This is a genomic window from Streptomyces fructofermentans, from assembly GCF_014651055.1.
Taxonomy (GTDB): domain Bacteria; phylum Actinomycetota; class Actinomycetes; order Streptomycetales; family Streptomycetaceae; genus Streptomyces; species Streptomyces fructofermentans.
Map to the genome: position 1 here is coordinate 211720 of NZ_BMWD01000002.1, position 57671 is coordinate 269390.

Sequence of the window (57671 nt, forward strand, 5' to 3'; positions counted from 1 at the left end):
GGGGCGGCGACAGGCGCCAACTCATGCGCTGCGCACCGGAGAAGAGGTTCCCGAAACTTCGCGCGGCGCCCCCCTTGCCCAATGGTCAAGAATCGTTGACCATTGCTCCCATGCCTGCCGACGATGTTCCCGAGACCTTCCACGTCACCACCGACGAACAGTTGCGCGCCGTCTCCAACCTCACGCGCCACCGGATCATGGCCGTGCTCCGCTTCGAGCCCGCGACGATCACGCAGATCGCCGAGCGGCTGGGTCTGGCGAAGGGGAGCTCCAGCTACCACGTACGGCTGCTGGAGCGGGCCGGCCTGGTGAAGGTGGTGCGCACGCGGAAGGTCCGCGGGGTCACCGAGCGGTACTACGCGATGGCCGCGCGGTCGATCGAACTGCCCGATCCGGGCGTGGGCGGACCCGACGTGCTGATGCGGCACGCGGTCGCGGACCTGGAGGCGTCGCCGGCCGACGGCGAGCGGCACGTGCGGATGGCCCATCTGCGGCTCACCGGCGAGCAGTTCGCGGAGCTCGGGGCACGACTGGAGGCCCTGGCGGACGAGTACCGCGCGTTGTCCGACCCGGCTCTGCCGGACGTGTCGCTCGTCTTCGCGCTGTTCCGTCCGGCAGCGCGCCCGCGGACCGAGGGGGACGCCAAGTGACCTCAGCCGTACGTGAGTTGCCGACCGGATTCGGACGGCTGTGGACCGCTCAGACGGTGTCCTCGCTCGGCGACGGGGTGACGCATGCCGCGCTGCCGCTGCTCGCGCTGACGTTGACGCGGGACCCGATGGCGCTCGCCGTCGTCACGGCCGCCGGGACGCTGCCGTGGCTGCTCTTCGGGGTGCTCGGCGGTGCGCTGGTGGACCGCTGGGACCGCCGGCGCACGATGTGGGTCGCGGACACGGCGCGTGCGGCGCTGCTCGCGATACCGGCGGCGGCGGCCGTGCTCGACGTGCTGAGCATTCCCCTGCTCGCGGCCGTCGCCTTCCTGCTCGGCCTCGGCGGACTCTTCTTCGACACGGCCGCCGCGGCCTACCTGCCGGATCTGCTGCGCCGCGATCCCGCGCTCCTGGAGCGCGCCAACTCCCGCCTGCGCGGCGCCCAGACCGCCATGTCCGGCTTCGCGGGACCGCCCGCGGGAAGCGCGCTGCTCGCACTCGGGCGGGCGGTCCCGCTGCTCGCCGACGCCGTGTCGTTCGCGCTCTCCGCACTGCTCGTACGGACGCTGCCCGCGACACCCCGGCCCGTGCCGGAGGTCCGCGAGTCGCTGCTCCGGCAGGCGCGGTCCGGGGCCGCGTACGTCTTCCGGAACCGGTTGCTGCTCGGGCTCGCGCTCCGCCCGGCGGTCGGGAACGTGGCCTTCCTCGCCGTCGAGACCGTCCTCGCCCTGTTCGCGCACGACCGCCTCGGCATCGACACCTACGGCTTCGGACTGCTCCTCACGGCGGAGGCCACCGGCGGCCTGCTCGGGGCTGGCATCGCCTCCTTCCTCGGCCGACGGCTCGGCACCGGCACCGCGCTGACCTGCACCGCCGCTGTCGAAGGGCTCGCCATCCTGGGCCTGGCCGCCTCCTCCGACCCGTACACGGCCGGACTGGCGCTCGCCGTCTGCGGGGCGGGCATGGGCGCCACGATGGTGCTCGGCCCCTCCCTCCGGCAGACGATCGTCCCGGCCCACCTCATGGGCCGGGTCGCCTCCACCTCCCGCATGCTGGCGATGTGCGCCGCCCCCGTCGGCGCCTTCCTCGGCGGCTGGCTGGCCACCGCCCACGGCATCCGCACCCCGCTCTACGCCGCCGCCGGCCTCCTCCTCGCGATGACGGCCGTCACGGCGTCCATGACCAGCAACCGCCGGGTCGAAGCGGCGCTGCGCGCCGCCGCCCCGGCGGGCGGTCCGGACCACCCGGCGTCCGACGCCCCGGTCCGGCAGGACGCACCCGACCCGTCGTGACGCGGCGCCCCGCGGCACCGCGCGGGTCCGCGGCACCGCGCGGGTCCGTGGCGCCTCGGGGCCGACGGGCGGCCGGTGCGCCGGCCGGGGCAGCGGAGGCCCTCCCGCAGGGTGCACCCGGCGCTGCGCTCCTGCCCGGTCGCGCGGTGCGGACGGCGGATAGCATCCGGCGCATGGAGCCGCATGTGTCGCACAGCGTCGCCGACGGGGTGGCCACCGTCGTCGTCAACCACCCCGCCAAACGGAACGCCATGACGGCGGACATGTGGCGGTCGCTGCCGCCCCTGCTGGCCGCGCTGGCCGCCGACCCCGCCGTACGGGTACTCGTGCTCACCGGGGAGGGCGGCACGTTCTGCGCCGGGGCCGACATCTCCTCGCTCCGGGGCTCCTCCGAACTGGCGCAGGACCTCGCCGTGCGGGCCGAGGACGCGCTCGCGGCGTTCCCCGGGCCGACCCTGGCGGTGGTGCGCGGGCACTGCGTCGGCGGCGGGTGCCAGCTCGCGGCGGCCTGCGACCTGCGGTTCGCGGACGAGGGCGCGTCGTTCGGGGTGACCCCGGCCAGGCTCGGGATCGTCTACCCCTCCTCGTCCACCCGGCGTCTCGTGTCCCTCGTGGGGCCCGCCACCGCCAAGTACCTGCTTTTCTCGGGCGAGTTGATCGACGCGGAGCGGGCGCTGCGCAGCGGGCTGGTGGACGAGGTGCTGCCGGGCGGCGAACTCGACAAGCGGGTGGCCGAGTTCACCCGGACCCTCGTCTCGCGCTCCCGGTTGACGCAGGCGGCGGCGAAGGAGTTCGCCGACGGGCGGACCGACCGGGACGCGTACTGGGCGGAGCAGGCGCGGGCCGGCGGGGACACCGCGGAAGGGGTCGCCGCGTTCCTGGAGCGCCGGCGGCCGCACTTCACCTGGACGGCCCCGTCCGCCCCTTCGGCGGCCGTGCCCGCGTCCCCTCCTCCGGCGGGTCCGTGGCACCCGGCCCCGCCTACCGCGGGGTGAAGCGGCTCTTCGAGCGGAACTCCTCGACGAGGTGGGCCGGCGCCTTCAGCGGGGAGCCCGCGTCGTAGGGCGGCTGCGGGTCGTACTCCGTCAGCAGCTGTACGGACTGGGCGTGTTCGTCCCCGGCGATCCTGCCGAGCAGGGTGAGGCCCATGTCGATGCCGGACGACACACCGGCCGCGGTGACGTACTTGCCGTCGGTCACCACCCGCTCCCCCGTCGGCTCCGCGCCGAACCGCCTCAGATGGTCGAGCGCGAGCCAGTGCGAGGTGGCGCGGCGGCCCTCCAGCAGCCCCGCCGCCGCGAGCAGCAGCGATCCCGTGCACACGGACGTCGTCCAAGTGCTCGTGGCGTCGGCCGCGCGCAGCCAGTCGAGGAGTACCGCGTTCTCCATCTGCGGCGTCTGGCCCGGTCCGCCGGGGACCACGACGATGTCCGGGTCGCGCACCTCGTCGAGGGTTCGGTCGGCGACGATCGCCATGTGCCCCGTGTCCGTGCGGACGGGACCCGCGTGCTCGGCCACGAAGACGGTCCGCGCGCCCGGGAGGCGGCCGAGTGTCTCGTACGGGCCCACCGCGTCCAGGGCGGTGAAACGGTCGAAGAGTACGACGGCGATCTGCATCGGGGGCCTTTCGGTCGGTCGGACGGGGTGTGCGCGGACGGCGGCCCTCCGAAGGGGCGCCGGGCCGGTCACGCGGTGGTGGGACGGAAGCGGCGCCGGTACTCCGCCGGGGCTGAGCCCAGCGCCTTGACGAAGGCGCGGCGCATCGCCTCCGGGGTGCCGTAGCCGCTGGCACGCGAGATCCGTTCCACACCGTCGGCGGTGTCCTCCAGGAGCCGCCGGGCGTGTTCGAGGCGTACGGCGTCCACGTAACGGCCCGGGGTCGTGCCCGTCTCCGCCCGGAACGCGCGGGCGAAGTGGCGCGGCGAGAGCCGCGCCCGGGCGGCGAGCGCCTCGACGCACAGGTCGTCGCCCGGATGCTCGGTGATCCACTGCTGGACCTCGCGCAGCGGCTCGCGGCTCGCGGTCTGCGCCGCGAGCTGGGCGCTGAACTGGGCCTGGTTCCCGGGGCGCCGCAGGAACACCACGAGATGGCGCGCGACGGTGAGCGCGGTGTCCCGGCCGTGGTCCTCCTCGACGAGCGCGAGGGCGAGGTCGATCCCGGCGGTGACGCCGGCCGAGGTGGCCACGTGGCCGTCGCGTACGTAGACGGGGTCGGGGTCGACCTCGACGGCCGGGTACTCGCGGGCGAGCCTGGCGCAGTGGGCCCAGTGCGTCGTCGCGCGGCGGCCGTCCAGCAGGCCCGCCCCGGCGAGCAGGATCGCGCCCGTGCAGACCGAGACGAGGCGCTCGGCGCGCGGGGCGTGCCCGCGCAGCCAGTCGGTCAGCCGCGGATCGGGCCGCCGGGTGCCCCGGCCGCCCGGCACGAGCAGCGTGTGCGGGGCCGGGGCGTCGGCCAGGGCCTGGTCCGGGACGAGTGTCAGCCCGCTGGACGTGCGCACCGGCGCGCCGTCCAGGGACGCGGTGCGGACTCGGTAGGCCCCTCCGCGGTCGCCGAGGTGCGCGTCGGCCCCCGCGAAGACCTCCACGGGACCCGTGACGTCCAGGCTCTGGACGCCGTCGAAGAGGACGACGAGGACGGTTCTGTGCGCCATGCCCTCGATTCTTCGCGGGTCCCGGGGTGGCCGCAACGACGAGAAACCCTCCTTTCCCGCCATGCGCGGGAACGGCGCCGCGTTCGGACACGCCCCCGCCATTCCGTACGTACCGACCAGTCGGTAACGTGCGGGGCATGACGACAGCACTGCCGGAGCGCGCCGGACGCCGATGTCACAACGTCCTCAACCCGCTGCATTCGACGCACTACTTCTCGCCCGACCTCGGCAGGGAAATGGCCGCGGCCGGGGTCCCGGACGCACGCGCCGCGTACTTCGCGGTGCGTGCGGCGGCCATGGGCGCCGTGGGCGCGGGCACGGTGACGGCGACGTTCTACAACTTCAACCACGAGCTGGTGGAACGGCATGTGCCCGAGGTGTGGCGCGCGGCCCCGCCCGAGGCCGTCCTCGCCGCCCGCGCCCGTGCCGTGGACACCACGCTGCGGCGGCTGCTCGGCGACGAGGTGATCGCCTCGTCGGAGGTCGCCGAGGCGGCGGGGCTCGCGCTGCGGGCCGCCGAGGCGTGCACCCGCACGGCCCGTCCGCTGTACGCCGCGCACGCGGACCTGCCGGTCCCCGAGGAGCCCCATCTCGCACTGTGGCACGCGGCCACGCTGCTGCGCGAGCACCGGGGGGACGGCCACCTCGCCGTGCTGCTGGGCGCGGAGCTCGACCCGCTGGAGGCGCTGGTGAGCCACACCGCGACCGGAAAGGGCATGGCGCCGAAGTGGGTCCTCGCCACGCGCGGCTGGCACCGCGAGGACTGGGACGCGGCGAGCCTGCGCCTGCGCGAACGCGGGCTGCTCGCCCCCGACGGCGGGTTGACCGAGGAGGGCGTCGCCCTGCGCAGGGAGATCGAACTGCGCACGGACCGGCTCGACAGGGCCCCGTACGAGCACCTGGGCGCCGCCGGCGTCGAACGGCTCACCGAACTGGCCACCGGCCTCCTCATGGCGGCGCTGGCCGCCGGAGCGTTCCCGGACGGAATGATCGGCAAGGACTGAACCGGTCGCCGCGCACAGGATTCGAACGCTCGGAACGAGGTACCCGGACTGTCCCGGACGCACCGACCGGGAGACGAAAGGGGAATTACGTGTTCCGTGCCATTGCGGATGTGTTGCGACAGATCGGCGGAGCGATCGCCACGGTGGTGACCCTGCCGTTCCGGGCCCTGGCCCGGCTGTTCGGCGGCGCGTCGGACTCGACGCGGCGCACGGGGCGGACCCGGAGGGCCTGACCCCCCGGTCGGCCGCCCGGCCGGTCCCCCTGGGCACCGCCGGGCACCACAGTCACGAAGTCGAAGGAGCCGGACACGCCGCGGGCGTGCCGGCTCCTCGCGTGTCCGGGGGCCGACCTGATCCCCCGTTGTCGGCGCCACCTGCCACAATTGCCGCGCAACCCCAGTGGAAGAGGCGGTACGGGATCGTGACGACACCCGGGTCCATCGAAGTAGGGTCCATCGAAGGCAGGATCGCCGAGGAACTCGGCGTACGGGAGCGGCAGGTGAAGGCTGCCGTCGACTTGCTCGACGGGGGCTCGACCGTCCCCTTCATCGCCCGCTACCGCAAGGAAGCGACCGAGATGCTCGACGACGCGCAGCTGCGCACGCTCGAGGAGCGGTTGCGGTACCTGCGCGAGCTGGAGGACCGGCGCTCCGCGATCCTCGACTCGGTGCGCGAGCAGGGCAGGCTGACCGACGAGCTGGCCGCGCGGATCCGCGGCGCCGAGACCAAGGCGCGGCTGGAGGACATCTACCTGCCCTTCAAGCCGAAGCGGCGCACCAAGGCGCAGATCGCCCGCGAGGCGGGTCTGGAGCCCCTCGCCGACGGACTGCTCGGCGACCCGTCCGTGGACCCGCTCGCGGCTGCCACGGCCTTCGTCGACGCGGACAAGGGTGTCGCCGACCCGCAGGCCGCGCTGGACGGTGCCCGCGCGATCCTCACCGAGCGGTTCTCGGAGGACGCCGACCTGATCGGCGAACTGCGCGAGCGCATGTGGGTGCGCGGCCGGCTGGCCGCGAAGGTGCGCGCGGGCAAGGAGGAGGAGGGCGCCAAGTTCGCCGACTACTTCGACTTCTCCGAGCCCTTCAAGGAGCTGCCCTCGCACCGCGTGCTCGCCATGCTGCGCGGCGAGAAGGAGGACGTCCTCGACCTCGTCCTGGAGCCGGAGGAGCCCACCGAGGGGCCTTCGTCGTACGAGGGGATCGTCGCCCACCGCTTCGGGATCGCGGACCGCGGCCGCCCGGGCGACAAGTGGCTCACGGAGACCGCCCGTTGGGCCTGGCGCACCCGCATCCTCGTGCACCTCGGCATCGACGTGCGCCTCAGGCTGCGCACCGCCGCCGAGGACGAGGCGGTGAACGTCTTCGCGACGAACCTGCGCGACCTGCTGCTCGCCGCCCCGGCGGGCACGCGGGCGACCCTCGGCCTCGACCCCGGCTTCCGTACGGGTGTGAAGGTGGCCGTGGTCGACGCGACGGGCAAGGTCGTCGCCACCGACGTGATCCACCCGCACGTCCCGGCCAACAGGTGGGACGAGTCCGTCGCGAAGCTCGCCCGGCTCGCCCGGGAGCACAGCGTCGACCTGATCGCGATCGGCAACGGCACGGCGTCCCGCGAGACGGACAAGCTCGCCGGCGACCTCATCACGCGACACCCCGAGCTCTCGCTCACCAAGGTGATGGTGTCCGAGGCGGGCGCGTCCGTGTACTCGGCGTCGGCGTTCGCGTCCCAGGAGCTGCCCGACATGGACGTGTCGCTGCGCGGCGCCGTCTCCATCGCGCGCCGCCTCCAGGACCCGCTCGCCGAGCTGGTGAAGATCGACCCCAAGTCGATCGGCGTCGGCCAGTACCAGCACGACCTGTCCGAGGTGAAGCTCTCGCGCTCGCTCGACGCCGTCGTGGAGGACTGCGTCAACGGCGTGGGCGTGGACGTCAACACGGCGTCCGCGCCGCTGCTCTCCCGGGTCTCCGGAATCACCTCGGGCCTCGCCGAGAACATCGTGGCGCACCGTGACGCGAACGGCCCGTTCGTGTCCCGTACGGCCCTGAAGAAGGTGCCCCGGCTCGGCCCGAAGGCGTACGAGCAGTGCGCGGGCTTCCTGCGGATCCGCGGCGGCGACGACCCGCTGGACGCGTCGAGCGTGCACCCCGAGGCCTACCCGGTGGTGCGGCGCATGGTGAAGAGCGCCGGCGGCGAGGTCGCCTCGCTGATCGGCAACACGGGCGTGCTGCGCGGGCTGAGGGCCGACGAGTTCGTCGACGACACCTTCGGCCTGCCGACGGTGACCGACATCCTCAAGGAGCTGGAGAAGCCGGGGCGCGACCCGCGTCCCGCCTTCAGGACGGCCACCTTCAAGGACGGCGTGGAGAAGATCGCCGACCTGGCCCCCGGGATGGTGCTCGAAGGCGTCGTCACGAACGTGGCCGCGTTCGGCGCCTTCGTGGACGTCGGTGTGCACCAGGACGGCCTGGTGCACGTCTCCGCGATGTCCAGGACGTTCGTCAAGGACCCGCGGGACGTCGTGAAGTCCGGGGACATCGTCAAGGTCAAGGTGATGGACGTCGACATCCCGCGCAAGCGGATCTCGCTGACGCTGCGGCTGGACGACGAGGCGGCCGCCCCGGCCGAGCAGGGCGGCGGCGGACGCCCGCAGCGGGGCGGCGGCCGGCCCCCTCAGCAGCGCGGCCAGCAGCGCCAGCCCCGCGGCGGCACGGGCGGCAACAGCGGCGGGGGTGGGGGCGGCAGCACGCGCCAGGCGCCGGCACCGGGCAACAGCGCGATGGCCGACGCGTTGCGGCGCGCGGGGCTGGTCGACCCGAAGAAGGGCAAGCGGTGACGGGCGGGCGCTGACCGCCGGAGCGCGGGTCGTCACGCGGCACGAACCCCGGTTCGCGCCGCGTGACGGATGGGCACCGGCGATGCGGCCGTGCTCCGTCCGGTCGGGCGGCCGTTCCCGTCCGCTCGGGCGGCGGGCCTGCGGCGGTCGCACGGCCCGGTCGACGGCCGGACTCACGGCCGATCCCCGTTCCGGTCGCCCGGTGGCCGGTCGCACAGCCCTGTCGGTGGCGGTCGCACGGCGGGTCGGTCCCCGGTCGACGGCCGGTCCGGGAAAGGTCGGCGGTGTTCCGGTCTGCGGACTCCGCCGGGCGCGGGGTTCGTTGCCGAGGCGCGCGCAGCGCCGCGTGGCGGGGACGCACGGGACCCGGCTTCTCCCCTCACCCCGATCGGCGAAATGCCCCACACCGGGACCTTGTGCCCCGGTAGCCTGTCCGGACCTCAAGCTGTGCGGCGTCATTCATTTCGGGGGCGGAACATGACCGCGGGGAATTCCAAGGACCGGATCTCCAAGGACGGAATCCTGGCGGCGGTCGTCGCAATCGTCCTCGCCGTCGTGGGATTCCTGTTCGCGAGCAGCGACGACTCCGAAGGCTCCGACGACAGCGCCCGGCCCTCCGTGAGCGCCTCGGCAATTCCCGAGGAGTCGCGCGAGGCCCCGTCACCGACCGTGCGGCCGGAGGAGTCGGCCTCCTCCCCGGAGGACACCCCGGACGAGGGATCGGGCGACGGAGGATCGGACGGCGACGGCCCCGGCGACGACGGGAATGGTCGGGAGACCGGGCCCGGCGAACCGCTCGACGAAGCGGACCTCGGGCCGCGGGTCGCACATCTGGCCGACGACCTGAACCCCGTGGAGAGAAACGTCTACGACGGGACCGCCACAGTCGCCCTCACTACCTACACGTCGTCCATTTGGAAGGACATCGGCCCCGGGAGAACACTCAGCAGTGTTTATGTCGTCTACGACCTGCAGGGGCAGTGGAAGAAATTCATCGCGGACGTCGGCCCGAAAAGCACGTCCCGGACCGACGCGGTGATGGATTTCGAGGTGTACGCGGACGACAGGAAACTCGGGGAGGTGCACAGGACCACGATGAAGCGCTCGGCACACATCGAGCTGAACGTCACCGGGGTCGGGCACCTCCGGCTGGTCGCCAAGCACGTCAGCGGCAGCACGAGCGGGGCCTACACGGGGCAGGCCGTCTGGGGTTCCGCCCGGCTGGAGGGCTAGGCCCTCCCCCATCGTGGCCGTCTGGGGCCGGTCAGTGCTCCGTCACCCTGCCCGCGGCCACCTCCAGACGGCGGGTGGTGCGGACCGCGTCCAGCATCCGGCGGTCGTGCGTGACGAGGAGCAGCGTGCCCTCATACGTGTCGAGAGCCGACTCCAGTTGCTCGATGGCCGGCAGGTCGAGGTGGTTCGTCGGCTCGTCGAGCACGAGGAGGTTGACGCCCCTGCCCTGGAGCAGGGCGAGCGCCGAGCGGGTGCGCTCACCCGGTGAGAGCGTCGCGGCCGGGCGCAGCACATGCTCCGCCTTCAGACCGAACTTGGCCAGCAGCGTGCGGACTTCGGCGGGCTCGGTGTCGGGGACGGCCGCGGCGAAAGCGTCGAGCAGTGTCTCCGGGCCGAGGAACAGCTTGCGCGCCTGGTCGACCTCGCCGACGACGACGCCCGAGCCGAGCGTGGCGTGTCCGGCCGAGAGCGGCACCCGGCCGAGCAGGGCGCCCAGCAGGGTCGACTTGCCCGCGCCGTTGGCGCCGGTGACGGCGACCCGGTCCGCCCAGTCGATCTGGAGCGTGGCCGGACCGAGGGTGAAGCCGCCGCGGCTCACCTCCGCGTCGCGCAGTGTGGCGACGACCGCCCCCGAGCGCGGGGCGGCGGCGATCTCCATCCGCAGCTCCCACTCCTTGCGCGGCTCCTCCACCGTGTCCAGGCGCTCGATCATGCGCTGGGTCTGCCGCGCCTTCGAAGCCTGCTTCTCGCTGGCCTCGCTGCGGAACTTGCGGCCGAGCTTGTCGTTGTCGTTGCCCGCCTTGCGCCGGGCGTTCTTGACGCCCTTGTCCATCCAGGAGCGCTGCATCTGGGCCCGCCCCTCCAGCGCGGCCCGCTTGTCGGCATACTCCTCGAAGTCCTCGCGGGCGTGCCGGCGCGCCACGTCCCGCTCCTCCAGGTAGGCCTCGTAACCGCCGCCGTAGAGGGTGATCTGCTGCTGGGCGAGGTCGAGTTCGAGGACCTTGGTGACCGTGCGGGTGAGGAACTCGCGGTCGTGGCTGACGACCACCGTGCCCGCGCGCAGCCCCGAGACGAAGCGCTCCAGGCGCTCCAGGCCGTCCAGGTCGAGGTCATTGGTCGGCTCGTCCAGCAGGAACACGTCGTAACGGGAGAGCAGCAGGGAGGCGAGTCCGGCGCGGGCCGCCTGTCCGCCGGACAGCGAGGTCATCGGCTGGTCGAGGCCCACCGTGAGGCCGAGCGTGCCGGCGACCTCCTCGGCGCGCTCGTCGAGGTCGGCCCCGCCCAGTGCGAGCCAGGTCTCCAGACTCGTCGCGTACGCGTCGTCCGAACCGGGCGCACCCTCGACGAGCGCCTGCGTGGCCTCGTCCATCACCCGCTGGGCCTCCGCGACGCCCGTGCGGCGGGCCAGGAACTCCCGTACGGTCTCGCCGGTCCGGCGCTCGGGCTCCTGGGGCAGATGGCCGACGCTCGCGGTCGGCGGGGACAGGCGGAGTTCGCCCTCCTCGGGCTTGAGGAGCCCGGCGAGCATCCGCAGCAGCGTGGACTTGCCGGCACCGTTGGCGCCGACGAGGCCGATCACGTCGCCGGGCGCGACGACGAGGTCGAGCCCGGCGAACAGGGTGCGGTCGCCGTGGCCGGCGGCGAGGTTCTTGGCGACGAGAGTGGCAGTCATCAGGGCCCGATCCTAATCGTCCCGGCGGGTGCACCCGTCAGCGCGCCATCGCCTCCACCAGGACACCCCCCGAGGTGCGCGCGACGATGAAGGACTCTCCCCTGGTGGCCCTGGCGTCCAGCGGGAGCCGGTGGCGGCCCGCCTCCAGGACGCCGTCGAAGACCTCGTGCATGTGGGTGCGGTAGAGGCGGTCCAGCCGGTACGCGGTCAGCCGCACCCGGCAGGTGGAGGTGACCTCGACGCCCGCCTCGCCGTCGACGGCGACCAGCCGGGTCAGCCGGCGCTGCTCCTCGGGGCTGCGGTCCAGGGCGTTCTCTATCTGGGCGACGAGGAGGGGGACGATCGGGGCGAGTCCCTCGACGTACGCGACGTCGACGCCGGCGCGTTCGAAGGACTGCCGTACGGCGGTACGTTCCTGCTCGGTGACCGCGCGGCCGAACACCACGGCCCCGTAGCCGCGCAGTTCGTCGGCGGGGACACCGGCTGCGTCCCGGGTGATGTCGGCGCCGATGCCGATGATGCGCAGCGCGGCGGCGAGTCTGGCGAGGACCGCGGCCCGGGCGCCGATGAGGAGCACCCGGCGGCGCTCGCCCCCGGCCCCGTCGAGCACGGCTCCCAGGGCGGCCCTGTACGCGTCGCCGTGGAAGCGGAACGGGCCGATGCCGTGGTAGCCGTTGCGCGTGAGGTCCGCGTGCTCGTCGGTCTGCCAGGCGAAGTCGCGCCACACGTAGTCGTCGCCGTCGCGTTCGATCACGGCGGTCACGGCACCGCAGGCGAGGTCCTCGCACTCGGGGCAGCCGTATATGACGTACCGGCCCGCCTCCAGGGGCGCCCGGCCCTCCAGCAGGAGGCTGCGCACCTGGGCGGTGAAGATCGCGGGCGGCACGTCGGAGGCGAGGGGGGACACGGCGTCGAGGTCGGAGAGCTGGTACAGCAGCGGGCGCCCGTCGACGATGAAGTCCACGAAATCCCGGTGCACTCGGTAGTCACCGTTGGCAAGGACTCCACCGGCTCGCATCGCCGGTGCCAGGCCGAAGGTCGCGTACTCGGCAGACATGCTGTGAGTATCCCCAGAGCACGCCCGTTCCGAGCACGGCATGACATATTCCGCTAACGTCCCCGCGTGGCGAAGGACCGGAACGGCGATGTGATCGTGGTCGGCAGCGGGGTCGTCGGACTGACGACGGCCGTCGTGCTGGCCGAGAGCGGCAGACGGGTGGCGGTCCGGACCCGGGAGCCCGCGGAGGCGACGACCTCGGCCGTCGCCGGCGCCCTGTGGTGGCCGTACAGCATCGAACCGGTGGAACTCGCCCGCGCGTGGGCGCTGCGCTCGCTCACGGTGTACGAGGAGCTGGCGGAGCGCCCCGGGGAGACGGGCGTACGCATGGTCGAGGGTGTAATGGGCGAGGCCCGGCTGGACGAGCACGGGCCCTGGGCGGCCGGACGGCTGCCGGGGCTGCGCGCCTCCACCCCGGCGGAGTACGCGGGCAGCGGGATGTGGGCGCGGCTGCCGCTGATCGACATGCCGGTGTACCTGCGGTGGCTGCGCGAGAGGTTCCGGCGGGCGGGCGGCACGGTCGAGGCGCGGACGGTGACCGACCTGGCCGGGGTCCGGGCGCCCGTCGTCGTCAACTGCACGGGCCTGGGCGCCCGGGACCTCGTGCCCGATCCGCACATGCGTCCCGTGCGCGGGCAGTTGGTGATCGCCGAGAACCCCGGCATCCGTACCTGGGTGGTCTCCACCGACGCGGCGGCGGGGACCACGACGTACGTCTTCCCGCACCCGGACCGGCTGGTGCTGGGCGGCACCACCGATCCGGACGACTGGACGACGGAGCCCGATCCTGCGGTGGCCGCGCGGATCGTCGAGCGGTGCGCGGCGCTGCGCCCCGAGGTCGCGGGGGCCAAGGTCATCGGGCACCGGGTGGGGCTGCGGCCGGTCCGTTCGGCGGTGCGGTTGGAGCGGGAGGTGGGTCCGGACGGCGGGACGCTCGTGCACAACTACGGGCACGGCGGTGCGGGTGTGACGGTGGCGTGGGGCTGCGCCTGGGATGCGGCGGAACTCGCCACCGGGGCGGTCCCGGGCCGCTGAGGGTTCGGTTGCGGGACCTGCGGTTCACGGCCCGGCAGGTCGGGAGCGGGGCGGTTCGGAGGCCCCGCGGTCCGAGCGCCCCGCGGTCCGGGGGCGGAGCGCGTCGGGCGCCGCGTCCCGTGGGGGGCGCGGCGCCCGGGTCGGGGTGGCGCCCCGGTGTCAGCCGTGGTCGTGGCCGAGCGGGTCCCCTTCCGTCTCGGTGCCGGCACCCGGGCCGACCCTGATCTCGAATTCGCCGTCGTACTTCTTGTGGCCCTCGATCACGGCGAGTTCGACGGCCTCGGACCCCATCTCGCCGCGCACGATGACCGGGTCCATGCGGAGGTCCCGCATCAGGGCCACGCACATCCCGATCATGACGAGGACGAACGGCGCGGCGGCCAGGATCGTCAGGTTCTGCAGACCGGTGAGGGCGTCGCCCTGTCCGCTGCCGACCAGCAGCATGATCGCGGCGACCGCTCCGGTCACCACGCCCCAGAACACCACGACGACACGGCCGGGTTCGAGGGCGCCCTTCTGGGAGAGCGTGCCCATCACGATGGAGGCGGCGTCGGCGCCCGAGACGAAGAAGATGCCGACGAGGATCATCACGAGCAGGCTCGTGGCGGTCGCGATCGGGAACTCCTGCAGGAGGCCGAAGAGCTGGCCCTCGGGGGTCTTCTCTCCGCCGAGCGCGCCGCGCTCCTCCAGCTTCATCGCCGTGCCGCCGAAGATCGCGAACCAGACGAGGCTGACCGAGCTGGGCACGAGGATCACACCGCCGACGAACTGCCGGATGGTGCGGCCCCGGCTGATGCGCGCGATGAACATGCCGACGAAGGGCGTCCAGGAGATCCACCAGGCCCAGTAGAAGACGGTCCAGCTCCCGAGCCAGTCCGCGACGCCCTCGCCGGCACTGGCCTCGGTACGGCCCGCGAGCTCGGGCAGATCACCGAGGTAGGCGAAGATCGAGGTGGGCAGCAGGTCGAGCACGATGATCGTGGGACCCGCGATGAACACGAACGCGGCGAGCGCCAGCGCGAGCACCATGTTGATGTTGGAGAGCCACTGGATGCCCTTCTCGACGCCGGACACGGCCGAGGCGACGAACGCCACGGTCAGCACGGCGATGATCGTGACGAGCAGGGCGTTGCTCACCGAGTCCATCCAGTCCAGCTCCTTGAAGCCGGAACCGATCTGGAGGGCGCCGAGGCCCAGCGACGCCGCGGAGCCGAAGACGGTGGCGATGATCGCGAGGATGTCGATCGCCCGGCCGCCGACGCCGTTGGCGTGCTTCTCGCCGATGAGCGGGGTGAAGACCGCGCTGATCGTCTGGCGCCGGCGCTTGCGGTAGGTGCTGTAGGCGATCGAGAGGCCCACCACCGCGTAGATGGCCCAGGGGTGCAGCGTCCAGTGGAACAGGGTGGTCGCCATCGCCGTCTCCATGCGTTCCGCGGAGTCGGCGGGGGTGGTGCCCGGCGGGGGCGTCAGATAGTGCGCGAGGGGTTCGCTCACCCCGTAGAACATCAGGCCGATGCCCATGCCCGCGCTGAACATCATCGCGATCCACGACACCGTACGGAACTCGGGCTCCTCCCCCTCGGCGCCCAGGTGGATGCGGCCGTACCTGCTGATCGCGAGCCACAGCGCGAAGACCACGAAGCACGAGGCGGCCAGGATGAAGGCCCAGCCGCCGTTGTGGATCAGGCCGTTGAGCATCTTCGTCGAGACGCTCTCCAGCGAGTCGGTCGCGACCGACCCCCAGATCACGAAGGCCACGGTGAGCACGGCGGTCACGCCGAACACCACGCGGTCCGTCCGGGGGCCGGAGCGGCCGGGGAGGTCCGACGGGTCGCCGGGGTCTCCCTTCTCCTGCAGGCCGTCCGTCATCGGCGGCACCCTCCCTGGAAGTAGTGCGGGCACGAGGTACTCGTCATGTCCTACGGCGTACCACAGGTACTGCCCCCGTCCTCGTCTCAGCAGTCCGTGTCGGGCTCCCCCGCCGCCAAGTGGCACGGGTGCGTTCGCGCGGCGGCCGGGCGGGCCTGGTTGCCGGCCCGCCCGGCCCGGACGCGGCGCCGGTCCCGCGGAGCGTCAGGCGCGGCCTCCCGGGACACGGTGGGCGGCCCGCGGGCCCACGAGCCCGTCGAGGACGGCCCCCGGGGTGTCGTACGAGGACCCCGCGGTGGCCCTCCTGAAGGCGCCGGCGCCGCCGACGACCGGTACGCGCGCCGAGGTTCGGGCCAGGTCGACGGTGAGGGTCGGCGTGGTCGACGGGGGGTCGATGAGGTCCCGGTCGGTGCCGGCGACGATCAGGGCGAGGCGGTGCCCCGCGGGGACGACGTGGTCGGTCGCGTGCAGGTCGAGGGTGATCGTGTAGCGCCTGCCCGGGGCGAGCGGGGCGCCCTCGGTGTCCGAGGCGTGGTTGCCGAGGTCGGCCCAGCCCCGGCTGACCACGGTGTGTTCGACGTCCGCGGTCCTCGCCCGCGTCTCGCGGAAGCAGGAGCTGTCGCCCGCCGTGCTCGGGCCCCAGCAGGTGCGCTCGGTGAGCGTGGTGATGCCCTCGCCGGCGGCGGCGTAGTCGCGGACGGTGTCCGGGCCGAGGTCGACGAGGACCGCGGAGAGATGGGCGGTCGTGGTGCTCGGGGTGACGGAGACGGTCACCCGGGACGAGCCGGACAGCCGGAGGTCGCGGGTGAGCGGCCCCGTGGCGAATCCCGCCTTGTCCGGGGTCGAGAGGTCGATGCGGGAGGCCCAGTCCGCCTCGTCGTTGGCCGGGTCGTCGGTGAACGTCTCGGTGCCCGATCCGCCGCGCAGGCCGAGGGTGCCGACGCCGGGCTGCGCGCCCTTGCCCGGCCTCAACTGCACGGTGCCGGTGGCGCGCGGCGGCCAGACGTCCGAGGTGACCCACTGGTCGGGTGCGCGCTCGACGCGGGCCATGGGCTCGTCGTCGACGCCGTTGTCGTAGCCGAGGAGTTCGTGGTCGAACCAGCGGTGCAGGGTGTCGGCCCACTCGGCGCGCCGGAAGTCGAAGGGGTCGACGTGGCCGGTCTGGGACAGCCAGATCCTGCGGTCGACCCCGTTGCGGGCGAGGCCGTCCCACCACTGGCCGAAGTGCTTGGGGCGGACGTTGAGGTCCTGCATGCCGTGGATGACGAAGACGCTGGCTTCGACCTTGCGGACGTCCTTGACGTAGTCGCGTTCGGTCCACAGCCTCGTCCAGTCACCGGTCCGCGGGGCGCCGTCGACCAGGCGCTGCTGGACGGCGGCGCACCTGGCGCGCGCCTCGGGGCTCTCCACGTAGTTCGACAGCCATTCCGGGCCGGAGTCGTAGAGCGGGGCGCCCTTGGCAAAGTAGTAGTCGTACCAGGAGGAGATGGCGGCGATCGGGACGATCGTCTCCAGCCCCTCGACGCCGGTGGCGGCGACGCCGTTCGCGATCGTGCCGTCGTAGCTCTTGCCGATCATGCCGGTACGGCCGTTGGTCCAGCCCGCGCCGGCCCTGGTGGTCCCGGTGCGCGAGGTGTAGGCCCGGGCCCGGCCGTTGAGCCAGTCGACGACCGCCTTGGCGGACTGGATGTCGGAGCGGCCGCCCACGTCGACGCAGCCGTCGGAGCGGTTGGTGCCGGCGAGGTCGACGGCGACGAACGCGTAGCCGCGCGGGACGAAGTAGTTGTCGTAGTAGAGCGGCATCTGGACGACGTGGCCCTCGGCGTCGTAGGTCTTGCGCTGGCTCTCGTTGCCCCGGCCGCAGCACGAGTAGTACGGGCTGGCGTCCATGATGACGGGCACCTTGCGGCCCTGCTGGGCGGGCTCGCGGGGCCGGACTATGTCGACCGCGACGCGGTCCTTGCGCCCGTCGGCGTCGCCGTCCAGTCCCGTGTCGACCCAGACGGATTCGCGGATCGCGTTCTCGTACGAGTGGACGGGCAGGCTCTCCCGCGGGGTGGCGTGGGCGGCTGCCGGGGTCAGGAGCGTGGCCATCAGGGCGGCGGTGGCCGCTGTCGCGAGCGATCTCCAGGTGAAGGGGCGCTTGTAGCGCGCACGTGTCCGCATGCGCGGAAGGTACTCCGGTCAACTCCCGTGCGACAGAGGGCCGTTCGGGACGCATGGGGCTGCCGGGCGAAGCGGGGTGGCCGGAAAGGTACGTAGGTCGTCGGGGCTCAGTCGCCGTGGTCGTACACCGTGACGGCGATTCCGCGGCTCGTGAGCCGCTCGGATATGAGGGGCTCCACCCGGGACCAGGTCCCGCCCGCGAGACCGCAGCCGATGCGCGGCATGTGGACGGACGCGCCCAGTTCCACCGCCCGGTCGGCGAGGACGCCGAGCGCCGAGTCGATCGCCCCGTAGCGAACGGGGACGCCCTTGCTGCCCGTGCGGATGCCCCGCTGGCCGACCATGTTGGCCACCCACACGTACTGCTCCACGCGGACGCACCGGACGGCGCCGAGGCCGAAGTCGTTGCCGGAGCGCCCCCGGTGCCAGCGGCGGTAGTCGGCCTCGGGCTCGGGCCACCGCCGGGAGAGGGCGAGCACGAAGCCCTTGCCCCAGCCGCCCACGTCGTTGCACACATGGGCGATGATCTTGACGCCCTTGCCCAGTGGGGTGGTGGCGTCGCCGCGGACGTACGTGATCTCCGGCATGGCCCGATCCTACGGAGGGGCGCTGACAACGGGTCCGGCCCCGGCGCGGGAGCGGCACCGCGCACGTGGTGGCTCCTCGGCGCTTTCACCACACAGGTGAGACAGCAATACTGTTGCACCGCACCGAGCGGCAGACGCGGTACCCGAAGGAGCAGCCATGGCGACGGAAACCGAGGAGCCGACGCTCACCGTCGACGAACTCGCCGCCCGGGCGGGCGTCACCGTGCGGACGGTCCGCTTCTACAGCACGAGGGGGCTGCTGCCACCGCCGGTGATCGGGCCGCGCCGGGTGGGGCACTACGGCCAGGAGCACCTGTCGCGCCTCGCCCTGATCGAAGAGTTGCAGCACCAGGGCATGACGCTGGCGGCGATCGAGCGCTACCTGGAGCGGCTGCCGGACGGTCTGAGCGCACGGGATCTGGCCATTCACCGTGCCGTCGTCGCCTCCTGGGCGCCCGACTCGGCCGCGGAGCTGGCCCGGGCGGAACTCGACCGCCGCGCCGGGCGCCCGCTGAGCGGCGAGGACCTGGACCGGATGGTCGCGATGGGCATGATCCGGGAGACCGGGACGCCGGACACGTACGTCGTCGACCTGGGGCTGCTGAGGCTCGGCGTGCAGCTCCTGGACGTGCCGATCGGGCACGAGGCCATCCTCGCCGCGCGCACGGTCCTCGTGAACCACACCCGTGCGGCCGCGCGGGAGCTGTCGCTGCTGTTCCGGGACGAGGTGTCCGAGCGCGACTCGCTCGCCGCGGTCAGGGACCTGTCGGCCCACATGCAACCCATCGTGGTACAGGCCCTGCTGACGGCGTTTCAGCGTTCTTTGAAGGAGGAACTGGGGGAGTGGCTGCGGGAGCCTCCCGTCTGAGTCGCGCACCCCGTCCGCGCCGCGGAAGCCGCCCGCCGCAGGTCCGGTACCCCGGCCGCGAGCGCCGCCCGCCCGGGTCGCGCACCCCCCGAGTGGTCACAAGTAGGCGGAGCCGCCCGCCACGTTGAGGGTCTGGCCGGTCAGGAAGCCGCTGCCCTCGTCGACGACGTACAGCAGGGTGGAGACGAGGTCGCCGGGGAGCTGGACCCTCGGCACCGCCTGCTGGGCCAGGACGTGCTCGAAGCCGCCGTCGGCGCCGACCGTGCGTTCCGCGGTCGCGGTGCGGACCATGCTCGGCGCGATCGCGTTGACGGTGATGCCGTACGGGCCGAGCGCCGAGGCGAGGGACCGGGTGAAGCCGATCAGGCCGGCCTTCGACGCGGTGTACGCGACCATCGTCGGCGGTGCGGTCAGCACGGCGGCCGAGGCGATGTTCACGATGCGGCCCCAGCCCGCCGCCCTCAGGTGCGGCAGCACCGCCCGGGTCATCAGGAACGGCGCCTCCAGGTTGACGCGCATGACGCGCCGCCACTCCTCGGGCGTGGTGTCCTCGAACGCCGACTCCGGGTACACGCCCGCGTTGTTGACCAGGACGTGCAGGGTCCCGAACTGCTCGATGACCCGCGCGAGGCCCTCCCGCACCTGCGTCTCGTCCGTGACGTCGGCGACCACTTCCACGTAGTCCAGTATCAGTCCGGCGGTCTCGGTCTGCGGGACCAGGTCGATTCCCGCGACCCGGTAGCCGCGCCCGGCGAGCGCGACGGCGAACTCCCGGCCGAGGCCCTGCGCCGCTCCGGTCACCAGCGCGGTTCGCGTCTCCATGGCCCGAGTGTGATGACCCGTCAGGCTCCGGGCAAGAGCTGGTTTCCGCTGTTCGGAACGAGCGGCTCCCGGCCCTGTTCCATTCGCTGGAACGGCCCTGTTGCCGCACACGGCCGGGGGGCCGACGCTGCGGGGCGACCCCCAGCCGCCTGCCGTTCGGGAGCCGTGGCCGATGACCGGAACCGACCGCGCCGTGGACGACACGGAGCGCACCCCCGAACGGGGCACCGGAGCGCGCCGGTTCGGGCGTGGGCCCGGCCGGCCGGCGGCAGGCCGCGCGGGCGGGGTGCGGCGGAGGCTGCCCGACGAACTGGGCGTCCTGACGGTCCTCGCGCTGCTCGTCGCCGGGATCGGCGTCCCGTACCCCGAGTTCCTCGACAGCGACAACCTGCTGTCCACCGCGCACCACTCCGTCTACATCTCCCTGATGGCCTGCGGCATGGTCTTCGCCCTGGCCATGCGCGAGGTCGACCTGTCGGTCGGCGGCAGTTACGCGATGTGCCTGGTCGTCGGGGCCCTGCTGGTGCGCGAAGGGGTGCCCGCCTGGCTGGCGGTCCCGGTGGTCCTGCTCACCGGGACGGCGGCGGGCGTATTCAACGCGCTGGTCACGACCGTGCTCGCGCTGCCCTCGTTCATCGTCACGCTCGGCACTCTGATGCTGTTCCGGGGTGTGGGGCTGGCGCTCGCCGACGGGAAGCAGATCACCGATCTGCCGCTGGACGACTCCTTCTTCACCCTCGCGGGCGGTGACCTGGCCGGGGTGCCCTTCGCCCTGTGGGTCCTGGCGGCCGCGGCGGCCGCCCTGGCCGTGGCACTGGCCCGCACGCGCTTCGGCGCCCGGGTGCGGGCCATCGGGTCCAACCCCGACGCCGCCGCGTTCAGCGGCATCCCGGTCGTCCGTACCCGCGTGCAGGCCCTCGCGCTGTCCGGGCTCACCACCGCGTGCGCGGCGTCACTCGCCCTCGCCTACTACGGCGCCGGCGACCCCACCCTCGGCCAGGGGTACGAACTCCAGGCCATCGCCGCGTGCATCATCGGCGGAACCCCGCTGGCGGGCGGACGCGGTTCGGTGGTCGGGGCCGTGGCCGGCGCGATGATCCTCTCCGTGGTCGCCTCCGGGCTCGTCTTCTTCGAAGTCCCCATCAACTGGACGTCGTTCGCGACCGGCGGGGTGATCCTCGTCGCGGTCGCGGCGGACAGCGCGCTGCGCCGCGACGGACGCCGTCGCCGCTGACACGCCCACTCCCCACCGGCGCCACCCGCGCCGGCCGACCCGAAGCCCCGTCCGATGCCAGTCCCGACCGTTCGGCGCCTTGTCCGGAGGCCTTGCCCGAAACGCCTTGGAGGCCGTGATGCACCATCCGTTCCGTACGACGTCAGCCGCGCTCGGCGCGCTGGTGCTGCTGTGCTCCACCGGTTGCGGAAGCGGCGGCGGTTCGGGCGGCAAGGACGGCGAGCTCGACATGGGCATCGCGGTGGCCAACATCAGCCTGAACTTCGCCCACGAGATGGTGCTGGGCGCCGAGAGCGCCGCCGACCACGCGGGCGACGTGAACTTCAAGGCCGTCGGGCCGCCGAACACGGACGGTCCCGCCGAGGTGCAGCTCTTCCAGAACCTGACCGCCCGCGCCAAGGACGGCATCGTGCTGGAGAACCTCGACCCGCCGATCTTCACCCGGCCCGCCGCGCGCGCCGTGGACCGGGGCATCCCCGTCGTCGCGCTGGACACCGCCCCCACCGACGGCAGCAAGGTCACCTTCTACGTGGGCAACGACAACTACGCGCTGGGCCGGTTGATGGCCGAGGAGGCCCTGGAACGCCTCGGTGACGATCCGAAGGGGGAGATCGTCATCGGGGTGCCCAACCCGGGTACGCCCGTCCTCGACAACCGGGCCGAGGGCATCGCCGACACGTTCGCCGAGAAGGCCCCGGGCGTGAAGGTGCTCGGACCCTTCCAGACGTACAGCGATCCGGGGCAGAACCACAGCTCCTGGTCCTCCCAGGTGGGCGCGCACCCCGGGGCACTGGCCTTCCTGGGGGTGGGGGACGCCGACAGCTACAACCTCGCCAAGATCAAGAAGGAGAAGGGAGGGAAGTACCTGACGGCGGGCTTCGACGTCGATCCCAAGACCCTGGAAGCGGTCAAGGAAGGGTCGAACTTCGTCACCATCGACCCGCAGCACTTCCTCAAGGGCTATCTGTCCACGGCCATGCTGATCGAGTCGGTGCGCGACAACGACGGCAAGCTGCCCGACGGCTGGTTCCTCGCCCCCGGCGGGGTCGTCGACTCCTCGAACATCGACGAGGTCATCACACGGCAGAAGTCCGCGAAGGCGGCGTACGACTGGTACCGGCCGGTGATCGACAAACTGCTCGGCGACCAGGACGCCCAGTTGAAGCCGCTGAAGGACGCGCGCTGAGATGACGTACGACGGCGTGGCGGACGGACGCCCGGCCGACGGTGACGGCGTCGCCCGCGGTGACCTGCTGGTGGCCGAGGGGCTCGTCAAGGCCTACGGCGGTGTGCGGGCCCTGGACGGGGTCGGCATCCGGCTGCGGGCCGGCGAGGTGCATGCCCTCGTGGGCGAGAACGGGGCCGGCAAGTCCACGCTGGTGCGCGTCCTGTCCGGCACACTGGCACCCGACGAGGGGTCGCTGCGCTTCGCGCGGGAGGCCCGGGCCGGCGGAATCGCCGTCGTCTCGCAGGAGTTGAGCCTGTTCCCCGATCTGTCCGTACGCGAGAATCTGTTCCCCCACCATCCCCCTCGCCGCTTCGGACTGCTCGACCGGGGCGCGATGGACCGAGCGGCCCGGCCGGTGCTCGCCGAACTGGGGCTCGATCCCGCTCCCGGCACCCTTCTCGGCGAACTCCCATTGGCGGAACAGCAGTTGACGGAGATCGCCCGGGCGCTGCTGCGCCGCCCCAGTGTCCTGGTGCTGGACGAGCCGACGTCCGCGCTGCCGGCCGCCGCCGTGGACCGCCTCGAAGGGGTGCTGCGCACCCTCACCGGGCGGGGCATCGCGATCCTCTACGTCACGCACTTCCTGGCGGAGGTGATGCGCGTGGCGCACAGGGTGACGGTACTGCGGGACGGCCGCGTCACCCTGGCCGGCGCTCGGCGCGAGGACGTCGGTGTGCCGGACCTGGTGACGGCCATGCTGGGCGGGGCCCCGCCGCGGCAGGTGCCCCGGACGCCGGTCGCCGCCGGGGGCCCGGCGGCGGTGGAGCTGTCGGGGGTGTGCGTCCCGGGCCGGCTGGCGGACGTGTCCCTCGCGGTGCGGGCCGGGGAGGTGGTGGGGGTGGCCGGCCTCCAGGGCGCCGGTCATGCGGCGGCGCTGGAAGTGGTGTGCGGACGTACCGACGTGTCCGCGGGGCGGGTCGACGTCGCGGGGCGGGGGCGTCCTCGTTCGCTGCGGGACGCGGTGCGGGCGGGTGTGGCGTTCGTGCCGAGCGACCGCAAGCGCCACGGGCTGATGACCGACCGTACGGTGTGGGAGAACGCCACGGCGGTGAGCCGGCTGGCACTGGGGCGCGGCGGTCTCCTCCCCTCGCGCGCCGAACTCGCGGGCTCCATACAGAATGTGACGGCCCGTCTGCGACTGCGCGGCGGGCCGTACGACGTCGTGAACCGGCTCTCCGGCGGCAACCAGCAGAAGGTCGTCTTCGCGAAGTGGCTCGCCACCGACCCGCGCGTGGTCGTGCTGGACGATCCGACGCGCGGTGTCGATGTCGGAGTGCGGTCCGAGATGCACCGCATCATCGGCGAGTTGGCCGCGGGCGGTGCCGCCGTCCTGGTCGCCTCGACGGATCCGGCCGAGCTGACGGAGGTGTGCGACCGGGTGCTCGTCTTCGTCCGTGGGCGCGTGGTGGGCGAGGTCGGCGGTACGGAACTGACCGAGCACGGGCTCGCGGTGGCGATCCAGGCGGAGGGCGGACCCTGACGTCGGCCCGCCCGATCCGGCGTTGACCGTACGATGGCCGAACCGCCGCGTGCCGGGCCGGTGTTCGGTGACCGCGCCGCGCGGGCGGCACCCGTACGGTGACCGGCCCGCGACCGCCGAGACCGCGACCGTCGAGACCGCGACGTGGCCGACGCGCGCCCGCCGAGACCCTGGCCGTGGGCGACCCGCGCCCGCGCCCGCGAAGACCGTGACCGAGCCGTCCCCCCGAGCCCGTGACCGTGGGCGGGCCGGTCAGGCCGACAGGGCGCGGGTGAGCGCGCGGGCCGCCGCGCACACCCGGGCGCCGACGCGGTCCATGTCGAGGCGGCGGGTGCCGCCGGTCACGGAGAGCGCGGCAACGGGACGCGGATCGTGGCCGTAGACGGGGGCCGCGACGGCCGAGATCCCCACCTCGGCCTCCTCCAGGTTGACGCCGAACCCCCGGGCGCGGGTGCGCGCGAGGTCGCGGGCGAGCTGCCCCGGCAGGACGAGGGTGCGCGGGGTGAGCCTGGGCAGGCTCGCGTACGGCGGCCTCGGGTCGTGGGCCAGGAACACCTTGCCCGTGGCCGTGCAGTGGGCGGGCAGACGACCGCCCGTGCGCGACACGATGGGCGTGGCGCGGCGGCCGGTGATCTTTTCGAGGAAGAGGGTGTCGGGCCCGTCCGGGACGGCCAGGTGCACGTTCTCTCCGCTCGCCTCGTAGAGGTCGCCGAGGAACGGCAGGGCCGCGTCGCGCAGTTCGCGGACGGACGGCGCCGACTGGCCGAGCACGAACAGGGCGATGCCGATGCGGTAGCGGCCGTCGGCGCCGCGCTCCACCAGCCCGAGCCTGACCAGTTCGCCCAGCAGCCGGTGTGCCGTGGGCTTGGGCAGCCCGGTGCGCAGCGCGAGTTCGGCGAGGCTCTGCGCGCCCTCCGACTCGCCGCAGGCGCGCAGCAGCGAGGCCCCGCGCGCGAGGACCGACTTCGGCACCGGACCGTCCGTCATGGACCGATGGTCCGGCCCCGGCACGCACCTGACAAGGTGCGGGTCCGTGCGAGTCGCCGCCGGGCCGGGCGCGTCCGGCCCTCAGGGTCCCTCTCGGGTCGCGTTCGGGCGAGGGCCGGGGCCCGTCCTACCGGAGCGGTACGTCGACCAGTAGCGGTCGCGTCAACTCCGCCGCGCCGGCCACGAGTTCACGCAGGTGCTCGGCACTTTCGGCGCGCACCGCGTCGACGCCGAAGAACTCGGCGGCCCGGGTGAAGTCCAGCCGCCCCAGCTCGGTGCCCGGACAGGGCCCCGTGCCGCCCATCGCCTCGTAGGTGTCCTGGAGCGTCCGGTAGGCGCCGTTGCCCATCACCACGAACAGCACGGGAGCCCCGCAGCGGGCGGCGCTCCACAGGCCCTGGAGCCCGAACAGCGCGCAGCCGTCCCCGAGGACCGCGACCACGGGGCGCCCCGGTTCGGCGAGCGACCGGCCGACCGCGGCGCCGATGCCCCAGCCGAGTCCCCCGCCGACCGTGTGCGTGTAGCTTCCGGGCCGGTCCAGGCGGACGAGCCGGCGCAGCGGCAGGCCCACGGTGATGGCCTCCTCCACGACGGCCGCGCCCGGCGGCAGCCCGCGAGCCACGGCGTGGGCGGCGGCCAAGGGGGCGAGGGGCGCGGGCGAGTACGCGGCGCGCGCCGCGGCCTCCGCGCGGTCCCGGTCGGCGGTGTGCCGCTCGCCCGCGCGCAGGATCCGGGCTTTCGCCGTGTGCGCGGGGACGCGTTCGCGGAGCAGGTCGGCGAGCCGGCCGAGGGACGGGCCGAGCGCGCCGACGAGTCCGTGGTCAGCGGGGAAGTTGCGGCCGATCTCGTCGGGGTCGGAGTCGAGTTGCAGGACGCGGACGCCGGGCGGCAGGGCGGGGCCCGGGCTGTAGTGGTGCGGGGTGAAGGCGTGCGCGCCGGTGATGAGCACGGCGTCGTGCGGGGCGAGCGCGGCGCGGATCGCCTCGTGGCGCGGCGGCAGCGTTCCCGCGTACAGGGGGTGGGTCGTCGGGAAGTCGAGCCAGTCCGCCATCGGCTGGTGGAACACGGGCGCCCCGCAGGCCTCCGCGGTCCTGACGAGCGCGGACATCGCGCCGTCGCGCCCCACTCCGTCCCCGGCGACGATCACCGGGCGGGCGGCGGCGGCGAGCAGGACGGCGGCCCGGTCGAGCCCGGCGGCGGCGGAGCCGGGAGGTGCCGGTGTCCGCGCGGGCACCTCGACCTCCGTGTCCTCGGCGAGCAGGTCCATGGGCACGGACAGGAAGACGGGTCCGGCGGGGGGCCGCAGCGCGAGCGCGAAGGCGCGACGCAGGGCGAGGGGCAGGTCGCGGGCGTGCTGGATGTCGTACGTGGCCTTCACGGCCGGTGCGGCGAGCGCGACGAGGTCCCCGGAGAGCATGGGGTCCTGCTGGAGGTGTCGGCGGTCCTGCTGGCCCGCCATCACCACGAGCGGGGTCCGCGAGCGGCGCGCGTTGAGCAGGCCGAGGAGTCCGTTGGCGAGGCCCGCCGCGATGTGCAGGCTGACGAAGGCGGGCCGGCCGGTGGCGCGGGCGTAGCCGTCGGCCATGGAGACGACGGCGCCCTCGTGGACGCCGAGCACGTACTCGGGTGCCCGTTCGTCGGCCACGAGGGCTGCCAGGAACGGCAGTTCGGTGGTGCCGGGGTTGCCGAAGACGCGGTCCACGCCCTCGCCGCGCAGGATGTCGAGCAGGGCGGGGGCGGGGCGGCAGCCCATCGTGTGCTCCTCGGGGGACGGGGACCGGGTTCGCCGGTCAGCGTCCGGTCCCCGCCTCCGGGGAGCAAGGGAGTCGTACCGCTCAGCGGTACGTCACGCGTCGGCCGGCCGCCGCGCGTCGGTGAACCGCTCGCCCTTGTCCGCCTTCTCCACGAGCAGGGCGGGAGGTGCGAACCGCTCGCCGTAGCGCTCGGCGAGTTGGCGCGCGCGGGCGACGAAGCCCGGCAGGCCGCCCTCGTACCCGTTGATGTACTGGAGGACCCCGCCCGTCCAGCCGGGGAAGCCGATGCCGAGGATGGAGCCGATGTTGGCGTCGGCGACGGAGGTCAGGACGCCCTCCTCCAGGAGCCGGACGGTGTCCAGCGCCTCGGAGAACAGCATCCGCTCCTGCATGTCCTCGAACGGGATCCGGTGGCCGGGCCGGGTGAAGTGCTCGCGCAGGCCCGGCCAGAGCTGTCCGCGCCTGCCGTCGTCGCCGTACTCGTAGAAGCCCGCGCCGCCGCTGCGGCCCGTACGCCCGAAGTCGTCGACCATGCGGTCCACCACCGTCTCGGCGGGGTGTGCCTGCCAGGTGCCGCCCGCCTCCTCGACGGCCTGCTTCGACTCCTTGCGGATCTTGCGCGGCAGGGTGAGCGTCAGCTCGTCCATCAGCGACAGGACCTTGGCCGGATAGCCGGCCTGGGCGGCGGCCTGCTCGACGGAGGCGGGCTCGATGCCCTCGCCGACCATCGCCACACCCTCGTTGATGAAGTGGCCGATGACGCGGGAGGTGAAGAAGCCGCGTGAGTCGTTGACGACGATCGGGGTCTTGGAGATCTGCCGTACGAGGTCGAAGGCCCGCGCGAGGGCCTCGTCGCCGGTTCGCGCGCCCTTGATGATCTCGACGAGCGGCATCTTGTCCACCGGCGAGAAGAAGTGCAGCCCGATGAAGTCGTCCTGCCGCTCCACGCCCTCGGCCAGCACGGTGATGGGCAGCGTCGAGGTGTTGGAGCAGAGCAGGGCGTCGGGTTCGACGATGTGCTGGATCTCCTGGAACACCTTGTGCTTGAGCGCCGGGTCCTCGAAGACGGCCTCGATGACGGCGTCGCAGCCGGCGAGGTCGTTCGGGTCGGCGGTGGGCGTGATCCGGGCCAGCAGGGCGTCGGCCTTCTCCTGGGTGGTGCGCCCCCGGGAGACGGCCTTCGCGCAGAGCTTCTCGGAGTAGCCCTTGCCCTTGGCGGCGGACTCGGCCGACACGTCCTTGAGGACGACGTCGATGCCGGCGCGCGCGCACGAGTAGGCGATGCCCGCGCCCATCATCCCGGCGCCCAGGACGGCCACCTTGCGGACCGGGCGGGGCTCGATGCCCCGGGGCCGGTTGGCGCCGGAGTTGACGGCCTGGAGGTCGAAGAAGAACGCCTGGATCATGTTCTTCGCGGTCTGGCCCGCGGCCAGTTCCACGAAGTAGCGCGCCTCGATGACCTGGGCGGTCTCGAAGTCGACCTGGGAGCCCTCGACCGCGGCGGCCAGAATGTTGCGCGGGGCCGGGTAGGGCGCGCCGTTGGTCTGTTTGCGGAGGTTGGCCGGGAAGGCGGGCAGGTTGGCCGCGAACTTCGGCTGGGACGGGGTGCCGCCCGGGATGCGGTAGCCGGGCCTGTCCCACGGCTGGGCGGACTCGGGGTTGGCGTCGATGAAGGCGCGGGCCTTGGCCAGCATCTCCTCGCGGGTGTCGGCCACTTCGTGGACGAGGCCGTTGTCGAGCGCGCGCCGCGGGGTGTACTGGGTGCCCTGGAGGAGCACCTTGAGGAGCGCGTCCGCGATGCCCAGCAGGCGTACGGTCCTGACGACGCCGCCTCCTCCGGGGAGCAGGCCGAGCGTGACCTCGGGGCAGCCGATCCGGGAGCCGGGCGCGTCGAGGGCGACGCGGTGGTGGCAGGCCAGCGCGATCTCGAAGCCGCCGCCGAGCGCGGCGCCGTTCATGGCGGCGACGACGGGCTTGCCGAGGGTCTCGATGCGGCGGAGGTCGCGCTTGATCGCGAGCCCTCCTTCGAGGAGCTGCTGCGCGGTGTCCGGCGTGACCCGGATGAGGTCGCGGAGGTCGCCGCCGGCGAAGAAGGTCTTCTTGGCGGAGGTGAACACGATGCCGCGGACGGACTCGGGGTCCGCCCGGACCTCAGCCTCCAGTCGGTCGGCGATCGCGGTGAGGGACTGCCGGAACGCCTGGTTCATGGTGTTCGCGGACTGGTCGGGGTCGTCGAGGACGAGGGTGACGACGCCGGTTCCGTCCTGTTCCCAGCGGATGGTGGTGCTCTCGGTCATGGCTGTCTTCTCCGTAAGGGGGACGGGGCGGTCAGAGACGTTCGACGATGGTGGCGATGCCCATGCCGCCGCCCACGCAGAGGGTGGCGAGGCCGTAGCGCTTGTCCTGGCGTTCCAGCTCGTCGACGAGGGTGCCGAGGATCATCGCGCCGGTGGCGCCCAGCGGGTGGCCGAGCGCGATCGCGCCGCCGTTGACGTTGACCTTGTCCAGGGACAGGCCCATGTCCTTCACGAAGCGCAGGACGACCGCGGCGAAGGCCTCGTTGATCTCGACGAGGTCGATGTCGTCGATGGTCAGTCCGGCCTTGGCGAGTGCCTTGCGGGTGGCGGGCGCGGGACCGGTGAGCATGATGGTGGGCTCGGAGCCGGAGACGGCCGCGGAGACGATCCGCGCACGCGGGGTGAGGCCGTGGCGCTCGCCGACCTCCCGGCTGCCGACCGCGACCAGCGCGGCGCCGTCGACGATGCCGGACGAGTTGCCCGCGTGGTGGACGTGGTCGATCCGCTCCACCCAGTGGTACTTCTGCAGCGCCACGGCGTCGAAGCCGCCGAGGTCGCCGATGTCCGCGAACGACGGCTTCAGCCGGGCCAGCGAGTCCGCGGTGGTGCCGGGGCGCAGGTGCTCGTCGTGGTCGAGGACCACGAGGCCGTTGCGGTCCCTCACGGGAACGACGGACCGCTCGAACCGGCCGTCCTTGACGGCCGCTGCGGCGCGCTCCTGGGACAGCTCGGCGTACTCGTCGACGTCACGGCGGGAGAAGCCCTCGATGGTCGCGATGAGGTCGGCGCCGATGCCCTGGGGGACGAAGTTCGTGGCGAGGTTGGTCATCGGGTCGGCGAACCAGGCGCCGCCGTCGGAGGCCATCGGCACCCGGGACATCGACTCGACGCCCCCGGCCAGGACCAGGTCCTCCCAGCCCGAACGGACCTTCATCGCGGCGAGGTTGACGGCTTCCAGGCCCGAGGCGCAGAAGCGGTTCTCCTGGACGCCGGCCACCGTGTCGGGCAGTCCGGCGGCGATCGCCGCGGTCCGCGCGATGTCGGAGCCCTGGTCGCCGACCGGCCCGACGACGCCGAGCACGATGTCGTCGACGGCCGCCGGGTCGAGCCCCGGGAAACGGGCCTGGATCTCGTGGATGAGCCCGACGACCAGGTCGATGGGCTTGGTGCCGTGCAGGGCGCCGTTCGCCTTGCCCCGGCCCCGCGGGGTGCGGATCGCGTCGTACACAAACGCTTCGGTGCTCACTGGTCAAGCCTTTCGGGAGGGTTAGCCGAGCAGGGAGCGGCCGATGATCTCCTTCATGATCTCGGTCGTCCCGCCGTAGATGGTCTGGATGCGGCCGTCGGTGAAGGCCCGGGCGACGCGGTACTCCGCCATGTAGCCGTAGCCGCCGTGCAGTTGCAGGCAGCGGTCCGCGACGCGCTTCTGCAGTTCGGTGGCCCACCACTTGGCCATCGAGGCGTGCACCGCGTCGAGTTCGCCGCGGGTGTGCTCGTCGACGCAGCGGTCGACGAAGGTGCGGGTGACGGCGCACTCGGTGGCCATCTCGGCGATCTCGAAGCGGATGTGCTGGAGCTTGGAGAGCGGGCGTCCGAAGGCCTCCCGCTCCTTGACGTACGTCGTGGTGATCTCCAGCAGGTGCTCGGCGGCGGCGATGCCCGCGACGGCTATGTTCAGCCGCTCCTGCGCGAGGTTCGTCATGAGGTGGACGAAGGCCCCGTCGAGTTCGCCCAGAAGGTTGTCCTTCGGGACCCTGACGTCGTTGAAGAACAGCTCGGCGGTGTCCTGGGACTTCTGGCCGATCTTGTCGAGGTTGCGGCCGCGTTCGAAGCCCTCCGCGCCGCGCTCCACGACGAGCAGCGAGAGGCCCCTGGCGCCTCCTTCGGGAGTCGTCCGCGCCACGACGACCACCAGGTCGGCCAGGATGCCGTTCGAGATGAACGTCTTGGACCCGTTGAGCAGCCAGTGGTCGCCCCGGTCCTCGGCGTGCGTCCTGATGCCCTGGAGGTCCGATCCGGCACCCGGTTCCGTCATGGCGATGGCGGTGATCAGGGAGCCGTCGCAGAATCCCGGCAGCCAGCGCCGCTTCTGCTCCTCGGTGGCGAGCCCCGTGAGGTACGGCCCGATGATGTCGTTGTGCAGGCCGAGCGCGAGCCCGGCGGCGCCGGCCCGGGTGAACTCCTCGGCGAGGACGGCGCTGTAGCGGAAGTCGGGGGTGCCGCCGCCCCCGTACTCCTCGGGCACGGCGAGGCCGAGGAGGCCCTGCCTGCCCGCCGCGAGCCAGGCGTCCCGCGACACGATGCCGTCGCGCTCCCACTGCTCGTAGTGCGGGAGCACCTCCTTGGCGATGAAGGTCCGTACGGTCTCGCGGAACGCGTCGTGCTCCGGCGTGAAGATCTGCCGCTTCATGCGGGGCTGCCCTTCAGGAGGTCGGGTACGTCCCAGTCACGGGCCACGTCGGCGGTGTCGGCGCCGGGCAGGGCGGGTCCTGTGCGGACGGACGTACGGGTGACGGAGAAGCGGGGTGCGGGGGCCGGCTGGACGATGCCGCCGTGGTCGGTGAAGGTGCCGCGGGCGGCGAGGTGCGGATGCCCGGGGGCCTCGCGCAGTGACAGCACGGGGGCCACGCACGCGTCCGTGCCGTCGAAGACCTCGGTCCACTCGTCCCTCGTACGGGTCCTGAAGCGGGCCGCGACCGCCTCGCGCAGTTCGCCCCAGCGCGAGATGTCCTTGTGCGAGTCCGCGTGGCCCTCCAGTCCGAGCAGGGTGACGAACTCGGCGTAGAACTGGCTTTCAAGGGCGCCCACGGCCATGTACTGGCGGTCGGCCGTCTCGTACGTCCCGTAGTAGGGGCAGCCTCCGTCGAGGAGGTTGGCGCCGCGCCGGTCCTGCCAGCTGCCGACCGCCATCATGCCGTGGATCATCGCCCCGAGGTGGGCGGTGCCGTCGACGATCGCCGCGTCCACGACCTGGCCGGTCCCCGTGGCGCGCGCGTGGTGCAGCGCGGCGAGGACGCCGACGACGAGGTAGAGCGAGCCGCCCGCGTAGTCCCCGACGAGGTTCGCGGGGACGGCCGGCGGCCGGTCCGGTTCGCCGATCATGCCGAGGGTGCCGGTCGGGGCGATGTACGCGATGTCGTGCCCTGCGCGCAGGGCGAGCGGCCCGTCCTGGCCCCAGCCCGTCATCCGTCCGTACACGAGGGCCGGGTTGCGGGCGTGGCAGACCTCGGGTCCCACTCCCAGGCGCTCGGCGACACCGGGCCGGAAGCCCTCGACCAGGATGTCGGCGCGGTCGGCCAGCGCGAGGACGACGTCCGCGCCGCCGTCCGCCTTGAGGTCGACGACGACGGAGCGCTTGTTGCGGTTGGTGACGTCGTGGGCCGGGTCGATGGCCAGGCCGCCGCCGTGCGGCCGGTCGACGCGCACGACGTCGGCGCCCAGGTCGGCGAGGAGCATGGCGGCGAACGGGCCGGGCCCGATGCCCGCCAGTTCCACCACGCGTACCCCTTCGAGCGGGCCGTGTCCTGCCGTCGCTGCCGCTGCCATCAAGCCCCCAGCACTGTGACACAACTGATGTAACATCAGTGATGTTAGGAACGTGTTCCACTCCGCACAAGCCCTGGGCGAGCAAGCGCTTAGCCAGTTCTGGGGGCCGGACGGCCCCGGGGGGAACTCAGCGGGCGTCCAAATCCGCCACGAGCCGCTTCGGGGCGATGGTCCGGTAGCTCTCCTCGACCCAGTCGCACAGCAGCTCCGCCGCCGGGGCGCCCTTCTCGTCCAGCGGGATCCGCACCCAGCCCGCCTTGCCCAGCCCGTACCCGGCGGGCTCCGCGCCCGGCGAGGCCAGGGCGTGGGCGTGGGCCACCTCGTCCTTCAGCTTGACCGTGACGCCGAGCGGGTAGCTCCCGTCGGAGACTCCGAGGAAGACGAACACCTTCCTGCTGACCTTGGCGACGCTCTCGCCCCAGGGGAACTCCTCCACGGCGCCCGGCAGCCCCAGGGCGAACTCACGTGCTTTTTCCCACTTCTTCAGGGCGTTCTTCGTGGGGGCCACCGCATCCTCCGCGTCCTGGTCGGCCCCGCGCACGGGGCCCTGGTCCGGCTCCTCGTGTCTCACGCTAGCCTCAGCCACCGACAACGGCGCGGGGTGCACGGCTGAGAGGTGCCATGAGCAGGCAGAACAGGACGGAACGCGCATACGACATCGTGCTCTTCGGGGCCACGGGGTTCGTCGGAGCGCTCACCGCGGAGTACCTCGCCGCACACGCTCCCGAGGGGCTGCGCTGGGCGATCGCGGCACGCGACACCGCACGGCTGGAACGGCTCAGGGAGCGGCTGGCGTCGATCGACCCGGCCTGCGCCGAGCTGCCGGTGCTCCGGGCCGACGCCTCCGATCCGGCCTCCCTGCGCGCCCTCGCGGAGCAGGCGCGCGTGGTGGCCACGACGGTCGGGCCCTACCTCAGCCACGGCGAGGGACTGGTCGCCGCCTGCGCGGACGCCGGGGCCGACTACCTGGACCTCTGCGGCGAGCCCGAGTTCGTCGACCTCACCTATGTGCGGCACGACGCCCGGGCGCGGGAGACGGGCGCACGCCTCGTGCACGCGTGCGGCTTCGACTCGATCCCGCACGACCTGGGCGCGTACTTCACCGTGCGGCAGCTCCCCGAGGGGGTGCCGCTGACCGTGGACGGCTTCGTACGGGCCGAGGGCATGTTCTCGGGCGGCACCTTCGCGTCCGCCCTCAACCAGTTCTCGCGCGGACGGCAGATGATCGCCGCGGCCCGGGACCGCGGACGGCACGAGCCGCGGCTGATGGGCAGGAGGGCGGCCGCCCCGCCGAGCGCGCCCCGGTACTCCAAGGAGGTGGGGGCGTGGGCGCTGCCGCTGCCCACCATCGACGCGCAGATCGTGCGGCGGTCGGCCCGCGCGCTGGAGTGCTACGGGCCCGACTTCCGCTACCGGCACTACGCGGCCGTCCGCACCCTGCCGTTCGCGGTGGGCGGGGTGGCGGGAGCCGGAGCCGTCTTCGCCGCGGCCCAGGTGCCGCCGGTGCGCCGCTGGCTGTCGGACCGTCTCAAGCCCGGCGACGGTCCCGACGAGGCGAAGCGCGCCAGGAGCTGGTTCTCGGTGCGGTTCGTCGGCGAGGGCGGCGGGCGGCGGGTCTTCACGGAGGTCGCCGGCGGCGATCCCGGGTACGGCGACACCGCCAAGATGCTCGCCGAGTCCGCCCTGTGCCTCGCCTTCGACGACCTCCCCGCGACGGCGGGACAGGTCACGACGGCGGTCGCGATGGGCGACACGCTGATCGAGCGCCTGCGAGGGGCCGGCATCACCTTCCAGGTCGCCGCACGCCGTTAGGCCCTCCCGAGGGCCGCCGGTCCTGCCGTTACTGCCGGCTGCCGGTCCCGCGGTGCGGCGTCCCCGACGGGGCGCCGCACCTGACGTTCGCCACCCCTGGAGTGTTCTTGAGCATCGAGACCGACGTCCTCGTCCTGGGCGGCGCGGGCGTCGACACGATCGTGCACGTGCCCGAACTGCCGCTGCCCTTCGCCGACAGCCACATGGTCCCCGCGATCACGGCGCGGGCCGGGCAGACCGGTGACTTCGTGGCCCTCGGCGTGCACGCGCTGGGGCTGCGCACGCACCACCTGGACATGATCGGCGCGGACCACGAGGGCGACCTGGTCCGCGCGCTCCACAGGGACCGGGGCATCGCGCTGACCGAGGTCCCGCAGCCCGCGGGCACCAAACGCGCCGTCAACCTCGTCGGCCCGGACGGGCGACGGCTCTCGCTGTACGACAACACGCGCGCGCGGGAGGCCGACCGGCTGCCCGAGGAGACCGTACGGGCCCTCGCGGCGGTCAGCCGTCACGCCCACGTGTCCATCACGCACCCCTGCGCACACGCGCTGCCCCTGCTGCGCGAGGCGGGGCTGACGATCTCGACCGATCTGCACAACTGGGACGGCGAGCAGGCCTACCACGAGCCCTTCGCGCTCGGCGCCGACATCGTGTTCCTGTCGACCGCCGAACTGGCCGACCCGGAGGCCACGATGCGGGAGATCGCCGCGCGGGGCCGGGCCCAGGTGGTCGTGGCCACCTCCGGCGCCGAGGGCGCCCACCAGCTCCTCGACGGCTAGTTCACGCACATCCCGCCCGTCCGGCCGCCCGGACCGGTGGTGGACTCCAACGGGGCCGGCGACGCCTTCGCGGCGGGCTACCTGTTCGGCCGGCTGACGGGCGAACCGCCCGAGCGGTGCGGCCTGTTCGCTGCCGTCGCCGGGGCCCACGCCTGCACGGTGCCCGCGACGGGTTACGACGTCATCGACCGGGAGTCGCTGCTCAGAGCGGCCAGCCGATGACCGTGTAGAGCATCCCCGCGATCCAGCCCACACCGGCGAGGACCGCGAGGGCCAGCCCGGCCACCACGGCGCGCTCGACGGGCTGGGTGGAGGCGGCGGGCTTCGGCGCGCGATGTGTCGTCATGCGGCCCAGCCTGCCGGTCGCGGCGGGTCCGGGCATCCGTACGCGTACTCAGAGCCCGTACTCAGAAGGCGTGCCCGGGCCCGGCCCGGGCACGCGCGGCCCCGCCCCGTGGCGGTTCGCACGGCGTGCCCGCGCGGCCCACCCGTTCAGGCGGCCGTCTCCTTCAGGGCCCGGCGGCACAGCGCGTCCGCCCGGCGGGTGGTCTCCGGCAGCCGGAAGGCGCGCGCGAGGTGGAGCGTGTGGGCGCAGGCGGCGTCCGCGCCCACCCGGTGCCCGACGGAGACGAACACCGGCTTGACGCCCGTCCTGGTGCGCAGCGCCCGGCCGACCTCCTCCTCGCCCGCGAGCAGGGGCGCCGAGGAGCCGCGTGCGGTCCCGGGCTCCTCGTACGCGAAGGTGAACGGGTTCTTCGCGACGCCGATCGTCGGGAGGCCGGTGAGGACGCCGAGGTGGCTGGCCAGGCCGAAGCGGCGGGGGTGGGCGAGGCCGTAGCCGTCGCAGACGACGAGGCCGGGCGCGCAGGGCAGGCCGTCCAGCGCGGCCAGCACGGCCGGGACCTCGCGGAAGGCGAGCAGCCCCGGGACGTACGGGAACGGCACACGGCCCACGGCGGTGGACTCGGCGACGACGTCGAGGGTCGCCGCGTCGAGCACGACGGCCGCTGCCACGACGACGTCGCGCTCGTCGTCGTAGGCGACGTCCACGCCCGTCACCCGGCCCTCCCCCACCGGGGGTCCCGGCTCGTCGAGGATCACCCGCCCCCGCAACTCGTCCTGCACGGCACGGGCCTGCTCCTCTGTGGCGGGCCAGCCCGCGGGAATGCGTACGGTCGTCATGGTGCCGACGAGCCTACGACCCCGCGGCAGGCGGCCACTCGGCGCCCGGCGGGACCGGTCCGGCCCGCCGGGCGGCACGCTCAGCGCTCCAGGCGGGCGACCCGGCCCTTCTCCCCGGAGGCCCAGCAGCCCCGGTCGGGCGCGCAGTCCACGGTGTCGTACGAGCCCGTGTCCACGGTCCGCCAGGTGCGTCCGCCGTCCCTGGTGAGGTCGGTGCCGGTGGGACCCACCGCGAGAGCCGTCGTACGGCTGCCCGGGAGCCAGGCGACGCCCGAGCGGTAGGCGGGCGGCGGCACGGCCGACGGCCGCCAGGTGCGGCCGGCGTCGCCGCTGACCGCCGACGCCCGGGGCGAGGCCTGGTCGGCGCGGTAGTCGCCGCCGACCGCGATGCCGTGCGCCCGGTCGCGGAACGCCAGCGCGAAGACCCCGCGCGCGGGGTCGCCCGCGGGGATCGGCGTGTCCGCCGCCCTCCAGGTCAGACCGCGGTCGGCGGAGTGCAGCACGCGCGCGCGGGCCGCGCCGCCGGTGGCCAGCCACACGTCGCGCGACCCCGAACTCACCAGGCACTGCCCGCTCGCCGCGAAGCCCGCCTCGCCCTCCTGCGCCGCGGGCATGCCGGAACTCGGCAACACCTTCCAGGAGCGGCCGCCGTCGCTCGTCGACAGGATGCGGAAGCGGCCGTCGACGGGGTCGCTCATGGCCAGCCCGTGGCGGCGGTCGAAGAACGTGAGGCAGTCGTAGAAGGCCTTCGCGTCGGTGTTGCGGAAGGACTCGGTCCAGGTCGCCCCGCCGTCCTCGGTGCGCAGCACCCGGGACGCCTCGCCCTCTCCGATGGCCAGCACCACCGCCCGTCGGCCGTCGAAGGCCTCGATGTCGCGGAACTCCAGCCCGGCGGCTCCGGGCGGCGACACGTTCCGCCAGTTCGCCCCGCCGTCCGAGGTGCGCAGCACGGTTCCCTTGGACCCGGCCAGCCAGGCGGTGTCGCGGCTGACGGCGGACAACCCCCGGAAGCGCACGTCCGTGCCGCTCGCGCTCGGCCGCCAGTGCGGCGCCGTCCCGTGGCCGGACCCCCGCGCGGCCGCGGGTCCCGCCGCCTGAGCAGGTGCGGGTTCCGCCGCCTGCACGGGTGCTGTGAGCGCCGCGGCGAGCGCCGCGCCGCACACCCCCGCTGTCACCAGTCGCCTCGTACGTCCCTTGCGTCGCGTCGTCCCCAAGGCCCTCATGGCGGGCGAAGCTAGCCCACTCCCCCGGCGGCGTCCAGATGCCCCCGCGGGCGCCGGCCGTCACTTCGGGAATCAACGATCACTCGCGTGATTGAAGACGGTGACAAAGGTCACTCGGAGTTCACACGATTGCGCGTGCACGGATTGACGGGTTCCGTCGTCTCTACAAGTGCCAGGCTCATCCGTCCGCCGTTCGTCCAGCCGTCACAAGGGAGCAAGGCGTTGTCCACCGTCATCGAGCAGCCCGTCGAGGCCCGTCTCGTCGCCGCCGCGCCGCGGATGTCGAGCATTCCGGCATCCCTCGGCTACGACCCGCACGACCCGTTCGCCGTCCGCATGTCCTTCCCCGCCCCGTCCACGCTCGAAGGCGTCGACGTCTGCTGGACCTTCGCCCGTGAGCTGCTCACGCTGGGTCTCGAGGAGCCGGTGGGCGACGGTGACGTGCGGGTTCGCCCCTACGGATACGACCGCATCGTCCTGGAGTTCCACGCCCCGGAGGGCACCGCGGTGATCCACGTCCGCGCCGGCGAGCTCCGGCGGTTCCTGGCGAGTTCGACGGAGCTGGTCCCCGTCGGGCTCGAGCATCTCCACCAGGATCTCGACCACGGACTCACCGAGCTCCTGCGCGACGCCTGCTGACCGCTCTCCGCCGACCGCCTCTCCGTCCCGGTGCTCCATCGGATTTCTCGCCTTTCTCCGATTCAATCGATTGCACCGATTATTCCGCTTCTCCCGTTTTTCCTGCTTTCCCCGCCCCTTCCGCTTCCCCCGACTCCCCCGCTTCTCCCGCCACTCGCTCCGGCCCGGGACGTGAATTGCCCCCGAACAACCGAATATCCGGATCTCGAAGATTCCCCCGATTCTCCTGATTCCCCTTCTCGCAGGGCTTTCAGGTCTTTCGTGGGGTTCGCGCGCATTCCGCGCGGTGAACGCGTACACGCCCAGGAGGCCGTGGAGTCCGCACGGGTCCGCTCCGCCACGGCCGGCGCCTGCGGCGCCTCCGGCGTCCGCGCGCGCCGCGGCTCACGCGCCCAGCGGCTCCCACACGCCGCTGCGGACCGGTGCGGGCGGGGCCCGCGCCGTGCCCGGACCCGCGCCGCGGTCGCCGGGCCCGGCCTCAGCCGCCCGGCGTGCCGGGCGTCGTGGTGATCGCCACGGCCACCGCCGCGCGCACCTCGCGGACCGCCTTCCGCAGGGCGGGGGTGGCGGACCCGCTGCGCTCGGCCAGGGCGTCGAGACGCTCCCGGTGGGCGCGCCGCTCGCCGCCCGACGACAGGGTGCGCAGCTCGGCCGCGGCGGCGAGGACGACCAGTGCGGCGTCCCGCTCGGGCACGTCACCGACCGGCACCGGCCCCACCAGCACCTGGCGTGCCTCCGCGCGGAGCGCGTCCACGACGGCGACGCGGTCCAGCTCGTACTCCACCGACGGGAAGAGCCCGAGGACGCGCTTCCTCACCACCCGCAGGCACCCGTCGGCGGCGAGCTGGGCACGTACGGCCTCCAGCGTGACGCGGGTCCGCAGACCGACCCAGGTCTTCCAGCTGCGCGGCCGGGACTCCTCCACGAGCTCCAGGAGCCCGTCGAGCACCGGGTCGCCGGTCCGGCCGTCCGGGTCCGTGGGCGTGGCGATGCCGTCGCGGTCGTCGAGCAGCCCGCGCTGGGCCAGCTCGGTGAGGGCGCCGGCCCGCACGAGGTGCGGCAGGTGGGTGGCGCCCGTCACCCTCCCTCTCGTGGTGTCCCAGGCCAGCAGGTAGAGCCTGGCGGGCAGCGACAGTGTTGCGGTGGGCACGGGGCCTCCTTCGGTCGGCCGCGGCGGGGCCCGCGTTAATGCGTTGACACCCGCCACGGCCGCTCGTACGGTTCTTGACGGTTCTGTTGCCGCCGATTGGAGTAGGACGTTGCTCGTCTGAGGTCCTGAGACACCGCGTCGCACACGTTTCCGTGTGTGCGCAGCGTGCGACCTCGGCATTCGAGCCGTCCTCCGGAGCAGGGCCTTCTCCCACTCCGAGCATGTCCTGAGGACTTCTGCCCGTACGTCCGGCCGTCGTCGTCGCCTCCCGGTGTCCCGATACGCGTTGCCCCCCGACCGCATCAAGCACCGCGAGGCCCGTATGTCAACCTTCCCCAGCTCCATCACCTGTACCGCCCTGTCCTTCGCCTGGCCCGACGGCACCCCCGTCCTCGACGACCTGCAGGTGGCCTTCGGCCCCGGCAGGACCGGCCTCGTCGGCGTCAACGGATCGGGCAAGTCCACCCTGCTGAAACTGATCGCGGGACAGCTCGCCCCGTCGGGCGGCACGGTCCGCGTGGCGGGCGAGGTCGGCCTTCTGCCGCAGAACGTCGCGCTCGACACCGGCCTGCGGGTCGACGAGACGCTGGGCATCGCCGCCCAGCGCGCGGCGCTGCACGCCATCGAGGCGGGCGACGTGTCCGAGGAGCACTTCGACGTCGTCGGCGACGACTGGGACGTCGAGGAGCGCGCCCTGGCGACCCTCGGCGAACTCGGCCTCGGCCATGTCGCGTTGGACCGCACCATCGGCGAGGTCTCCGGCGGCGAGTCGGTCCTGCTGCGGCTGGCCGCGCTGCTGCTGCGCCGGCCCGACGTGCTCCTGCTCGACGAACCCACCAACAACCTCGACCTGTACGCGCGACGGCGGCTGTACGCGGCCGTCGAGGCCTGGTCCGGTGTCATGGTCGTGGTCAGCCACGACCGTGAACTCCTGGACCTGGTCGACCAGATCGCCGATCTGCGGGCGGGCGAGGTCACCTGGTACGGCGGCAACTACTCGGCGTACGAGGAGGCGCTGGCGACCGAACAGGACGCGGCCGAGCGCATGGTGCGCGTCGCCGAGTCCGATCTGCGCAAGCAGAAGCGCGAACTCGCCGACGCGCAGGTGAAGCTGGCGCGCCGGAAGCGGTACGGCCAGAAGATGTTCGAGCAGAAGCGTGAGCCGAAGATCGTCATGGGTGCCCGCAAGCGCTCGGCCCAGGAGTCGGCCGGCAAGCACCGGATCATGCACGAGGAGAGGCTGGCGGAGGCCAGGGACCGGCTGGACGAGGCCGTGGACGCGGTACGGGACGACGACGAGATCCGTGTCGACCTGCCGTACACCGCGGTCCCGCCGGGCCGTACGGTCCTCACCCTCCAGGACCTCGAACTCGCCTACGGGGCACGGGTGGCGGGCTCGTTCGAGCTGCGCGGGCCGGAGCGGGTCGCGCTCATCGGGCGCAACGGCGCGGGCAAGACCACGCTGCTGCGGACGGTCGCCGGTGAACTGGCGGCGGTCTCCGGGGAGGCGCGGGCCCATGTGCCGCTGCGCTTCCTGCCCCAGCGGCTCGACGTGCTCGACGACGGGCTGACGGTCGCCGAGAACGTGGCCCGGTTCTCGCCCGGCGCCACCAACAACCGGATCCGGGCGCGGCTGGCGCGCTTCCTGTTCCGCGGCGAGCGGGCCGACCGCCCGGCGGGCACGCTCTCCGGCGGAGAGCGGTTCCGGGCGGCCCTGGCCGCGCTGATGCTCGCCGAACCCGCTCCGCAGCTCCTGATGCTCGACGAGCCGACCAACAACCTCGACATGGCGAGCGTGCGTCAGCTCACCACGGCACTGGAGTCGTACGAGGGGGCGCTGATCGTGGCCAGTCACGACATGCCGTTCCTGGAGTCGATCGGGATCACGCGCTGGCTGCTGATGGAGGGCGAACTCGCGGAGACCACGCGGGAGGCCGTCGGGCGCCCCGACTGAGGTGTTCCGCCTGCGGTGCTCTCGCCGAGGTGCTGCCAGTGGGTGCCGCACCTGGGGTGCCGCACCTGGGGCGGGGCCGGTCGGGACCACTCCGTCCGGCCGTCCGGGTCGGTCCGCTCCGGTCGGCCCGGACGGGACGGCCCTCCCGGGCCGCTCCGGGCGCGGAACTCCGGGCCCTCAGCCCGGGGTTCCGCGGTGGTCAGCTCCGAGCGGGCGCCGCGTCGGCCGGGGTGATCCAGCCCCGCCGGGCGGCCTCCGCTCCGGCCTGGAACCTGCTTCTCGCGTCGAGCCTCTCCATCAGTTCTGCCGCGGTGCGCCTGGCGGTGCGGGGCGAGACACCGAGCCGCTTGGCTATCGCCTCGTCGGTGTGTCCGAGGGAGAGCAGGCGCAGGTACTGGGACTCGGTCGCCGTCAGATCGCGCTCGTCCCGCTCCTTGTCACGGCCGCTGCCCAGTGGAGTGGCCCGCTCCCAGACGGAGTCGAACAGTTCGCACAGGGCCGCCAGGATGCCGCTCCCGCGCAGGAACAGGGCGCCCGCGGCGCTGGCCTCGCCGTCCATCGGCAGCACGGCGGTGGTGCGGTCGACGATCAGCAGTCGGACCGGGAGCGTGGCGATCGTGCGGACCTCGCCGCCCAGGCTGGTCAGCCAGGTGGCGTAGGCGACGGTCTGCTGGCTGTTGCGAAGGCTGTCCAGATAGAGGGTGCGCATTTTGACGCCCCGCGCGAGCAATTCGGCGTCCTGCGGCTTGGCCGCGTCCATGTTCGCCATCGACTGGGCACCCGCCGGGGCGAATGACATGACATCGCTGCGGACATCGTGGCAGAGAAGTCGTATACGGTCGCGTATCTCGTCTATCCCGTACACCTGCTCGGTGCTTCCGACATTTCCCACGACCGGCTCGGCGAATTCCGCGACGAGTTTCTCCGCCGCGAGCCTGACGTCCTCCGTGCGTTTTCGCTCCGCGGCGAGACGGGCCTCCTGATGGGCGACGATGAGCTTCATCGCCATCCCGGGGCCGATCGCGTGGAGCATGTTCGGATCCTCGTCCGAACGTCGCACCAGGGCGAGTTCACTCAGCCTGTCCAGCTGGACACGCAAGGACTCCTCGGTCAGGCCGGTCATTTCCTGAATTCCTTGGAAATCCTTCTTCGGGCAACTCAGCAATGCCCGGTAAATACTTGCAGCTTCTTCTCCAATGCCCAAGGAATCCAGCATCCCCCACCCCCATAAAGACCTTTGAAGCACATACAGCCATGAATCCGTCGACAGAATACACCAAACCGTGCAGAGGTTCGAGAGATGACTTGAGGACGGTGTGAATGGTATTCGCGGGAGGTGCGGTCCGCAGAGTCCGCACCCCGCGTTCAGCGAGCGTTCAGCGGGCGGTCGGAAGGGCTCGGGAGCCCGTGGAGTCAGCCGGGGGAACGCGTGCACCGCGCCTGCGGCGGGCCGCCGCCGGGACACCGGTCCGCCGCAGGGGCGCACTGGAAGCATCGGTCCCCACGCGACCCCTGCCTCTCTCGGGGGTCCTGGGGAGGGAGGCGCCATGCGCTGGGAACAGGTGTACATAGCGGGGACGGGCACATGGCTGCCCGGACGGGCGGACGCCGCCCTCGCGGTGGCGTCGGGCGCCTACGACGCGGACGAGCACGCGGCCAACGGGATCGTCTCGGTCGCGGCCGCCGGGTCCGGTGACGACGACCTGGCCCCGCCGGACATGGCGGTGAACGCCGCGCTCGCCGCCCTGGACCGGGCCGGGCCCGCCGGCGAGCGCGCCTCCGCGCTCTTCCACAGCCATCTCTGGTTCCAGGGCTCCGAGATGTGGCCCGCGGCCTCCTACATCGCGGAGCGGACCGCGGGCACCGGCGTCCCGGCCTTCGGGCTGCTCCAGCAGTGCAACGCGGGACCGGCCGCCGTCGAACTCGCCGCGCACCGGCTGGGCGAGGACGACGCGGTACTGCTGACCACGGCGGACCGGTTCGCCGCGCCGGCGTTCGACCGCTGGCGCTGCGAACGCGGGCTGGTCTACGGCGACGGCGGGACCGCGCTCGTGCTGTCCTCGCGGGGCGGGTTCGGGCGGCTGCTGTCCACCGCGACCCGGGCGGACAACTCCCTCGAACGCGTCGTCCGCGGCACCGGGTTCACCGCCGGCCCCGACAGCGGCCCGTATCCCGTGGACCTGGCGTCGCGGGCCGACGAGTACCTGGGCGGCCAGGGGAACTTCCGGGAGTCGACACTGCGTACCGCCAAGGTGGCCGACGACTCGGTGCGGCAGGCGCTCGCGGACGCGGACACCCGCATGGAGGACGTCGCCCGCGTGGTGCTGAACGCGACCGGGCGCTCCAGGATGCGGTGGCAGCTGGAGATGCAGCTCGGCCTCACCGAGAAGGTGTCGAACTGGCAGTTCTGCAGCCGGGTCGGGCACCTCGGCGCCGGGGACCACTTCGCGGGCCTCGACGACCTGGTGCGCAACCGCGAGGTCGGGCCCGGTGACCGGGTCCTGCTGGTGGGCGGCGGGACCGGCTACACGTGCACCAGCGCCGTCGTGGAGATCACGGGATCCGGGTGAGCGACCTGGCGGGCAGCGGCGCCGAGGGGTCGCGGCGTCCGCCGCCGACGAGCGTCAGCGGCGGACGGCCCGGCGGGACGGCCGCGGGCCCGTCCGGGGCACCGGCGACGGCCGCGCCCGCGAGGATCGCCTCGTGGACCCGGCGCAGCCCCGGGCCGGGCTCCAGGCCGAGATCGTCCAGCAGGACCTGCCCGGCGCGCCGGTAGGCGGCGAGCGCGTCGCCCTGCCGGCTGCACCGGTACAGCGCCACCATCAGCAGTTCCCACAGGCGTTCGCGGTAGGGGTGCTCCGCGGTGAGCGACATGAGCGCGGGGACCACGTCCGCGTGCGCGCCGACCTCCAGCGCGACGGCGGTCTGCTCCTCCACCGCAGCCAGCCTCAGTTCGGCCAGGCGAACGCGTTCGGCGTCGAGCAGTGGCCCTCCGACACCGGTCAGCGGCGGGCAGCGCCAGTTCCCCAGCGCCTCGGCCAGGACCCGCTCGGCGGCGGCGGGCCGGCCCGCCGCCCGCAACTCCCTCGCCTCGGCCCGCGCGTGGTGGAACCGTCCCAGATCGCTGGCCCCGGGGGCGGCCACGAGCCGGTAGGAGCTGCCGATCCGGGTCAGGACACCCGTCGGCGAGCGCGGCGGCCGGTCCGGTTCGAGCAGCCGCCGCAGCTTGGACACGTACGCCTGGACGAGGTTGACGCCGTCCGCGACCGGGGCGTCGCCCCACACTCCGTCGACGAGCACGTCACGGCCGACCGGGGTCCCGGCCCGCAGCACCAGGACGGCCAGCACGGCCCTCATCCGAGGTGCGCCCAGGGGGAGTTCGACCCCGTCGCGCCAGCAGCGGACCTCCCCCAGCACCTCGAAGGTGAGACCGGCCGCCGGGCTCGGGGCATCGGGCGTCGCGCTCATGGATCGCTGCCTTCCTTCCTGGACACGGGCTCGGTCCGCCCGCGAGGACGTACCGCCGGGGACCCGCCGGAACCGCCGGACCTCCGTCGGGCCGCGGCCCCACCGGGATCACCGGGACCACCGGGACCACCGGGACCACCGGGACCACCGGGACCACCGGGATCACCCGACAGGATCTCCGCGCGTTCGCCGGGGACGGTCCCCTGCCGTGCGGGTCGACTTGCGACCCTAGGCGCGCGCAGAACCCGGACGCCCGGATTCCACGCGGCATGAAGCGGCAGTGGCAAGGACCGTCCACCTCTCCCGGCCGGGGAAATGCGCGAAAGTCCGTTTCCGTCCGTGGCAGGAATAGTCCCGCGCGATATCACAGGCGGCCTTCGCGCGATGGGCGATGCTCGCTCCATGTATCTCGTTCACGCACTTCTGCGGAACGCCGAACTCCCTCTGCCGCCCGGCCTCGACCGGCTGGTGACGTCCTGTGCCGACGGCACGGAGGGGCTCGACCACGTCTCCGTCCATCCCGACGGGCCGCTCGGCCCGGTGATCGGTCTCTTCGTCACGGCCCCCTCCCTGCTGATCGCCGAGGACACGGCGCGCAGGATCGTGGAGCGGGCGCTGAAGAGGCACCCCGCGCTCGGCGAAACGTCGGTGGTCTCCTGCGAGATGCCGCTCGCGACGCCCTTCCTCGAGTGGCTGCTGGCCGGCCCCGAGCCCGGTGGACAACTTATGCCACCGCCGGATCATGACATCTAAGAGTGATTGCGCAGTGCCCCAGAGTAGGGAAATCTGCTGGTCATCGGCACAGGAAACCCCCCAAAGCCCGGGGTTCCCCAGTCCGGCAACCACCTGATCCCCTTCCTCGCAGGAGTCCTCATGTCTGTCGCCCTCCGCTCCAGGACCACCGGCCTTCTCCTCGCCCTGTGCCTCGCCACCGCCGTCGCCCCGGCTCTGCAGAATCCTTCCGCCGGCCACTCCGCGGACATCGCCGTCGCCGCCGCCGAGGTCACCTCCGTGGCCCCGGCGGCCAAGAACACCACCGGTTGGGACTGACCCCGCAGCCCGCTTCCACCGTGCCGGCCGGCATGCGCCCCACCCGACCCGATCCCCGGGAAACCCCGACGAGGAGGCCTAGTTCATGACCATCGAGGCGGACCTTCTTCCGCTCAGCGACAAGGGTGTCGGGCCGCCGCGAATTCTTGACTCACCGCCCCCCGGAGCACTGGGACGGCTTTTCGACGAACCGCGCCCCTATTCGGTGACGGAGATATTCGGGGACCGGTGGACCGGAAAGAGCGGTCTGCTCTCCGAACTCTCGACCGAGGCCGCGGACCGCGGTTGGAGAATCGCGTCGGGACGCGCCGCGACCCGTTCCCTGTCCGATGTCTCCTTCGGCGTCTTCGTGGACGCCCTCGACGACCTGATGGCCCATCACGGTGCGGAGGCCTCGCACGGCGGACCCGACGACCAGCGCAAGTGGCTCGCCGGGGTCTTCCCCTCCATGGCCGCCGGCACGCCGCCGCGGCCCGTGGAGAACCCGTTCGACCGGTACCAGGCCTTCCGCGCGACCCGCACCGTACTGGAGAGGCTCGGGTCCGCCGGCGGACTCCTGCTGACCCTCGACGACATCCACTGGGCGGACGAGTCCTCCCTGCGGCTGCTGTCCTACCTGCTCCGCCATCCCCCGCGGGGCGCGGTCATGATCGCGCTGACCCACCGCCCACGCCAGGTCGACCTGGCGCTGCGGAGCCTGCTGAACCAGGCTGTGGTGGACGGGCGGGCGTACCGGCTGAGCCCCGCGCGGCTCTCCGAGGAGCGGGCACGTGCGCTGCTCCCGGACGACATCAGCCCCGGACAGGTCGAGTTGATGCTCAGCGAGTCCGGGCGGAACCCCGGCCTGCTGCGGGCCCTCGCCTCCACCCGTTCCGTCCTGGGCGGCGCCGCCAGCACCCCGGCGGCGCTCCCGCTGGACGTACTGACCGAGAGTCTGCGCGACTTCAGGACGCTGTCGGAGCAGGGCTGGCGGGTGGCGCGCGCCGCCGCGGTGCTCCAGGAGCCCTTCAGCCCCGACGCCCTGCGGGTGGTCTCACAGGTCACCGACGACCAATTGCGCACGGCCATAGACGAGTTGATCCGCGAGGACCTGCTCGACCCGGACAGCCACTCCTCCCGGCTGCGGTTCGTCAACCCGCTGCTGCGCGCCACGGCCTACCAGTCGGCCGGACAGGGCTGGCTGCTCGGCGCCCACGCCCGTGCCGCCGGGCTGCTCTCCGGGCGCGGCGCCGACCCCGTCCAACTGGCCGGGCATCTGGAGCGCAGCGGCCTCGCGGGCGACAACGACAGCGCACGGGTGCTCCTGGAGGCCGCCGCCGCGCATCTGTGGAACGACCCGGAGCGGGCCGCGTCCTGGGCGCGCGCCGCGCTGGACACCGGCGAACCGGACCGGGACGGCGGCCGCGCACGGCTGCTCCTCGGACGGGCCCTTGCCCTGTGCGGCCGGCTGGAGGACGCCTCGGTGGTCCTCGGGGCCCTGCGGGCCGCGCCCGGGACCCTCTCGGAGGTACGGGCCGACGCGGCGCGCGCCCGGGCCTCGGCCCTGCGGTTCCTCGGCCGTCGCGACGCGGCGGAACGGGAACTGGCCGCCGCCCGCGAGCACGCCGTGCCCGAGCGCGCGGCGGAGCACGCCCTGCTCCTCGGGGCCCGTCTGGAGAACGCGCTGGACTCCGCCGGATCGCTCGCGGACGGCGAGGTCACCGGGCTGCTCGCCTCGGTGGACGCACTGCCCGCCGGCGCCCGGGGCGGGACGCTCGCGATGATCGCCACGGCGGCCGTGCGCGCCGGCGCGGCGGAGCACGCCGAACTGCACACGGTCGCCGCCGCGAGACTCTTCGACCGGCTCTCCGACGACGAGGTGGTGCCCCATCTCGACGGCCTGTTCCGGCTGGCCGAGGCGGAGGCCGCGCTGGGCCGCGTCGGCGCGGCACGCGCGCACGGCGGACGCGGGCTGCGGCTGGCGGAGTGCCGCCGGCTGCGCGTCCACGTGGTCCGGTTCGCCCTTGCCGTGAGCCGGCTGGAGCGGCGCGGCGGGGACGTGCCGGGGGCCGTCCGCCACGCCGCGTGCGCAGAGGCCGCCGCGGCCACGACCGACAGCGCCCCGCTCCTCGCCGAGAGCAGGGCCCTGCGGGCCGAGCTGGAGGGGCCGGCGGGGGGTCCGGCCGTCCCCGGACAGGTCACGCGCGGCCCCGCCGACGGTACGGTCCCGGCGCCACAGGGTCCGGCCCCCGACGAACTCGGGCTCCTCAGCAAGCGGGAGCTGGAGATCGCGGTCCTGGTGAGCAGCGGCCGTACGAACCAGCAGATCGCCCGCACGCTGGCCATCAGCCACAAGACGGTGGAGACCCATCTCGGACGCATCTTCAAGAAGCTGACGGTCTCCTCCAGGGCCGAAGTCGCCGCGATGGTGGGCCGGTTCGACCGGTCGGGCCCGTCCTGACCTCCCGGCCCGGGTGCACACACCCCCGGGCCGGGCCTCGCGGCGGCCGTCGGCGCGGGGCGCGCTGCCGCCGCCGGCGCAGGCCGCCCTCCGGCCATCGGCCCGGGCCGCGCTGCGGGCGTCGGGCCGCACCGCGCTGCCGCCGTCGGCGCGGGGCGCGCTGCCCCCGTCGGTCCGGGCCCCGCTCCGCCCGTCGGTCCGAGCCCCGCTCAGCGAGCGTCGCGCCGCACCCCGTGCGGGCGTCGGTCCGAGCCCCGCTCGGCGACCGTCGGGCCGCACCCCGTGCGGGCGTCGGCCCGGGTCCCGTGCGGGCGTCCGCCCGGCCCTGCGGTGCCGGTTCCCCGGCGCCGCGAAGGGCTGCCTCCACCGGGACGACGGACCCGCGCCGTCGCCCCTTCGCCCGTGGCCCGCGGGCCACGGGCCGCCCGGCCCTCACCGGCGCCCCGCGATCCGCGCGGGCCCGTGCGCCGCGGGCCCGCGCGGTCAGCGCTGCTCGACCGTTGCGCCGGCCGGCAGGAGCAGTCCGCCGTCCGCCGAGCGGCCCGCCACGTGACGGGAGCGGTCCGCACGGCGCAGGACCGGACGACCTGACGACGGCCCCTCGCCGGGGGCCGGGGCCCGCTCGTCGACGAATCCCGCGATCGCGGCCACCGTCGGCTTCTCGAAGAGCCGGCCCAGCGGTGGCACCGTCCCGAACTCCGCCCTGACCCGCTCCACCAGCCGGGACATCACCAGGGAGTGCGCGCCCAGGTCGAAGAGGTCGTCCGTGCGTCCGATCGGCCGGTCAGGCAGCAGGTCCGAGACGATCGCGGCGACCCGCTGCTCCGCGGGCGTGCGCGGAGCCTCGAACTCGGGCCCCCGCGCCGCGTCCCCGTACTCCTCCGGCGCGGGCAGCGCACCCCGGTCCACCTTTCCGTTCGGGGTGAGCGGAAGGGCGTCCGTCACGGAGATCAGGGAAGGGACGGCGTATCCGGGCAGCCAGGCGCGCAGTTCCTCACGCAGGCCGTGCGGATCGGCACCGCCGGCGGCCGGTTCGACATGGGCGAGCAGCCGGGCGTCGGAGCCCTCGCCGTCCACCGTCACCGCGGCCCGCCGTACGGACGGCAGGCGCTCCAGGGCGGTCTCGATCTCGCCGAGTTCGATCCGGTGCCCGTGCACCTTGACCTGGCTGTCCGTGCGCCCCACGAACGCGATCCCGCCGTCCGGGCAGCGCCTGACCAGGTCGCCGGTGCGGTACAGCCGGTCTCCGGGCCGTGCGGCGAAGGGATCCGGCAGGAAGCGTTCGGCGGTGAGTCCGGGGCGGCCGAGGTAGCCGTGGGCCAGGCCGTCGCCCCCGATGTACAGCTCTCCCGTCGCGCCCACGGGCAGGGGGCGCAGCCCGGCGTCCAGGACGTGGACGCGGGTGTTGGCGAGCGGTGTGCCCAGCGGCACGTCGTCGCGGACGTCGGTGACCCGGGTGCTCAGGGACCAGACGGTGGTCTCGGTGGGCCCGTACACGTTCCACAACTCGGCGCCGCGAGACGGCAGTTCGCGAGTGAGGCCGCCGGGCATCCGCTCGCCGCCGCAGAGCGCGGTCAGTCCGGGTGTACCGGTCCAGCCGGCGTCGAGCAGCAGTTGCCAGGTCACCGGCGTCGCCTGGAGGTGGGTGATGCCGGGCGTGTCGAGGCAGGCCCGCAGGCGGGCGCCCTGGGCGGCGGTCTCCTCGTCGGCCAGATGGACCGTGGCGCCGCTGACCAGGGGGAGGAAGTACTCCAGCGCCGCGATGTCGAACGACGGGGTCGTGACCGACAGCCAGCCGTCCCCGGCGGCGATCGGCAGGTCGCGGCCCATCGCGGCGATCAGGTTGGCGAGTGCCGCGTGCGGGACCACGACGCCCTTGGGGGTGCCGGTGGAGCCGGAGGTGTAGATGACGTACGCGGGGGCCGCCGGGTGGGCCGCGCGGGCCGGCGGGCGCTCCGCCTCGGAGCCGTCCGGTCGCAGGATCCTGTCGTGCGACAGGTCCGGGTCGTCGGTCAGGACCGCCGCCGCCGAGGCGTCGGCGAGGAGGAAGGACAGGCGGGCGGCGGGCAGGCCCGGGTCGAGCGGCAGATACGCGGCGCCGGACTTCAGCACGCCGAGGAGGGCCGCGAGGAGTGCGGGTGTGCGGGGCAGCAGCACAGCGACGACGTCACCCGGGCCGACGCCCGCGTCGCGCAGCCGGTGGGCGATCCCGTTGGCCAGCCGGTCGAGGCGCGCGTAGTCGATCGGTCCTTCGCCGGAGCCGGCGGCGAGCACCGCGACCGCGTGCGGCGAGCGGGCCGCGACGGCCTCGAACCGCTCGACCACACCGGCCCGCTCGTCGTGGGGGGCGTCGGTGGCGTTCCACTCGTCCGCGAGGAGGCGGCTCTCCGCCGCGCCCAGGGCGGGGAGTTCGCCGACCGGCACGTCCGTGTCGGTGGCGAGGGCGGCCAGCAGGGCGCCCATGCGGTCCGCGAGGAAGCCCGCCGTCCGCGGGTCGTAGAGGTCGGTGTCGTACCGCACCGATCCCGCCAGTTCACCGCCCACCTGTCCGAACGTCAGCTGCACGTCGAACTGGCTGCTGGTGGCGGGCAGCGACCGGGTGGTGCAGGCGAGTCCGCCGAGCGTGAAGGGGGTGCCCGCCCGGTTCACCGCGAGGGAGACCACCGCGTCGGCGCGTTCGCCCGGTGCCTGCTGGAGCGTCAGCAGGGTGCGTACGACGGGTCGGGCGCTGTGGTCCCGGGCCGGGCCGAGCCGTTCCACGAGCGAGGCGAAGGGCACGTCGTCGCCCCGCAGGGCCGGCAGCGCGGTGAGGTGCACCCTGTGCAGCAGCCGGGTGAAGGACTCCTCCGGGTCGACGACGGTGCGCAGCGGGACGGTGTTGACCAGGCAGCCGACGGTCGCCGCGAGGTCCGCGTCCGCCCGTCCGTGGACCGGTGTCCCGACGACGACGTCCGCGCTTCCGGTGCAGCGGGCCAGCAGCACCTGGTAGGCGGCCAGCAGGACGCTGTAGAGGGTGGTGCCCTCGCGGCGGGCGAGCGCGGTGAGCGCCGTGGTGGTCGCGGCGTCGACCGTGAACGGCAGGGCGGCCCCCCGCATCCGGGGCACGGCGCGCCGGGGCCGGTCGGCGGGCGGGCTCGTCCCCCGCGTGGCGTCGGCCAGCAGCTCCGCCCACCGGTCCATGCTCGCCCCGCCGGCGGGGGAGGCGAGCCGCAGGGCCTGCCGGCGGGTGAAGACGGGGTAGGCGGTGGCGGCGGGCAGTTCCGCCGCGCGTCCGCAGAGGGCCGCCGGGTAGGCGGTGTCGAGTTCGTCGAGCAGCAGCGACAGCGACCACAGGTCGGACACCAGGTGGTGGACCGTCAGTACGAGCGTGTGCTCGTCGCCCCGGCTGAACAGCCGTACGCGCAGCAGCGGGCCGGTGTCCAGGTCGAAGGGCTCCTCGGCGGCGCGGGCCACGCGGTGGGCGAGGGCGTCGGTGGCGGTGCCGCCGTCGGCCTCGGCGTCGGCATCGGCATCGGAGAGGTCGACGTGCTCGAAGGAGGGCGGCAGGGATGCGTGGACCCGCTGGACCGGCTCGCCGTCGACCACCGGGAAGGTGCTGCGCAGGGCCGCGTGCCGGGCGCAGATCAGCTCGAAGGCGGACATGAGCGCGCCGGGGTCGACCGGCCCGCGGATGCCGAAGCACGCGGAGACCAGGTTCGCGGGGCTTTCCGGCACCATCCGGTCCTGGAACCAGAGGGACGCCTGGTTGCGGGAGAGCGGGTGGTCCCCGGGGGCGGAGCCCTCGACCTTGTCCTCGGGGCGGTCCGGCACGGGGGTGTCCATCCGTTCGGCGAGGAGGCGGGCCAGGCCAGGGAGGTCGGCGTCGAGGGCCTCGTCCAGGCCCAGGTCCACGTCCAGGAGGTCGCGTACGTCGTGGCGGAGCCGGGCGGCGCCCAGCGAGTCGAGGCCGGAGACCGCCAGCCTCTCCCCCGGGACGAGGGCGTCAGGACGGGTGCCGAGGCGGCGGGCCACGACGACCCGCAGCACGGCGAGCATCGGTGCGTGGCGGTGCTCGGGCGCTGCGGCGCGCAGTGCGGCGAGGTCCGCCTCGGAAGGTGCGGGGACCGGGAGTCGGCTCGCGTCGGCCGGGCCCGCGCCCCTCCCGGTGCCGTCCTCGTCCCGGCCCGGCAGGTGTCCATCCACGGCCAGGACGGTGAGGCCGCCGTCGAGGTACGACGCGGCACAGGCGTGTCGCTGGACCTTCCCGCTGGAGGTCCTGGGGAGGGTGGCGGCGCGGATCAGGACGACGGCGAGCGGCCGGACGCCGTGCTCCTCGGAGACCGCGGCGCGCACCTCGCGGGCGAGCGCCGCCAGGTCCTCGTCCTGATGGTCCCGGGCCACCTCGTGGACGACGACGACGTGCTCCTCGCCGTCCGCCACGGCCTGGACCGCGGCGCCGCAGTTCGCCTTCAGGGCGGGGTGCACGCCCTCGACCGTGCGCTCGATGTCCTGCGGGTAGTGGTTGCGGCCGCGCACCACGATCAGGTCCTTCAGCCGGCCGGTCACGAAGAGCTCGCCGTCTCGGAGCATGCCGAGGTCGCCGGTGCGCAGGAACCTCGCGCCGTCCGGCCCCTCCTCCGCGAGGCGGGCGCCGAAGACGGCTTCGCTCTGCTCCTCGCGGTTCCAGTAGGCCCGCGCGACGCTCGGTCCCGAGACCCAGATCTCGCCGACCGCGCCGTTGGCGGCGCGCCGCGCGGTGAGCGGGTCGACGATCTCCAGGCGCTGGGTGCCGTCCGGGTGGCCGCTGCCGACGAGGTCGAAGGCCGCGGTGGCGGCGGCCTCGGCGGTGCCGCCGTCCGGCACGGCGGGCGACGGCACCTCGGCGGCCGGCAGCCGCACGGGTGCCGTGCCGTGCGGCTTGCAGGAGACGATGAGCGAGGCCTCGGCGAGGCCGTAGCAGGGGGTGAACGCCTCGGCACGGAAGCCCGCCCCGGCGAAGGCGGTGCTGAAGCGTTCGAGGGTCTCGGCTCGGATCGGCTCCGCGCCGTTGAAGGCAACCTCCCACCGGCTCAGGTCGAGGCCGTCCAGGAGTTCCGGCGTCACGAGGTCCGCGCAGAGGTCGTACGCGAAGTTGGGGCCGCCGCTCACCGTCGCCCCGGAGCGGCTGATCTCCCTGAGCCAGCGCATCGGGTCCCGGCCGAACTCCGCCGGTGACATCAGCGCGCAGGAACCGGCGTAGTAGAGCGGCTGAAGCATGCCGCCGATGAGGCCCATGTCGTGGAAGAGCGGCAGCCAGGACATGCCCACGGTCGCGGAGGTGGTGCGGAACGCCCGCTGGATCACGGACGAGTTGTGCAGCAGGTTGCCGTGGGTCAGGAGCACTCCGCGCGGGGCCGCGGTGGAACCGGAGGTGTACTGGAGGAAGGCCGTGGTGCCGGCGTCCACGGGGGGCCGCGTCCAGGCGTCCGCCTCCGCCTCGGGCACCAGGTCCGTGGCGAGCAGTCGCAGTGTGTCCATCAGCAGCCCGTCGGGGTCCCCGGGGAGCAGTTTGTCGCGGACACGGGCCGTGGTGAGCGCGAGGGTGGCCCCGCAGTCCATCACGATCGAGGCGAGGCGTTCCACCGATCGCGGGCGCCGCGTGGGCGGGTAGACGGGGACCGCGACGGCACCCGCGTAGAGGCAGGCCACGAACGAGACGACGTAGTCGAACCCCGGAGGCTGGAGCAGCAGCACGGGCCGGCCCGCCGCCCCTTCCCGCGCCAGCCGGGCGGCGGTCGCGCGGGCCAGCCGGTCGAGCCGTCCGTACGTCATGACCTCGGGGGGCTCGCCCTCCGTTCCGGAGAACGTGAAGGCGGTCCTTCCGGGGTCCGCCGCGGCCGTCGTGGCGATCACGGAGATCCAGTCCTGGTGCTCAATTCGCGCGTTCACGCGTCTGCGTTCCTCATCGCTCGGGCCGGTGGCGGGCTGCTGGAGGGGTGTCCGGGCGTCAGCCCTGTGCGCCGGCGGCGAGGGACCGGCGCAGGCTGAGCGGCCGCATGTCCGTCCAGATCTCGTCGACGCGGGCCAGGCAGTCGGCCCTGCTGCCCCGCGTGCCCTCGGCCGTCCAGCCGAGCGGGAGGTCCTTGCCGAGGGGCCAGAGCGAGTACTGCTCCTCGTGGTTGACGACGACCTGGTAGGTGGTGTCCGCGCTGCTCATGTCTGTGCTCCGATCGGTGGGTGAAGAGGTGCGAAGGAGGAAGGTGAGGAAGGTGAGGAAGGTGAGGAGAGGGACCAGGGGCGAGCGGAGGCAAGGGAGTGGTTCCGGCTCGCGCACGCCGCGACGAAACGGGCGAAGAGGGCGTCGTCGCCGGAGACCTCGGGATGCCATTGCACGCCCACGGCGAAGGTCTTCGACGGGTCCTCGGCGGCCTCCACGACTCCGTCGGCGCTGCGGGCGGTCACCCGGAGCCCGCCGGGGTCGGCGACGGCCTGGTGGTGATGGGAGTTGACCCGTGCGCGGGGCCCGTACACAGCCGCGACCACGCTTCCCGGGGCGGCTTCGACGTCGTGCTCCCCGAAGACCCCTTCCCGCGGGCAGTGCCCGCCGTGGCCGAGCACGTCGGGAAGGTGCTGGTGCAGGGAGCCGCCGTGGACGATGGCGAGCAGTTGCAGTCCGCGGCAGACGCCGAGCACGGGTACGTCCCGCTCCAGTGCGGCTCGCAGCAGCATCAACTCCGCTGCGTCGCGCAGCGGTTGCTCGGTGTCGGCCTCCGGGTGCGGCAGGTCGCCGTAGTGGTGGGCGCCGATGTCCGCGCCACCGGGCAGCAGCAGTCCGTCGAGCCTGTCCAGGACGTCCGCGTCGGTCTCGTCGGGCGGCAGCACCACGGCACGGCCGCCGTTCGCGGTGACGCCCCGCACATAGGACTCGTGGACGACCGCGGCCCGGGTGTCCCAGATGTTCCACCGCGCCCGCTCCAGGTAGCTCGCGATGCCGATGACGGGGCGGCTCACGAGGTGACGCCCTGCGGGCTGGGAGCCGCGACCTGGGTCGTGCGCAGCGAGTCGGCGCACAGCGCCAGCGCGTTCTCGAAGAGCGAGGAGGTGCTGTCGACCGGGGCGCCGACCCTGGTGCGCGTCCGCAGCGAGGCGACGCGGTCGGCGAGTCCGCCGAGGGGCTCGGAGTCCCGCACGGCCGCCGCGAACACGTCGGCGAGTTCCGTGAAGTCGTCGCCGGCCAGGCCCTGGTAGGTCGCCTCGTTCAGTCCGATGCGCACGCCCTGGCCGGTGAAGCCGGGCAGCCCGGCCATGAAGTTGACGCGCAGTCCAGCGGCGTGGAGCCGGTCGGCGGCCACCTTGGGCGCGACGCCGTCCCGCTCGGTGTCCAGCCACAGCTGGTGTCCGGCCGAGAAGCCCCGGTCGGCGGCGGCGACCGTGATCCCCCGGTCGTGCAGCAGGCGCCCGAACCGCCGGGTGTTCTCGACGACCGCACGGGCGTAGGCGGGGCCGCCGAAGTCGCGGAACTCCAGCAGGGCGATGCCCAGGCCGATCGTGGAGGCGAAGTGGTGGCTGCTGACGAGGTAGTCCTGGGTGTCCCTGATGCGCCGGTCCATCGCGGCGTCGCGGGTCAGCACCACGGCCTTCTGCGGCCCCGGGAAGGTCTTGTGGGTGGAGCCGCCGAGACTGTCGGCGCCCTCGTCCAGGGGGTTGCGGAACGCACCGCCGAGGACGAGCCCGAACCAGTGGCTCGCGTCGACGTGCACCAGCGTCTCGGGCGACACCGCGCGCACGGTGGCCACCAGGCTCGCCACGTCGATCGGGAAGAGGCAGTGGGACTGGTCGACGTACACGAGCGAGGGCCGGACGCGGGCCAGCAGTTCGGCGGCGTGGTCGAGGTCCAGGGCGTGCGGCCCCGAACCGCGCAGGAACTCCACGCCGAGGCCGAGCCGCGCGGCGACGTCCGGGGTGGCGAAGTGCCCGCCGTTCTCGGCGGCGACGGTCACCACGGTGGAGCCCGGCTCGCCGCCGAGCGCGGCAAGCACCAGCGTCATGGCGTTGAGCCCGCTGAGGGGGCGCACCGACACGTGCTCGGCCCTGCCCAGTTCGCGCAGCAGCGGGACGGCGAGGCCGGTCTCCAGCTCGTGCACGCGCCGCCCGCCGCGGAAGTGCCAGCGGTCGGGGTGGTCGGACTCGTTGAAGAAGTAGCGGTGGGCCGGGTCGAGCAGCATCGGCAGCTTCGCCAGCCCGGACATGGCGTTCTCGGACGGGACCATGTTGAGCGTCCGCCGGGCCTCGCCCTCGTTGTCGGCGAGCAGCCGTACGACATCGTGCAGCGTCACGTCGGCGTTCACCATCGGTGACTCCTTCCATACGTTGTTATGCGGGCGGCTGCGGCCTCGTGCGCGAACGGGCGCCCGCCACCATCACCTGGCCGAGCGCGATGCCCCCGTCGTTGGTGGGCACCAAACGGTGCGCGTGGGCGGCGAAGCCCGCCCTGCGCAGCTCGGTCAGGCAGTTGACCAGGAGGAACTCATTGAGGAAGACCCCGCCGGAGAGGACGACCTGCCGCACGCCGCCGTGGGCGCGCTGCTCCTCGCAGCGGTCCACGACCAGTCGGACGACCGCGGTGTGGAAGCGCCGGCTGATCGTGGCGAGCGGGGTGTCCGCCGCGAGGTCGGCGGCGATCGCGCGGACCACCGGCCGGAAGTCGATCACCCGGGGGCCGTCGTCCGCCGCGGACGCCTCGTGCCCGAAGGCGTAGGGCCGCCGTGCGAGGGCGAGGTCCCGGCCGAGCAGCCCTTCGAGTTCGATGGGCCCCTGGGCCTCGTACTCGGCACGCGCGCACACGCCCAGCAGCGCGGCGACGCCGTCGAAGAGCCGCCCCATGCTGGAGACCCGCGGGGCGTTCAGTCCGCGGGCGACCATCGTGGTGTAGACGTGGCGCTCCCGGTCGCCGAGGGTGCGCAGCGCCGGGAAGGCGGCGGTCGCGGCCCCGGGAAGGCCGAGCGACTCCAGGGCGAGGGCGAATCCGGTGCGGATGGGCTGGTGGACGGCCATGTCACCGCCCAGCAGCGGGATCCGGCGCAGATGGGCGACGCGGTCGGCCTCCGCGTAGCCGCCGAGCAGGAACTCGCCGCCCCAGATCGTGCCGTCCAGCCCGTAGCCCGCGCCGTCGAAGACCACGCCGAGGGTGGTGCCGGTGAGCCTGTTCTCCGCCATGCACGACGCCATGTGCGCGTGGTGGTGCTGCACTTCGACGACGTCCGCCGGCCGTTCGTCGCCCGCCAGGACGTGGGAGCGGAACGAGGGGTGCATGTCGACGGCGATCCGTCGCGGCCGGAGTTCGTACAGCTGCGACAGGTGGTCCGCGGTCTGCCGGTGCGAGCGGAAGGTCTCGTCGTTCTTGAGGTCGCCGATGTGCTGGCTGACGTAGACCTTGCGGCCCGATCCCAGGGCGACGGTGGTCTTCAGCTCCGCGCCGTACGCGAGCACCGGTTCGGGCAGCTCCCCGACCTCACCGACCTCCACCGGGTAGGGGGCGTACCCCCGCGACCTGCGCAGGAACGTGACGAGCGGCTCGTCCAGTTCGGGATGGACCGAGCACCGGACCACGGAGTCGTCGACGCGGACGTGGATGTCCCGGTCGTGGTGCAGGACCAGGTCGGCGACCTGGAAGAGCTGTTCCAGCGCCTCCTCGTTGCGGTACGCGATGGGGTAGCCGGAGACGTTGCCGCTGGTCATCACCAGGACG

Annotated in this window: 45 protein-coding genes and 1 pseudogene (1 of these 46 running past the window's edge); 20 read left to right on the forward strand and 26 right to left on the reverse strand. The window is 73.5% G+C overall.

Annotated features, from left to right (window positions below; genetic code table 11):
- The first annotated feature begins 110 nt into the window (after positions 1-110).
- The 3 genes from IE265_RS03960 to IE265_RS03970 all read left to right on the forward strand — a co-directional run bounded on the left by IE265_RS03960 (position 111) and on the right by IE265_RS03970 (position 2937).
- Complete coding sequence (locus IE265_RS03960) at positions 111-650, forward strand: ArsR/SmtB family transcription factor (RefSeq protein ID WP_190033892.1); 540 nt, start codon at positions 111-113, stop codon at positions 648-650.
- Positions 647-1942 (forward strand): MFS transporter, encoded by a 1296-nt coding sequence (locus tag IE265_RS03965; protein WP_190033893.1) that lies wholly within the window; start codon positions 647-649, stop codon positions 1940-1942. The genes IE265_RS03960 and IE265_RS03965 overlap by 4 nt, the downstream gene beginning before the upstream one ends.
- A gap of 173 nt (positions 1943-2115) precedes the next feature.
- Positions 2116-2937: an enoyl-CoA hydratase/isomerase family protein gene (locus IE265_RS03970; protein WP_190033894.1), complete on the forward strand. Its 822-nt coding sequence runs from the start codon at positions 2116-2118 to the stop codon at positions 2935-2937.
- On the opposite strand, the gene IE265_RS03975 is transcribed toward IE265_RS03970, so the two are convergent.
- Positions 2924-3559 carry a DJ-1/PfpI family protein gene (locus tag IE265_RS03975; protein ID WP_190033895.1) on the reverse strand — a complete coding sequence of 212 codons (636 nt, stop codon included), beginning with the start codon at positions 3557-3559 and terminating at the stop codon, positions 2924-2926. The genes IE265_RS03970 and IE265_RS03975 overlap by 14 nt on opposite strands.
- 68 nt (positions 3560-3627) lie before the next feature.
- Positions 3628-4593, reverse strand: coding sequence for a GlxA family transcriptional regulator (locus IE265_RS03980; RefSeq protein ID WP_190033896.1), 966 nt, complete (start codon positions 4591-4593; stop codon positions 3628-3630).
- Between the two features lie 137 nt (positions 4594-4730).
- Between IE265_RS03980 and IE265_RS03985 the strand changes: the two genes are divergently transcribed.
- The 4 genes from IE265_RS03985 to IE265_RS03995 all read left to right on the forward strand — a co-directional run bounded on the left by IE265_RS03985 (position 4731) and on the right by IE265_RS03995 (position 9663).
- On the forward strand, positions 4731-5597 hold the full coding sequence (locus tag IE265_RS03985) for an SCO6745 family protein (RefSeq protein ID WP_190033897.1): 867 nt from the start codon (positions 4731-4733) through the stop codon (positions 5595-5597).
- Positions 5598-5686: 89 nt separating this feature from the next.
- Positions 5687-5830, forward strand: a complete 144-nt coding sequence (locus IE265_RS38925; protein WP_268255779.1) for an LPFR motif small protein — start codon at positions 5687-5689, stop codon at positions 5828-5830.
- 188 nt (positions 5831-6018) lie between these two features.
- On the forward strand, positions 6019-8430 hold the full coding sequence (locus tag IE265_RS03990; protein WP_190033898.1) for a Tex family protein: 2412 nt from the start codon (positions 6019-6021) through the stop codon (positions 8428-8430).
- A gap of 477 nt (positions 8431-8907) precedes the next feature.
- On the forward strand, positions 8908-9663 hold the full coding sequence (locus IE265_RS03995) for an NPCBM/NEW2 domain-containing protein (RefSeq protein WP_190033899.1): 756 nt from the start codon (positions 8908-8910) through the stop codon (positions 9661-9663).
- Between the two features lie 31 nt (positions 9664-9694).
- Here the strand turns inward: IE265_RS03995 and IE265_RS04000 are convergent, their stop codons facing one another.
- Entirely contained in the window at positions 9695-11335 is a 1641-nt protein-coding gene (locus tag IE265_RS04000) for an ABC-F family ATP-binding cassette domain-containing protein (RefSeq protein ID WP_190033900.1), read from the reverse strand.
- Between the two features lie 37 nt (positions 11336-11372).
- Complete coding sequence (locus IE265_RS04005) at positions 11373-12392, reverse strand: oxidoreductase (protein WP_190033901.1); 1020 nt, start codon at positions 12390-12392, stop codon at positions 11373-11375.
- Positions 12393-12458: 66 nt separating this feature from the next.
- Here IE265_RS04005 and IE265_RS04010 point away from each other — a divergent pair, with 66 nt between their 5' ends.
- Positions 12459-13427, forward strand: a complete 969-nt coding sequence (locus IE265_RS04010) for an FAD-dependent oxidoreductase (RefSeq protein ID WP_190033902.1) — start codon at positions 12459-12461, stop codon at positions 13425-13427.
- A gap of 159 nt (positions 13428-13586) precedes the next feature.
- On the opposite strand, the gene IE265_RS04015 is transcribed toward IE265_RS04010, so the two are convergent.
- The 3 genes from IE265_RS04015 to IE265_RS04025 form a co-directional block, all read right to left on the reverse strand.
- Complete coding sequence (locus IE265_RS04015; RefSeq protein ID WP_190033903.1) at positions 13587-15296, reverse strand: BCCT family transporter; 1710 nt, start codon at positions 15294-15296, stop codon at positions 13587-13589.
- A gap of 204 nt (positions 15297-15500) precedes the next feature.
- On the reverse strand, positions 15501-17462 hold the full coding sequence (locus tag IE265_RS04020; protein WP_190033904.1) for a Xaa-Pro dipeptidyl-peptidase: 1962 nt from the start codon (positions 17460-17462) through the stop codon (positions 15501-15503).
- Between the two features lie 107 nt (positions 17463-17569).
- Positions 17570-18049, reverse strand: coding sequence for a macro domain-containing protein (locus IE265_RS04025; protein ID WP_190033905.1), 480 nt, complete (start codon positions 18047-18049; stop codon positions 17570-17572).
- 157 nt (positions 18050-18206) lie between these two features.
- Here IE265_RS04025 and IE265_RS04030 point away from each other — a divergent pair, with 157 nt between their 5' ends.
- Positions 18207-18917, forward strand: coding sequence for a MerR family transcriptional regulator (locus IE265_RS04030; RefSeq protein WP_190033906.1), 711 nt, complete (start codon positions 18207-18209; stop codon positions 18915-18917).
- Between the two features lie 96 nt (positions 18918-19013).
- Here the strand turns inward: IE265_RS04030 and IE265_RS04035 are convergent, their stop codons facing one another.
- Entirely contained in the window at positions 19014-19739 is a 726-nt protein-coding gene (locus IE265_RS04035; protein WP_190033907.1) for an SDR family NAD(P)-dependent oxidoreductase, read from the reverse strand.
- 172 nt (positions 19740-19911) lie between these two features.
- Between IE265_RS04035 and IE265_RS04040 the strand changes: the two genes are divergently transcribed.
- The 3 genes from IE265_RS04040 (at position 19912) to IE265_RS04050 (ending at position 23681) form a co-directional block, all read left to right on the forward strand.
- Positions 19912-20973, forward strand: coding sequence for an ABC transporter permease (locus IE265_RS04040; RefSeq protein ID WP_190033908.1), 1062 nt, complete (start codon positions 19912-19914; stop codon positions 20971-20973).
- Between the two features lie 118 nt (positions 20974-21091).
- A complete protein-coding gene (locus IE265_RS04045) occupies positions 21092-22159 on the forward strand; it encodes a sugar ABC transporter substrate-binding protein (protein WP_190033909.1) in 1068 nt (355 codons plus the stop codon).
- 1 nt (position 22160) lies between these two features.
- The gene (locus IE265_RS04050; RefSeq protein WP_190033910.1) at positions 22161-23681 is read left to right on the forward strand and encodes a sugar ABC transporter ATP-binding protein; all 1521 of its coding nucleotides are present in this window, start codon (positions 22161-22163) and stop codon (positions 23679-23681) included.
- A gap of 252 nt (positions 23682-23933) precedes the next feature.
- Here IE265_RS04050 and IE265_RS04055 read toward each other — a convergent pair whose 3' ends face one another.
- From IE265_RS04055 to IE265_RS04085, 7 genes are all read right to left on the reverse strand, one after another.
- Entirely contained in the window at positions 23934-24668 is a 735-nt protein-coding gene (locus tag IE265_RS04055) for an IclR family transcriptional regulator (protein ID WP_190033911.1), read from the reverse strand.
- A 127-nt stretch (positions 24669-24795) separates the two neighbouring features.
- Positions 24796-26421: a thiamine pyrophosphate-binding protein gene (locus IE265_RS04060; RefSeq protein WP_190033912.1), complete on the reverse strand. Its 1626-nt coding sequence runs from the start codon at positions 26419-26421 to the stop codon at positions 24796-24798.
- Between the two features lie 93 nt (positions 26422-26514).
- A complete protein-coding gene (locus IE265_RS04065; RefSeq protein WP_190033913.1) occupies positions 26515-28719 on the reverse strand; it encodes a 3-hydroxyacyl-CoA dehydrogenase NAD-binding domain-containing protein in 2205 nt (734 codons plus the stop codon).
- Positions 28720-28750: 31 nt separating this feature from the next.
- Positions 28751-29965 (reverse strand): acetyl-CoA C-acetyltransferase, encoded by a 1215-nt coding sequence (locus IE265_RS04070; RefSeq protein ID WP_190033914.1) that lies wholly within the window; start codon positions 29963-29965, stop codon positions 28751-28753.
- Between the two features lie 21 nt (positions 29966-29986).
- Complete coding sequence (locus IE265_RS04075) at positions 29987-31129, reverse strand: acyl-CoA dehydrogenase family protein (protein WP_190033915.1); 1143 nt, start codon at positions 31127-31129, stop codon at positions 29987-29989.
- Positions 31126-32265 carry a CaiB/BaiF CoA transferase family protein gene (locus IE265_RS04080; protein WP_190033916.1) on the reverse strand — a complete coding sequence of 380 codons (1140 nt, stop codon included), beginning with the start codon at positions 32263-32265 and terminating at the stop codon, positions 31126-31128. The genes IE265_RS04075 and IE265_RS04080 overlap by 4 nt, the downstream gene beginning before the upstream one ends.
- Before the next feature lie 127 nt (positions 32266-32392).
- Positions 32393-32773, reverse strand: a complete 381-nt coding sequence (locus tag IE265_RS04085) for an MmcQ/YjbR family DNA-binding protein (RefSeq protein WP_190034091.1) — start codon at positions 32771-32773, stop codon at positions 32393-32395.
- 113 nt (positions 32774-32886) lie between these two features.
- Between IE265_RS04085 and IE265_RS04090 the strand changes: the two genes are divergently transcribed.
- Together IE265_RS04090 and IE265_RS04095 are read left to right on the forward strand one after the other, a co-directional pair.
- Positions 32887-34077, forward strand: coding sequence for a saccharopine dehydrogenase family protein (locus IE265_RS04090; RefSeq protein WP_190033917.1), 1191 nt, complete (start codon positions 32887-32889; stop codon positions 34075-34077).
- A 107-nt stretch (positions 34078-34184) separates the two neighbouring features.
- Positions 34185-35081: pseudogene (locus IE265_RS04095) on the forward strand (adenosine kinase).
- On the opposite strand, the gene mmpA reads toward IE265_RS04095, so the two are convergent.
- The 3 genes from mmpA to IE265_RS04110 all read right to left on the reverse strand — a co-directional run bounded on the left by mmpA (position 35062) and on the right by IE265_RS04110 (position 37264).
- The gene (gene mmpA / locus IE265_RS04100) at positions 35062-35205 is read right to left on the reverse strand and encodes a morphogenic membrane protein MmpA (RefSeq protein WP_190033918.1); all 144 of its coding nucleotides are present in this window, start codon (positions 35203-35205) and stop codon (positions 35062-35064) included. The pseudogene IE265_RS04095 and the gene mmpA overlap by 20 nt on opposite strands.
- A gap of 146 nt (positions 35206-35351) precedes the next feature.
- On the reverse strand, positions 35352-36041 hold the full coding sequence (locus tag IE265_RS04105) for an endonuclease V (RefSeq protein WP_190033919.1): 690 nt from the start codon (positions 36039-36041) through the stop codon (positions 35352-35354).
- Between the two features lie 80 nt (positions 36042-36121).
- Positions 36122-37264 (reverse strand): WD40/YVTN/BNR-like repeat-containing protein, encoded by a 1143-nt coding sequence (locus IE265_RS04110; protein ID WP_190033920.1) that lies wholly within the window; start codon positions 37262-37264, stop codon positions 36122-36124.
- A 222-nt stretch (positions 37265-37486) separates the two neighbouring features.
- On the opposite strand from IE265_RS04110, the gene ssgD reads away from it, so the two are divergent.
- Complete coding sequence (gene ssgD / locus IE265_RS04115) at positions 37487-37903, forward strand: spore wall synthesis regulator SsgD (RefSeq protein ID WP_190033921.1); 417 nt, start codon at positions 37487-37489, stop codon at positions 37901-37903.
- Positions 37904-38381: 478 nt separating this feature from the next.
- Here the strand turns inward: ssgD and IE265_RS04120 are convergent, their stop codons facing one another.
- Complete coding sequence (locus IE265_RS04120; RefSeq protein WP_190033922.1) at positions 38382-39053, reverse strand: GOLPH3/VPS74 family protein; 672 nt, start codon at positions 39051-39053, stop codon at positions 38382-38384.
- 322 nt (positions 39054-39375) lie between these two features.
- Here IE265_RS04120 and IE265_RS04125 point away from each other — a divergent pair, with 322 nt between their 5' ends.
- A complete protein-coding gene (locus IE265_RS04125) occupies positions 39376-41007 on the forward strand; it encodes an ABC-F family ATP-binding cassette domain-containing protein (RefSeq protein ID WP_190033923.1) in 1632 nt (543 codons plus the stop codon).
- A gap of 199 nt (positions 41008-41206) precedes the next feature.
- Here the strand turns inward: IE265_RS04125 and IE265_RS04130 are convergent, their stop codons facing one another.
- Complete coding sequence (locus IE265_RS04130) at positions 41207-42130, reverse strand: helix-turn-helix domain-containing protein (RefSeq protein ID WP_229916019.1); 924 nt, start codon at positions 42128-42130, stop codon at positions 41207-41209.
- Between the two features lie 424 nt (positions 42131-42554).
- On the opposite strand from IE265_RS04130, the gene IE265_RS04135 reads away from it, so the two are divergent.
- Positions 42555-43577, forward strand: coding sequence for a ketoacyl-ACP synthase III family protein (locus IE265_RS04135; protein ID WP_190033925.1), 1023 nt, complete (start codon positions 42555-42557; stop codon positions 43575-43577).
- On the opposite strand, the gene IE265_RS04140 is transcribed toward IE265_RS04135, so the two are convergent.
- Entirely contained in the window at positions 43561-44475 is a 915-nt protein-coding gene (locus IE265_RS04140; RefSeq protein WP_190033926.1) for an AfsR/SARP family transcriptional regulator, read from the reverse strand. The genes IE265_RS04135 and IE265_RS04140 overlap by 17 nt on opposite strands.
- Positions 44476-44877: 402 nt before the next feature.
- Here IE265_RS04140 and IE265_RS04145 point away from each other — a divergent pair, with 402 nt between their 5' ends.
- The 3 genes from IE265_RS04145 (at position 44878) to IE265_RS04155 (ending at position 47965) form a co-directional block, all read left to right on the forward strand.
- Complete coding sequence (locus IE265_RS04145) at positions 44878-45228, forward strand: hypothetical protein (RefSeq protein ID WP_190033927.1); 351 nt, start codon at positions 44878-44880, stop codon at positions 45226-45228.
- A 120-nt stretch (positions 45229-45348) separates the two neighbouring features.
- Positions 45349-45525, forward strand: coding sequence for a hypothetical protein (locus tag IE265_RS04150; protein WP_190033928.1), 177 nt, complete (start codon positions 45349-45351; stop codon positions 45523-45525).
- Positions 45526-45610: 85 nt separating this feature from the next.
- A complete protein-coding gene (locus IE265_RS04155; RefSeq protein WP_190033929.1) occupies positions 45611-47965 on the forward strand; it encodes a helix-turn-helix transcriptional regulator in 2355 nt (784 codons plus the stop codon).
- A gap of 483 nt (positions 47966-48448) precedes the next feature.
- Here the strand turns inward: IE265_RS04155 and IE265_RS04160 are convergent, their stop codons facing one another.
- The 5 genes in view from IE265_RS04160 to hypF are tightly spaced (at most 58 nt apart) and all read right to left on the reverse strand, a layout consistent with a single transcriptional unit that may run on beyond the window.
- Positions 48449-53872 carry a non-ribosomal peptide synthetase gene (locus tag IE265_RS04160; RefSeq protein WP_190033930.1) on the reverse strand — a complete coding sequence of 1808 codons (5424 nt, stop codon included), beginning with the start codon at positions 53870-53872 and terminating at the stop codon, positions 48449-48451.
- Positions 53873-53930: 58 nt separating this feature from the next.
- Positions 53931-54140, reverse strand: coding sequence for an MbtH family protein (locus tag IE265_RS04165; protein ID WP_190033931.1), 210 nt, complete (start codon positions 54138-54140; stop codon positions 53931-53933).
- The gene (locus IE265_RS04170) at positions 54137-54934 is read right to left on the reverse strand and encodes a gamma-glutamyl-gamma-aminobutyrate hydrolase family protein (RefSeq protein ID WP_190033932.1); all 798 of its coding nucleotides are present in this window, start codon (positions 54932-54934) and stop codon (positions 54137-54139) included. Before IE265_RS04170 ends, IE265_RS04165 begins: the two co-directional genes overlap by 4 nt.
- Positions 54931-56274 (reverse strand): PLP-dependent aminotransferase family protein, encoded by a 1344-nt coding sequence (locus tag IE265_RS04175; protein ID WP_190033933.1) that lies wholly within the window; start codon positions 56272-56274, stop codon positions 54931-54933. Before IE265_RS04175 ends, IE265_RS04170 begins: the two co-directional genes overlap by 4 nt.
- 22 nt (positions 56275-56296) lie before the next feature.
- Positions 56297-57671, reverse strand: partial view of a carbamoyltransferase HypF gene (gene hypF / locus IE265_RS04180; RefSeq protein ID WP_190033934.1) — the 3' portion only. Its footprint extends 1034 nt past the window's final position; only the last 1375 of its 2409 coding nucleotides appear in the window; its start codon lies beyond the right edge, outside the window; it ends in the stop codon at positions 56297-56299.

Bases quoted from the DNA above. Each gene is read 5' to 3' on its own strand.
- IE265_RS03970 (WP_190033894.1), top strand. From the start codon at position 2,116: ATGGAGCCGCATGTGTCGCACAGCGTCGCCGACGGGGTGGCCACCGTC.
- IE265_RS04140 (WP_190033926.1), bottom strand. From the start codon at position 44,475: ATGAGCGCGACGCCCGATGCCCCGAGCCCGGCGGCCGGTCTCACCTTC.
- IE265_RS04145 (WP_190033927.1), top strand. From the start codon at position 44,878: ATGTATCTCGTTCACGCACTTCTGCGGAACGCCGAACTCCCTCTGCCG.
- IE265_RS04125 (WP_190033923.1), top strand. From the start codon at position 39,376: ATGTCAACCTTCCCCAGCTCCATCACCTGTACCGCCCTGTCCTTCGCC.
- IE265_RS04015 (WP_190033903.1), bottom strand. From the start codon at position 15,296: ATGACGGACGGCCTGCAGGAGAAGGGAGACCCCGGCGACCCGTCGGAC.
- IE265_RS04050 (WP_190033910.1), top strand. From the start codon at position 22,161: ATGACGTACGACGGCGTGGCGGACGGACGCCCGGCCGACGGTGACGGC.
- IE265_RS04135 (WP_190033925.1), top strand. From the start codon at position 42,555: ATGCGCTGGGAACAGGTGTACATAGCGGGGACGGGCACATGGCTGCCC.
- IE265_RS04020 (WP_190033904.1), bottom strand. From the start codon at position 17,462: ATGCGGACACGTGCGCGCTACAAGCGCCCCTTCACCTGGAGATCGCTC.
- IE265_RS04030 (WP_190033906.1), top strand. From the start codon at position 18,207: ATGGCGACGGAAACCGAGGAGCCGACGCTCACCGTCGACGAACTCGCC.
- IE265_RS04040 (WP_190033908.1), top strand. From the start codon at position 19,912: ATGACCGGAACCGACCGCGCCGTGGACGACACGGAGCGCACCCCCGAA.
- IE265_RS04065 (WP_190033913.1), bottom strand. From the start codon at position 28,719: ATGACCGAGAGCACCACCATCCGCTGGGAACAGGACGGAACCGGCGTC.
- IE265_RS03985 (WP_190033897.1), top strand. From the start codon at position 4,731: ATGACGACAGCACTGCCGGAGCGCGCCGGACGCCGATGTCACAACGTC.
- IE265_RS04105 (WP_190033919.1), bottom strand. From the start codon at position 36,041: ATGACGACCGTACGCATTCCCGCGGGCTGGCCCGCCACAGAGGAGCAG.
- IE265_RS04130 (WP_229916019.1), bottom strand. From the start codon at position 42,130: ATGACCGGCCTGACCGAGGAGTCCTTGCGTGTCCAGCTGGACAGGCTG.
- IE265_RS04035 (WP_190033907.1), bottom strand. From the start codon at position 19,739: ATGGAGACGCGAACCGCGCTGGTGACCGGAGCGGCGCAGGGCCTCGGC.
- IE265_RS03975 (WP_190033895.1), bottom strand. From the start codon at position 3,559: ATGCAGATCGCCGTCGTACTCTTCGACCGTTTCACCGCCCTGGACGCG.
- IE265_RS04150 (WP_190033928.1), top strand. From the start codon at position 45,349: ATGTCTGTCGCCCTCCGCTCCAGGACCACCGGCCTTCTCCTCGCCCTG.
- mmpA (WP_190033918.1), bottom strand. From the start codon at position 35,205: ATGACGACACATCGCGCGCCGAAGCCCGCCGCCTCCACCCAGCCCGTC.
- IE265_RS04060 (WP_190033912.1), bottom strand. From the start codon at position 26,421: ATGGGCTGCCGCCCCGCCCCCGCCCTGCTCGACATCCTGCGCGGCGAG.
- IE265_RS04055 (WP_190033911.1), bottom strand. From the start codon at position 24,668: ATGACGGACGGTCCGGTGCCGAAGTCGGTCCTCGCGCGCGGGGCCTCG.
- IE265_RS03960 (WP_190033892.1), top strand. From the start codon at position 111: ATGCCTGCCGACGATGTTCCCGAGACCTTCCACGTCACCACCGACGAA.
- IE265_RS04025 (WP_190033905.1), bottom strand. From the start codon at position 18,049: ATGCCGGAGATCACGTACGTCCGCGGCGACGCCACCACCCCACTGGGC.
- IE265_RS04000 (WP_190033900.1), bottom strand. From the start codon at position 11,335: ATGACTGCCACTCTCGTCGCCAAGAACCTCGCCGCCGGCCACGGCGAC.
- IE265_RS04110 (WP_190033920.1), bottom strand. From the start codon at position 37,264: ATGAGGGCCTTGGGGACGACGCGACGCAAGGGACGTACGAGGCGACTG.
- IE265_RS04175 (WP_190033933.1), bottom strand. From the start codon at position 56,274: ATGGTGAACGCCGACGTGACGCTGCACGATGTCGTACGGCTGCTCGCC.
- IE265_RS04080 (WP_190033916.1), bottom strand. From the start codon at position 32,265: ATGGCAGCGGCAGCGACGGCAGGACACGGCCCGCTCGAAGGGGTACGC.
- IE265_RS04045 (WP_190033909.1), top strand. From the start codon at position 21,092: ATGCACCATCCGTTCCGTACGACGTCAGCCGCGCTCGGCGCGCTGGTG.
- IE265_RS03995 (WP_190033899.1), top strand. From the start codon at position 8,908: ATGACCGCGGGGAATTCCAAGGACCGGATCTCCAAGGACGGAATCCTG.
- IE265_RS04090 (WP_190033917.1), top strand. From the start codon at position 32,887: ATGAGCAGGCAGAACAGGACGGAACGCGCATACGACATCGTGCTCTTC.
- IE265_RS03980 (WP_190033896.1), bottom strand. From the start codon at position 4,593: ATGGCGCACAGAACCGTCCTCGTCGTCCTCTTCGACGGCGTCCAGAGC.
- IE265_RS04165 (WP_190033931.1), bottom strand. From the start codon at position 54,140: ATGAGCAGCGCGGACACCACCTACCAGGTCGTCGTCAACCACGAGGAG.
- IE265_RS04075 (WP_190033915.1), bottom strand. From the start codon at position 31,129: ATGAAGCGGCAGATCTTCACGCCGGAGCACGACGCGTTCCGCGAGACC.
- IE265_RS04155 (WP_190033929.1), top strand. From the start codon at position 45,611: ATGACCATCGAGGCGGACCTTCTTCCGCTCAGCGACAAGGGTGTCGGG.
- IE265_RS04005 (WP_190033901.1), bottom strand. From the start codon at position 12,392: ATGTCTGCCGAGTACGCGACCTTCGGCCTGGCACCGGCGATGCGAGCC.